Annotated in this window: 61 protein-coding genes and 1 tRNA gene (1 of these 62 cut by a window edge); 41 read left to right on the top strand and 21 right to left on the bottom strand. The window is 64.7% G+C overall.

The window, feature by feature from the left end:
* Positions 1–1,654, bottom strand: partial view of a TonB-dependent receptor plug domain-containing protein gene (locus GNT67_RS01790; protein WP_201447552.1) — the 5' portion only. It extends 770 nt beyond the left edge of the window; 1,654 of the gene's 2,424 nt are visible here — the first part of the coding sequence; the start codon lies at positions 1,652–1,654; its stop codon lies beyond the left edge, outside the window.
* Positions 1,655–2,016: 362 nt separating this feature from the next.
* On the opposite strand from GNT67_RS01790, the gene GNT67_RS01785 reads away from it, so the two are divergent.
* Together GNT67_RS01785 and GNT67_RS01780 are read left to right on the top strand one after the other, a co-directional pair.
* Entirely contained in the window at positions 2,017–2,214 is a 198-nt protein-coding gene (locus tag GNT67_RS01785; protein ID WP_147936230.1) for a hypothetical protein, read from the top strand.
* Positions 2,214–2,723, top strand: a complete 510-nt coding sequence (locus GNT67_RS01780; protein ID WP_159628002.1) for a hypothetical protein — start codon at positions 2,214–2,216, stop codon at positions 2,721–2,723. Before GNT67_RS01785 ends, GNT67_RS01780 begins: the two co-directional genes overlap by 1 nt.
* Here GNT67_RS01780 and GNT67_RS01775 read toward each other — a convergent pair.
* From GNT67_RS01775 to GNT67_RS01740, 8 genes are all read right to left on the bottom strand, one after another.
* Positions 2,686–3,456 (bottom strand): spermine/spermidine synthase domain-containing protein, encoded by a 771-nt coding sequence (locus GNT67_RS01775; RefSeq protein ID WP_159628000.1) that lies wholly within the window; start codon positions 3,454–3,456, stop codon positions 2,686–2,688. The two genes, GNT67_RS01780 and GNT67_RS01775, sit on opposite strands and share 38 nt — an antisense overlap.
* 51 nt (positions 3,457–3,507) lie before the next feature.
* The gene (locus tag GNT67_RS01770; protein WP_159627998.1) at positions 3,508–4,863 is read right to left on the bottom strand and encodes a sensor histidine kinase; all 1,356 of its coding nucleotides are present in this window, start codon (positions 4,861–4,863) and stop codon (positions 3,508–3,510) included.
* Positions 4,860–6,191: a sigma-54-dependent transcriptional regulator gene (locus GNT67_RS01765; RefSeq protein WP_159627996.1), complete on the bottom strand. Its 1,332-nt coding sequence runs from the start codon at positions 6,189–6,191 to the stop codon at positions 4,860–4,862. Before GNT67_RS01765 ends, GNT67_RS01770 begins: the two co-directional genes overlap by 4 nt.
* Before the next feature lie 30 nt (positions 6,192–6,221).
* The gene (locus GNT67_RS01760) at positions 6,222–7,454 is read right to left on the bottom strand and encodes an ABC transporter permease (protein ID WP_159627994.1); all 1,233 of its coding nucleotides are present in this window, start codon (positions 7,452–7,454) and stop codon (positions 6,222–6,224) included.
* A 16-nt stretch (positions 7,455–7,470) separates the two neighbouring features.
* Positions 7,471–8,778: an ABC transporter permease gene (locus tag GNT67_RS01755; RefSeq protein ID WP_159627992.1), complete on the bottom strand. Its 1,308-nt coding sequence runs from the start codon at positions 8,776–8,778 to the stop codon at positions 7,471–7,473.
* A gap of 9 nt (positions 8,779–8,787) precedes the next feature.
* Entirely contained in the window at positions 8,788–9,501 is a 714-nt protein-coding gene (locus GNT67_RS01750; RefSeq protein ID WP_159627990.1) for an ABC transporter ATP-binding protein, read from the bottom strand.
* Between the two features lie 27 nt (positions 9,502–9,528).
* On the bottom strand, positions 9,529–10,794 hold the full coding sequence (locus GNT67_RS01745; protein WP_159627988.1) for an efflux RND transporter periplasmic adaptor subunit: 1,266 nt from the start codon (positions 10,792–10,794) through the stop codon (positions 9,529–9,531).
* A 158-nt stretch (positions 10,795–10,952) separates the two neighbouring features.
* Positions 10,953–12,731: a YbhB/YbcL family Raf kinase inhibitor-like protein gene (locus GNT67_RS01740; protein WP_159627986.1), complete on the bottom strand. Its 1,779-nt coding sequence runs from the start codon at positions 12,729–12,731 to the stop codon at positions 10,953–10,955.
* Positions 12,732–12,953: 222 nt separating this feature from the next.
* On the opposite strand from GNT67_RS01740, the gene GNT67_RS01735 reads away from it, so the two are divergent.
* Positions 12,954–14,501 carry a MutS-related protein gene (locus GNT67_RS01735; RefSeq protein ID WP_229407876.1) on the top strand — a complete coding sequence of 516 codons (1,548 nt, stop codon included), beginning with the start codon at positions 12,954–12,956 and terminating at the stop codon, positions 14,499–14,501.
* Here the strand turns inward: GNT67_RS01735 and GNT67_RS01730 are convergent.
* Together GNT67_RS01730 and GNT67_RS01725 are read right to left on the bottom strand one after the other, a co-directional pair.
* Positions 14,498–16,318: a phytase gene (locus tag GNT67_RS01730; protein ID WP_159627984.1), complete on the bottom strand. Its 1,821-nt coding sequence runs from the start codon at positions 16,316–16,318 to the stop codon at positions 14,498–14,500. The genes GNT67_RS01735 and GNT67_RS01730 overlap by 4 nt on opposite strands.
* On the bottom strand, positions 16,315–18,840 hold the full coding sequence (locus tag GNT67_RS01725) for a TonB-dependent receptor (protein WP_159627982.1): 2,526 nt from the start codon (positions 18,838–18,840) through the stop codon (positions 16,315–16,317). Before GNT67_RS01725 ends, GNT67_RS01730 begins: the two co-directional genes overlap by 4 nt.
* A gap of 186 nt (positions 18,841–19,026) precedes the next feature.
* Here GNT67_RS01725 and GNT67_RS01720 point away from each other — a divergent pair, with 186 nt between their 5' ends.
* The 5 genes from GNT67_RS01720 to GNT67_RS01700 all read left to right on the top strand — a co-directional run bounded on the left by GNT67_RS01720 (position 19,027) and on the right by GNT67_RS01700 (position 22,709).
* On the top strand, positions 19,027–19,887 hold the full coding sequence (locus GNT67_RS01720) for a GGDEF domain-containing protein (protein WP_159627980.1): 861 nt from the start codon (positions 19,027–19,029) through the stop codon (positions 19,885–19,887).
* Positions 19,884–20,933, top strand: coding sequence for an AraC family transcriptional regulator (locus GNT67_RS01715; protein ID WP_159627978.1), 1,050 nt, complete (start codon positions 19,884–19,886; stop codon positions 20,931–20,933). The genes GNT67_RS01720 and GNT67_RS01715 overlap by 4 nt, the downstream gene beginning before the upstream one ends.
* Positions 20,934–21,012: 79 nt before the next feature.
* Complete coding sequence (locus tag GNT67_RS01710) at positions 21,013–21,504, top strand: hypothetical protein (protein WP_159627976.1); 492 nt, start codon at positions 21,013–21,015, stop codon at positions 21,502–21,504.
* Between the two features lie 21 nt (positions 21,505–21,525).
* Positions 21,526–21,756 carry a hypothetical protein gene (locus tag GNT67_RS01705; protein WP_159627975.1) on the top strand — a complete coding sequence of 77 codons (231 nt, stop codon included), beginning with the start codon at positions 21,526–21,528 and terminating at the stop codon, positions 21,754–21,756.
* Entirely contained in the window at positions 21,753–22,709 is a 957-nt protein-coding gene (locus GNT67_RS01700; RefSeq protein WP_159627973.1) for an alpha/beta hydrolase, read from the top strand. The genes GNT67_RS01705 and GNT67_RS01700 overlap by 4 nt, the downstream gene beginning before the upstream one ends.
* Here GNT67_RS01700 and metE read toward each other — a convergent pair.
* Positions 22,706–24,988, bottom strand: a complete 2,283-nt coding sequence (gene metE, locus GNT67_RS01695) for a 5-methyltetrahydropteroyltriglutamate--homocysteine S-methyltransferase (protein WP_159628440.1) — start codon at positions 24,986–24,988, stop codon at positions 22,706–22,708. The two genes, GNT67_RS01700 and metE, sit on opposite strands and share 4 nt — an antisense overlap.
* Positions 24,989–25,396: 408 nt before the next feature.
* Here metE and rpsL point away from each other — a divergent pair, with 408 nt between their 5' ends.
* The 7 genes from rpsL to GNT67_RS01660 all read left to right on the top strand — a co-directional run bounded on the left by rpsL (position 25,397) and on the right by GNT67_RS01660 (position 32,052).
* Complete coding sequence (gene rpsL, locus GNT67_RS01690; RefSeq protein WP_005663517.1) at positions 25,397–25,780, top strand: 30S ribosomal protein S12; 384 nt, start codon at positions 25,397–25,399, stop codon at positions 25,778–25,780.
* 137 nt (positions 25,781–25,917) lie between these two features.
* On the top strand, positions 25,918–26,388 hold the full coding sequence (rpsG, locus tag GNT67_RS01685) for a 30S ribosomal protein S7 (RefSeq protein ID WP_137172371.1): 471 nt from the start codon (positions 25,918–25,920) through the stop codon (positions 26,386–26,388).
* Positions 26,389–26,517: 129 nt separating this feature from the next.
* Positions 26,518–28,623 carry an elongation factor G gene (fusA, locus tag GNT67_RS01680; protein WP_159627971.1) on the top strand — a complete coding sequence of 702 codons (2,106 nt, stop codon included), beginning with the start codon at positions 26,518–26,520 and terminating at the stop codon, positions 28,621–28,623.
* A gap of 75 nt (positions 28,624–28,698) precedes the next feature.
* Positions 28,699–29,889, top strand: a complete 1,191-nt coding sequence (gene tuf, locus GNT67_RS01675) for an elongation factor Tu (RefSeq protein WP_159627969.1) — start codon at positions 28,699–28,701, stop codon at positions 29,887–29,889.
* A 191-nt stretch (positions 29,890–30,080) separates the two neighbouring features.
* On the top strand, positions 30,081–30,395 hold the full coding sequence (gene rpsJ / locus GNT67_RS01670) for a 30S ribosomal protein S10 (RefSeq protein ID WP_136219921.1): 315 nt from the start codon (positions 30,081–30,083) through the stop codon (positions 30,393–30,395).
* Between the two features lie 194 nt (positions 30,396–30,589).
* Entirely contained in the window at positions 30,590–31,492 is a 903-nt protein-coding gene (locus GNT67_RS01665) for a hypothetical protein (RefSeq protein ID WP_159627967.1), read from the top strand.
* Positions 31,489–32,052, top strand: coding sequence for a hypothetical protein (locus tag GNT67_RS01660; protein ID WP_159627965.1), 564 nt, complete (start codon positions 31,489–31,491; stop codon positions 32,050–32,052). Before GNT67_RS01665 ends, GNT67_RS01660 begins: the two co-directional genes overlap by 4 nt.
* A gap of 23 nt (positions 32,053–32,075) precedes the next feature.
* Here the strand turns inward: GNT67_RS01660 and GNT67_RS01655 are convergent, their stop codons facing one another.
* The 9 genes from GNT67_RS01655 to ggpS form a co-directional block, all read right to left on the bottom strand.
* Entirely contained in the window at positions 32,076–33,386 is a 1,311-nt protein-coding gene (locus tag GNT67_RS01655) for a TerD family protein (RefSeq protein ID WP_159627963.1), read from the bottom strand.
* Positions 33,383–34,297: an HpcH/HpaI aldolase/citrate lyase family protein gene (locus GNT67_RS01650; RefSeq protein ID WP_159627961.1), complete on the bottom strand. Its 915-nt coding sequence runs from the start codon at positions 34,295–34,297 to the stop codon at positions 33,383–33,385. The genes GNT67_RS01655 and GNT67_RS01650 overlap by 4 nt, the downstream gene beginning before the upstream one ends.
* Complete coding sequence (locus GNT67_RS01645; RefSeq protein WP_159627959.1) at positions 34,290–35,387, bottom strand: cysteine protease StiP family protein; 1,098 nt, start codon at positions 35,385–35,387, stop codon at positions 34,290–34,292. Before GNT67_RS01645 ends, GNT67_RS01650 begins: the two co-directional genes overlap by 8 nt.
* Entirely contained in the window at positions 35,384–36,148 is a 765-nt protein-coding gene (locus tag GNT67_RS01640) for an HAD family hydrolase (RefSeq protein ID WP_159627957.1), read from the bottom strand. The genes GNT67_RS01645 and GNT67_RS01640 overlap by 4 nt, the downstream gene beginning before the upstream one ends.
* Positions 36,126–37,313, bottom strand: a complete 1,188-nt coding sequence (locus tag GNT67_RS01635; RefSeq protein ID WP_159627955.1) for a phosphoribosyltransferase domain-containing protein — start codon at positions 37,311–37,313, stop codon at positions 36,126–36,128. The genes GNT67_RS01640 and GNT67_RS01635 overlap by 23 nt, the downstream gene beginning before the upstream one ends.
* Entirely contained in the window at positions 37,310–38,329 is a 1,020-nt protein-coding gene (locus GNT67_RS01630) for an ATP-grasp domain-containing protein (RefSeq protein WP_159627953.1), read from the bottom strand. Before GNT67_RS01630 ends, GNT67_RS01635 begins: the two co-directional genes overlap by 4 nt.
* 90 nt (positions 38,330–38,419) lie before the next feature.
* Complete coding sequence (locus tag GNT67_RS01625; protein ID WP_159627951.1) at positions 38,420–38,995, bottom strand: TerD family protein; 576 nt, start codon at positions 38,993–38,995, stop codon at positions 38,420–38,422.
* Between the two features lie 302 nt (positions 38,996–39,297).
* Positions 39,298–40,404, bottom strand: a complete 1,107-nt coding sequence (locus GNT67_RS01620) for a mechanosensitive ion channel family protein (RefSeq protein ID WP_159627949.1) — start codon at positions 40,402–40,404, stop codon at positions 39,298–39,300.
* Between the two features lie 36 nt (positions 40,405–40,440).
* Positions 40,441–42,759 carry a glucosylglycerol-phosphate synthase gene (gene ggpS / locus GNT67_RS01615; protein WP_159627947.1) on the bottom strand — a complete coding sequence of 773 codons (2,319 nt, stop codon included), beginning with the start codon at positions 42,757–42,759 and terminating at the stop codon, positions 40,441–40,443.
* Between the two features lie 404 nt (positions 42,760–43,163).
* Between ggpS and GNT67_RS01610 the strand changes: the two genes are divergently transcribed.
* From GNT67_RS01610 to rpsK, 26 genes are all read left to right on the top strand, one after another.
* Positions 43,164–43,240: transfer RNA gene (locus GNT67_RS01610), tRNA-Val, on the top strand.
* 274 nt (positions 43,241–43,514) lie between these two features.
* Positions 43,515–44,171, top strand: coding sequence for a 50S ribosomal protein L3 (gene rplC, locus GNT67_RS01605; protein WP_159627946.1), 657 nt, complete (start codon positions 43,515–43,517; stop codon positions 44,169–44,171).
* Between the two features lie 2 nt (positions 44,172–44,173).
* Positions 44,174–44,794 (top strand): 50S ribosomal protein L4, encoded by a 621-nt coding sequence (gene rplD / locus GNT67_RS01600; RefSeq protein WP_005663467.1) that lies wholly within the window; start codon positions 44,174–44,176, stop codon positions 44,792–44,794.
* Complete coding sequence (gene rplW / locus GNT67_RS01595; RefSeq protein ID WP_123069936.1) at positions 44,791–45,108, top strand: 50S ribosomal protein L23; 318 nt, start codon at positions 44,791–44,793, stop codon at positions 45,106–45,108. The genes rplD and rplW overlap by 4 nt, the downstream gene beginning before the upstream one ends.
* Entirely contained in the window at positions 45,108–45,935 is an 828-nt protein-coding gene (rplB, locus tag GNT67_RS01590; RefSeq protein ID WP_159627944.1) for a 50S ribosomal protein L2, read from the top strand. Before rplW ends, rplB begins: the two co-directional genes overlap by 1 nt.
* Before the next feature lie 9 nt (positions 45,936–45,944).
* Complete coding sequence (gene rpsS / locus GNT67_RS01585) at positions 45,945–46,220, top strand: 30S ribosomal protein S19 (RefSeq protein ID WP_159627942.1); 276 nt, start codon at positions 45,945–45,947, stop codon at positions 46,218–46,220.
* Positions 46,217–46,549: a 50S ribosomal protein L22 gene (gene rplV / locus GNT67_RS01580; protein WP_170976705.1), complete on the top strand. Its 333-nt coding sequence runs from the start codon at positions 46,217–46,219 to the stop codon at positions 46,547–46,549. Before rpsS ends, rplV begins: the two co-directional genes overlap by 4 nt.
* A gap of 11 nt (positions 46,550–46,560) precedes the next feature.
* Positions 46,561–47,388: a 30S ribosomal protein S3 gene (gene rpsC, locus GNT67_RS01575; protein ID WP_123069939.1), complete on the top strand. Its 828-nt coding sequence runs from the start codon at positions 46,561–46,563 to the stop codon at positions 47,386–47,388.
* A gap of 2 nt (positions 47,389–47,390) precedes the next feature.
* Positions 47,391–47,810, top strand: a complete 420-nt coding sequence (gene rplP, locus GNT67_RS01570; RefSeq protein ID WP_005663456.1) for a 50S ribosomal protein L16 — start codon at positions 47,391–47,393, stop codon at positions 47,808–47,810.
* Positions 47,811–47,822: 12 nt separating this feature from the next.
* The gene (gene rpmC / locus GNT67_RS01565) at positions 47,823–48,014 is read left to right on the top strand and encodes a 50S ribosomal protein L29 (protein ID WP_123069940.1); all 192 of its coding nucleotides are present in this window, start codon (positions 47,823–47,825) and stop codon (positions 48,012–48,014) included.
* The gene (rpsQ, locus tag GNT67_RS01560) at positions 48,011–48,286 is read left to right on the top strand and encodes a 30S ribosomal protein S17 (RefSeq protein ID WP_123069941.1); all 276 of its coding nucleotides are present in this window, start codon (positions 48,011–48,013) and stop codon (positions 48,284–48,286) included. The genes rpmC and rpsQ overlap by 4 nt, the downstream gene beginning before the upstream one ends.
* A gap of 236 nt (positions 48,287–48,522) precedes the next feature.
* Positions 48,523–48,891: a 50S ribosomal protein L14 gene (gene rplN, locus GNT67_RS01555; protein ID WP_005663451.1), complete on the top strand. Its 369-nt coding sequence runs from the start codon at positions 48,523–48,525 to the stop codon at positions 48,889–48,891.
* Between the two features lie 9 nt (positions 48,892–48,900).
* A complete protein-coding gene (gene rplX / locus GNT67_RS01550; RefSeq protein WP_091877211.1) occupies positions 48,901–49,215 on the top strand; it encodes a 50S ribosomal protein L24 in 315 nt (104 codons plus the stop codon).
* A gap of 6 nt (positions 49,216–49,221) precedes the next feature.
* Positions 49,222–49,761: a 50S ribosomal protein L5 gene (gene rplE / locus GNT67_RS01545; protein WP_159627940.1), complete on the top strand. Its 540-nt coding sequence runs from the start codon at positions 49,222–49,224 to the stop codon at positions 49,759–49,761.
* A gap of 4 nt (positions 49,762–49,765) precedes the next feature.
* On the top strand, positions 49,766–50,071 hold the full coding sequence (gene rpsN / locus GNT67_RS01540) for a 30S ribosomal protein S14 (RefSeq protein WP_123069943.1): 306 nt from the start codon (positions 49,766–49,768) through the stop codon (positions 50,069–50,071).
* Positions 50,072–50,085: 14 nt separating this feature from the next.
* Complete coding sequence (gene rpsH, locus GNT67_RS01535; RefSeq protein ID WP_123069944.1) at positions 50,086–50,481, top strand: 30S ribosomal protein S8; 396 nt, start codon at positions 50,086–50,088, stop codon at positions 50,479–50,481.
* Between the two features lie 10 nt (positions 50,482–50,491).
* On the top strand, positions 50,492–51,025 hold the full coding sequence (gene rplF, locus GNT67_RS01530; protein ID WP_159627938.1) for a 50S ribosomal protein L6: 534 nt from the start codon (positions 50,492–50,494) through the stop codon (positions 51,023–51,025).
* 11 nt (positions 51,026–51,036) lie between these two features.
* The gene (gene rplR, locus GNT67_RS01525) at positions 51,037–51,399 is read left to right on the top strand and encodes a 50S ribosomal protein L18 (protein WP_123069946.1); all 363 of its coding nucleotides are present in this window, start codon (positions 51,037–51,039) and stop codon (positions 51,397–51,399) included.
* 12 nt (positions 51,400–51,411) lie between these two features.
* Positions 51,412–51,930: a 30S ribosomal protein S5 gene (gene rpsE / locus GNT67_RS01520; protein ID WP_005663437.1), complete on the top strand. Its 519-nt coding sequence runs from the start codon at positions 51,412–51,414 to the stop codon at positions 51,928–51,930.
* Positions 51,931–51,941: 11 nt separating this feature from the next.
* Positions 51,942–52,121, top strand: coding sequence for a 50S ribosomal protein L30 (rpmD, locus tag GNT67_RS01515; RefSeq protein WP_123069947.1), 180 nt, complete (start codon positions 51,942–51,944; stop codon positions 52,119–52,121).
* A 28-nt stretch (positions 52,122–52,149) separates the two neighbouring features.
* A complete protein-coding gene (gene rplO / locus GNT67_RS01510) occupies positions 52,150–52,581 on the top strand; it encodes a 50S ribosomal protein L15 (RefSeq protein ID WP_159627936.1) in 432 nt (143 codons plus the stop codon).
* Between the two features lie 28 nt (positions 52,582–52,609).
* Complete coding sequence (gene secY, locus GNT67_RS01505) at positions 52,610–53,944, top strand: preprotein translocase subunit SecY (RefSeq protein WP_159627934.1); 1,335 nt, start codon at positions 52,610–52,612, stop codon at positions 53,942–53,944.
* Between the two features lie 20 nt (positions 53,945–53,964).
* A complete protein-coding gene (infA, locus tag GNT67_RS01500) occupies positions 53,965–54,183 on the top strand; it encodes a translation initiation factor IF-1 (RefSeq protein ID WP_005663428.1) in 219 nt (72 codons plus the stop codon).
* A gap of 37 nt (positions 54,184–54,220) precedes the next feature.
* Positions 54,221–54,334: a 50S ribosomal protein L36 gene (gene rpmJ / locus GNT67_RS01495; protein ID WP_005663407.1), complete on the top strand. Its 114-nt coding sequence runs from the start codon at positions 54,221–54,223 to the stop codon at positions 54,332–54,334.
* Positions 54,335–54,350: 16 nt separating this feature from the next.
* Complete coding sequence (gene rpsM / locus GNT67_RS01490; RefSeq protein ID WP_056337616.1) at positions 54,351–54,716, top strand: 30S ribosomal protein S13; 366 nt, start codon at positions 54,351–54,353, stop codon at positions 54,714–54,716.
* 14 nt (positions 54,717–54,730) lie between these two features.
* Positions 54,731–55,135, top strand: coding sequence for a 30S ribosomal protein S11 (rpsK, locus tag GNT67_RS01485; protein WP_005663404.1), 405 nt, complete (start codon positions 54,731–54,733; stop codon positions 55,133–55,135).
* Positions 55,136–55,249 lie beyond the last annotated feature (114 nt).

The raw sequence follows: 55,249 nt of genomic DNA, 5'->3' as shown, positions 1-55,249 counted from the left end.
CGAAGGCGCGCGTGACGGCGCTGTCCTCGCGCGCGGTGAGGGTTTCGGTCAGCACGCCGGCCGCGTTCAGGTTGGTCGAGACCGAGCTGTAGAACTTCTGCTGCACGCCGGGCGCGCGAAAGCCGGTCGAGGCGCTGGCGCGCAGGCCAATGGTGCGGCTCGGGTCCCAGCGCAGGCTCAGTTTGCCGATGGTGGTATTGCCGAAGTCCGAATAGCGCTCGTGGCGCGCCGCCGCGCCGAGCGTGACGCTGTCGCCGAACCGGCGCTCCAGGTCGAGGTAGTAGGCCGTGTTGTGGCGCCCATCGTCGACCGCGGTGGCCGGCGTGTAGCCGGGGAAGCCCTGGATGCCGGACGCGGCGATGCCGCCGTTCTGGTCGCGGATGATGATCGCCGGATTGTTGGTGCGGCCATACTGGTAGGACACCGGGTCGCCGGCCTCGATCTCGTAGTTATCGCGCCGCCATTCGAAGCCGGCGGCCACGAACAGCTCGCCGCCGAGCACGTTCACCGGGCCCTTGAAGTCGAGGTTGAAGGTGGTCTGCTCGAACTTGAGCGTGCCGGTATCGGCCGACGTCGGCGACTCGCCGTTCTCGTACCAGTAGCTGACGTTGATCGAGTTCCGTTCATGGAATTGCAGCTGGCTGCGGCCGTGATTGACGCTGGCGTCCGCGCTCCAGCCCTGGGGCAGGTCGTGGCGGTAGCCGACCGCCAGCGAGGCATCCTGCACGGTGGTCACGATATTGGGCAGGAAGCCGGTCGGATACACGGCCGGCACGTTGCGCGAGTCTTCCGCCGGGCGGTAGAAGCCGCCCGAATCGCCCTTGCGTTTCGAGGCGCCGCCGAAGGCGTACAACTCGCCGCCGGCGGTCGGGATGGCCGAGTTCATCCACAAGTAGTAGTCCTTGGCATTGCTGTCGCCCAGGCGCTGGGTCACGCGCGGCGGGTTCACGCGCAAGGTGTCGGGACCGGCGCGATTGGTTTCGTCGCGCTTGCGCGCCTCGACCGACAGGTTCAGGTAGCCGCCATCCTGGCCCAGCGCGAAGCCGCGGTTGGCGCTGGCCGAGTAGTTGTCGCCGTCGCCTTCGTCGGTGGTGCCGGCGCTGGCGCTCAGGCTGCCGTTGGTCGCGCCTTTCTTGAGAATGATATTGATCACGCCCGCGATCGCGTCGGACCCGTACTGGGCCGCGGCGCCGTCGCGCAGCACTTCGATCGACTGGATCGCCGACAGCGGGATCGCATTGATGTCGGTGCCGGCCGAGCCGCGGCCGATGGTTTGCTGCACATTGACCAGGGCTTGCTGGTGGCGGCGCTTGCCGTTGATGAGCACCAGCAGCTGGTCCGGGCCCAGGCCGCGCAGGGTGGCGGGGCGGATGATGTCGGTGCCGTCGCTGACAAACGTCGAGGTGAAGTTGAACGACGGGTCGAGGTTTTGCAGCACCTTGCCCAGTTCGAGCGTGCCGGCGGTTTGCAGGTCCTTGCTGTTGATCAGGCCGACCGGCACCGCGGTATCGAGCGCGGTCTTGGCCTGGGTGCGCGAGCCGAGCACGACGACTTGCGACATGCTGTCGTCGGCTTGCTGGGCGCTGGCAGGCGCAAGTGCCGCCATCAGGGCCGTCGCCAGCAGGGCGCGGCGCGGCAGTGTGTTCCTGGTCATCCTCATTCTCATCCCAATATCCCCTGCGTTGATGTTTGTCATGTCACCCTGTCATTAGAGTGTCATTTGATCTTAGCAATGGGTTTTGGAAACTAAATACGAAGCAATTGAAATAAGTAAATACGAAGGTGAAACTTTGGGGATTAGTCTCTTAAAAGAGACAGCGCTTCACACCTCACGACAATTTCATGAGTGTCGGGTAATGCGCTGAGAATAAAGAAGTTTTTAGTGAGAAACGTTGCATTGAAATGTTTGTTGAGTTGTTACGTTCTCTAACAAGATTTCCAATGGTGCGCTCGTGCGTGGCCTTAGCATGGGGTTTGAAGGCGGCGCTTTCGCCGCACATCGTAGGCAGCCACATCATGATTCAACGACGAATCGACGAGCGTTCCGCGCTCGCTACCGAATATGCGTTGTTCCTGGCCGAGACGCGGGGCGTCTCGGCCGGGCTGGTGTACCTCGAGAGCTGCAATGTCTCACAAGAGATCCTGCTGCGGGCCATGCAGGATCCCGCCGCCCGCCGCAATCGCGAGCGGCGCCAACGGCAACGGAACGACTAATGAATATTACCCAGCTCTGCAAGCGCTACGGCCTGGAGCAGCATGGCAGTCTCGAAAGCGCCTGGGACGCCCACGGGCCGACCGGCATCGTGCTCATGCAGCTGTGGCACGCCCCCAACCAGAAACTCCACGATCATCCACTACCCGGCGCGCAACTGCGGGTGCGCTGTTCGCATGCCGATAACGGCGCGAGCGAAGATGCGTACGATGCCCGCATGCGCAGCATCACGGAGGTGGAAAGAGGCGCGCGCGGCTATGCCGCGATGTCGATCCCGCCGAGGACATCGCGCGGCGCCGGCGCTTGGGCCAAGTACGCGAACCTGGAGCGGGTGTTTCCAGTGCTGGCGCTGGAGCGCGAACCGTGCGGCGCGGTGTTCGCGCTGCTCGGCGCGCCGGTGCCGGCCTCCGAGCTGGGCGTGACCGGCCAGCATCCGGGACGCCAGCCGCCCAAGCCGCGCCACATGCTTGGTGTCACGCGTGGTCGCGCATCCACTCTTTCAGGCCGTTGACCCAGTCTCTGGCGGGCAGGTTCAGGCGCCGCTTGATCTGGCCGGCGCGCTCGTACAGCACCGAAAAATCGATGTCCGGCGCATCCCTGAAGGCCAGTACCACGATGTTCGCATCGTGCACCTCGGGCAGCCAGACGACGGCGTCGAACGCCTGCTCCATGTGCAGGAAGTTCTTGTCGTAGTTGCCGAAGTCGCCGAACACATTGGCGGTCATGATGCCGCCCGGCGCCAGGCAGTCGCGGCAACCCTGGTAGAACTCGACCGAATCGAGCACCGGGCCGCGCGCGTCCTGGTCGTACAGGTCGACCTGCAACACGTCGAGCGTGCCGTGGTTGGCCGGGTCGAGCACGAAGTCGAGCGCGTTCATCTCGCGCACCGCCAGGCGCTCGTCGTCTTCGGGCAAGCCGAACAGGGCGCGGCAGATCGCGATCACGTTCGGATTGAGCTCGACCGCCGTGACCCGGGCGTCGGGAAAGCGCCCGTAGCAGAAGCGGGTCAGCGCCGCGCTGCCCAGCCCGAGCTGGGCGATATGACGCGGCGCGCGCTGGAACAGCGTCCACATCATCATCATCTGCACGTATTCGAGTTCGATCGTGTCCGGCCTGGCGATGCGCATCGCGCCCTGCACCCACGAGGTGCCCAGGTGCAGGAAGCGCACGCCCTCGAATTCGTCGATGGTGGCGGGCGGATGGCCGGGCTGGGCGAAACGGGGATCGATGGTGGACGGCGGCATGGCGGAATCTGGCGAAAGGCGAGCCCGATCTTACCAGAGCCGGCGCCGCATTCAGCCCGCAGGGGCCGGCAGCGCCGGCAGGAACAGCGTCACCGCCAGGCCGCCGCCTTCGCGGTTGGCCAGCAGGATGCGTCCGCCATGGGCTTCGGCGATCTCGCGCGCCAGCGCCAGGCCCAGGCCGGTGCCGCTGCGCTTGGTCGAGTAGAACGGCACCAGGGCCTGGGTCAGCACCGTCTCGCTCATGCCGCTGCCGCGATCGAGCACGTCGATGCGCAACTGGTCTTGCACGCGGCGCGCCTGCAGCACCACGTCGTCCGGCCTGGAGCCCGATTCATGGGCGTTCTTGAGCAGGTTCAGCAGCGCCTGCTCGAGCTGGGCGGCGTCGGCCCAGACCGGGTCGGGCGGCAGCTCGCCCTCGACCGAGAACGCGACCTGGCCCGACAGGCGCGCGACCAGGCCCGGCCACGGGCAGGCTTCCAGGCGCGGCGACGGCAGCTTGGCGAAGCGCGCATAGCCGAGGATGAAGGTTTCCAGGTGACGGGTGCGTTCGCCGATGGTTTGCAGGATCTGCGGCAGGCGCTCGACCTGGCCGCGCCGCACCAGCTCGGCGCCCGAATGCGCGAGCGAGGCGAGCGGCGCCAGCGAGTTGTTCAGTTCATGGCTGATCACGCGGATCACCTTCTTCCAGGTCTGCACCTCCTGGCGCCGCAATTCCACCGTCAGCTGGCGCAGCAGCAGCAGCTCATGACGGCGGCCATTGAGCGTAAACGTGCTGCGCGCCAGGTGATAGACCTCTTCGTTCTCGCCGTCGCCGGTATTGAACAGGCCGTCGCCGCCGCGCGCCAGCGCCTCGCGCAGCGCCGGCGCCGCCTCGTCGACCAGCGCGCGCAGCGCATGGCCTTCGAGCTTGCGGCCGTGCGCCAGCAACTGGCGCGCGGCGACGTTGGCGTAAACGATGACGCCGGCATTGGCGCTCGAGTCGGCCACCAGCAGCATCGCCACCGGCGTGTTCTGCACCATCGAATCGAGCAGCAGTTCGCGCTGCGCCAGGCCCAGGCGCTGCTCGCGCAGCACGGCGCCGAGCCGGTTGTGGGCCGCGATCAGGTCGCTCAATTCATCGTTGTGGGGGTAGTAGAGGCTGAACGAGAAGTCGCCGTCGCGGTAGCTGTCTACCGTTCCCTCCAATGCGCGAAACAGCGACAGGATGGGCTGGACCTGCGTGCGCAGGGTAATGATCGCCACCGGCAGCAGCCCGAGCAGGCACAGGGCCGCCACCAGCACCGGCCGGCCGGGGAACAGCGAATCGAGGCCGAGCGCAGCCAGCATGCCCAGCGCGAGCAGGGTGCCGACCAGCGCCGACAGGCGCGTGACCAGTGAAAACCTGGTCCTGGCCGGCGCCTGGCTCATGGGCGGGCGATTCCCAGTCGTTCCATACGGCGGTACAGCGCCTGGCGCGACAGGCCAAGCTCGTTCGCCGCCTGCGCCACCACGCCGCCGGCGCGCGCCAGCGCCCCGGCGATGGCGTCGCGGTCGGGCTCGGACTCCTGGACCGACAGGCTGGCGGCCGGTAGGCCGAGGTCGGCTACCCGGATCGTGTCGCCGCTCGAGAGCAGCCTGGCGCGCGCCATCACGTTCTTGAGCTCGCGCACATTGCCGGGCCAGGGATGGGCCAGCAGGGCCGCCTCGGCCGACGCATGCAGGGTCTTGCCGCGCCCCAGGAAGGCATGCGCCAGCGGCAGGATGTCGCCTGGACGGGCCGCCAGCGGCGGCAGGCGCAGCTCGATCACGTTCAGGCGGTAGAACAGGTCTTCGCGGAAGGTCCCGGCGCGGATCATGGCCGACAGGTCGGCATTGGTGGCGCTGATCACGCGCACCTTGACCTGCCGCTCGCGGTTCGAGCCGAGCCGCTCGAAGCGGCCGGTTTCCAGCACCCGCAGCAGTTTCATCTGGCCGGCCAGCGGCAGGTTGCCGATCTCGTCGAGGAACAGGGTGCCGCCGTCGGCCGCCTCGAACTTGCCTTCGCGCGCCTTCGAGGCGCCGGTGTAGGCGCCGGCGTCGGCGCCGAACAGTTCGGCCTCGATCAGTTCGGACGGCAGGGCGCCGCAATTGAGCACCACGAAGGGGCCGTCGGCCACCGTCGAATTGGCCTTGATGATCTCGGCGATGCGTTCCTTGCCGGTGCCGTTGGGGCCGGTGATCAGCACCGGCACGTCGGCACGCGCCACCTGGCAGGCCAGGTGCAGCACGCGTTCGGTGGCCGGGTCTTGCCAGACCAGGCCGCGCAGGTCGAAGTGCAGTTCGAGTTCGCGCCTGGCCTTGCGTTCGCGCTGCAGGCGGCTGGACAACAGCCGGTTGGCCTGGCCCAGCTCGATCAGGTTGCCGACCGTGGCCAGCAGGCGCTCGTCGTTCCAGGGCTTGGACAGGTAGTCGGCGGCGCCCGCCTTGACCAGGTCGACCGCCGCGTCGAGGTGGGTCCAGGCGGTCAGCAGGATCACCGGCAGGTCGGGGTGGCGCAGGCGGATCTCGCGGAACAGGGCCACGCCTTCCTCGCCCGAGGTGGTGTCGGCCGTGAAGTTCATGTCCTGGATCACCAGGTCGACCGGCTCGCTGGCGAGGATGGCCAGGCCTTCCTCGGGCGAAGCGGCGCGCAGGGCGGCGATGTCGTGCAGCGAGAACAGCACGTCGAGCGCCATGGCGACGGCGGCGTTGTCGTCGATGATGAGAACGGTGGGCATGGCCGCCAGCATAGCATTCTCCCGCATGCCCTAGGTGCTGCGGGTTGCCAGCGCCGGCGAGGTGCTCGCCGCGCGCCACGCCGGACCATACGCGGCCAGGATGCCGATTGCCCAGAACAGGACGGCGCCGCCGACCAGGTACATCAGCGGCAGGCGCGTCATTTCCAGCTTGCTCACCAATAGCCCGTTCAGGGCGACGCCCAGCAGCACCCCGCCGAACACGCCGCCGCTGGTGATCATGACATTCTCGAGGATGAAGTAGCGCAGGATGTCGGTCTTGCGCGCGCCGAGCGCGCGCCGCACGCCGATCTGCTTGCGGCGCTGGGTCACCCACAGGCTGGCCATGCCGACGATGCCGCTGCAGGTCACCAGCAGCAGCAGCACGCTGACCGTCACCAGCATCCACGACAGCGCCATGTCGGCGCGGTAGCGTTCCTGGCGGTCGCCTTCGACCGTCTTGATACGCAGGATCATCGGGGTGGCCGACGACTTGCGCAGCGCCTGTTCGGCCTCCTGCATCACGCGGTCGCGCTGGCCCGCCTCGGCGCGCATGGCGTAGGTCGTGCCAGGCAGGCCATACGCCAATTCGGGCATCAGGATCGAATATTCGCTATCCATGCCGATCTCGGCATGGACGGTCTGCAGGCGCTCGACCACGCCCACCACCCGGGTCCCGCGCGCATCGTTGCCGGTGCCGAAGTACATCGTCTTGCCGACCGCCGGCACGCCCGGCCACAGCTTCTCGGCCAGCGCCTTCGTCATCAGGATATTTTCGGGCGGGAGGTTGCTGGCGGCCTGGTTGACCTCCGGGACCTCGTGCGGCAGGAAGTCGCGGCCCTCGACCAGCTTCAGGCCAAAGGTCTTGACCATCGAACCATCCGACGCATAGACCGAGGTGTAGGCGCTCTCGCGCTCCTGGCGTGGGTCGGCCGACACGCTGCTGGTGGTGCCGCTTTGCGACATCGGCATCTGCGACACCTGGCCGGCCGATACCATGCCGGGCACCGCGCGCAATACCTCGAGCTCGCGCTTGATGGTGGCCAGCATCTGCTCCGGCGTGTCCTGGTTCAGGTTACGCACCGAGAAGTAGAAGGTCGAGGCTTCGTCGAGCAGGCCCGAAGGCCGCGCCGCGACTTCGCGCCGCTCGTTGACGATGTGCAGGGCATTGGCCAGGATCGCCAGGCTCAGGGCGACCTGCAGCGCCACCAGGATCGGGCCGGTCTTGTTGCGCAGCAGCGCGGACAGGATGGGGCGGATTTCCATGGTCATTCTCCGGTGGTCATTGCGATTTGAGTTGGATGGCCGGCGTCACCTGGCAGGCGCGCCAGGTCGGCAGCAGGCCGGCGATCAGCGAGGCGCAGATCGACAGCACGATGGTCAGCGCCAGCATCTGCCAGTCCATGCGCGCCACGGCGGCCATGCTCTTGCTTTCCATGCCGATCAGCGCCAGCGCGCCGAAGGCCAGCACCAGTCCCAGCACGCCGCCGGCCAGGCCGACCACGCCGGTCTCGATCAGGAACTGGCGGAAGATGTCGCTCTTGGATGCGCCGAGGGCGCGCCGGATACCCACCTCGGAGGCGCGCACCGAGAACTTGGCCAGCAGCAGGCCGACGGTGTTCACCAGGCACAGGAGCAGGAAGCCGAAGGCGAGCCAGGCCGACAGCCGGGTATCGTTGCCCACCACCTTCTGCTTTTCCATCCATTCCATCACGTTGTACAGTTCGACCGGGGCCTGGCGCTTCAGGCGTCCCAGCTTGCGTTGTTCGCTCGCATAGTTCTCGAGGAAGGCGTGCAGGTCGACGCGGTCCATGCCCGAGCGGGTCTCGAGCCACAGCTGGATCCAGGTGCATTCCGAGGCCAGCAGGCTGGCGTAGCCAGGGTCGCGCTGTTCGCTGCAGTTCATGCTGCCGTAGGGCGGCATCTCGCGCCGCACCGCGGTCGTAAACGGGATCATGAAGTCCTGGCCGGTGGCCGGGCCGCTGCCGATCAGCTTGTAGTAGCGCGGCATCGGATTCCACTCGTCGAGCACGCCCACCACGGTGAACGGCTCGCCGCCCATGCGCAGGCGCTGGCCGACCGGGTTGGCGTCGCCGAACATCTTTTCGGCGACCGTGCGGCCCAGCACGACGACGTTGGCGCCGCTGGCTTCTTCCTCGGCGCTCCAGGCCTGGCCGTGCAGGAAGGGGACCTCGAACATGGCGAAGAAATCGCGCGTCGGCGCCAGCCCATAGCCGCTGAAGGCGGGAATGTCGGCGCGCGGCGGCTCGATCGGCATGCCGGTGCCGAACATGGCCGTGCCGCGATCGCTCGGATTGGCGCGCAGCAGGTTGGTCGCGTCCTTGTAGCTCATCTGCATGTCGGCGTGGTCGGCGCCGGGGATGAAACCCTCGGCCTGGGCGTTGTCGATGAAGGGCACGAACAGGCGCTCGCTCTTGGAGGGAATAGGGTCGCCCGACATCGCGTGCAGGATGGCGAGCGTGGCCACGCTGGCGGCCACGCCGACCGCCAGGGTCAGCACCATCAGCGTGGTCAGGTAGCGGTTGCGGCGCAGGCTGCGCACGCCGAGCTTGAAGTAATAGCCGAACATGGCCGCTCCTTATGCCGTCGCCGGGACGTGATCATCGACCAGGGACGGCGCGCGCCGCACCAGGTCGGACACCTGGCCGTCGATGATGTGCACGTTGCGGTGGGTGCGCACCGCCAGCTCGGGGTCGTGGGTCACCATCAGGATGGTGGTGCCGGCGGCGTTGATCTCCTCCAGCAGCTCCATCACGCCGCGCGCCATCTGCGTATCGAGGTTACCGGTCGGTTCGTCGGCCAGCAGCAGTTTCGGCGAGCCGGCCAGTGCGCGCGCGATCGCCACGCGCTGCTGCTGGCCGCCCGAGAGCTCGGCCGGGTAGTGCTTCATGCGCGAGGCCAGGCCGACCTTCGACAACGCATCCTCGATCCGCTCCTTGCGCTCGCGCGCATTGAAGCCGCGGTAGCGCAGCGGCACGTCGACGTTGTCGAACAGGTTCAGGTCGGGGATCAGGTTGAAGCCCTGGAAGATGAAGCCCAGCTTTTCATTGCGCAGGCGCGAGCGCGCCGCGTCGTCCAGGCCCTGCACATTGACGCCGTCGAGCACGTATTCGCCCGAGCTGAATTCCTCGAGCAGGCCGGCGATGTTCAAGAAGCTGGTCTTGCCCGAACCGGACGGGCCGGTGACGGTGACGAACTCGCCCTGGCTGACGTGGATCTCGAAGCCGCGCAGCGCGTGGGTCTCGATCATGTGGGTGCGGTACACCTTGCTCAGGTTGGTCATGCGCAGCATGCTTGGCTCCTTGTTGGACATTAAGTATCAGTTGATCGAAACGCGTGCGGCATTGTCGAAGGCATCGGTGCCGGCCACCACCACCTTGTCGCCCGGCTTCAGGCCGGAGACGATCTCGACCGCCGAGATGCTGGTGGCGCCGACCTGGATCGGGGTGCGTACCGCGATCCCGTCGCGCACCACATAGGCATGGCGTCCGCCTTCGTTTTCCAGGAACGGGCCGCGCTGCACCATCAGGACGTTCGGCTTTTCCTCGATCAGGAGGCGCGCGCTCACGCGCTGGCTCTGGCGCAGGCCCTTGGGCTGCTCGCCGTCGAAGCGCACCCGCGCCAGCACCTGGTTCTTGACCACTTCGGGCGACAGCGCCGACAGCTTGCCGGTGGCGCGGCCGGTGGGCAGGGTGATCTCGGCGCTCATGCCCAGCCCAAGGTCGCCGGCATACGTCTCGGGCACCTCGACCTCGACCTCGAGCTTGGACAGGTCGACCAGCGTCATCAGGGGCGCATTGGCGATGACGACCATGCGGTTCTGCACATTCAGGGTACCGATGAAGCCATCGACCGGCGCGCGCACGGTCAGCTCGTCGACCCGGCGCTGGGCGTTGGCCATCGACAGGCGCGCACGCTCCATCTCGTTGGTCTTGGTGCGGATCGCCAGCTGGACGTCGTCGCCTTCCAGGTTGGCCGCCTGCGCCGCGTGCCTGGCGCGGATGCCGGCCGAATTCAGGGCGTCCTGGGCCTTCTGGTAGTCGATCTTGGCGATGATGCCGACCACGCCCACGCTGTCGTAGCGCTCCACGGTGCGCTGGGCCGATAGGCGCTCGATCTCGGCGGTGTCGGCTTCGCGCTTGGCCAGCAGTTGCTGCTTGCGCGCCAGGATCTGCTGGCGCGCCACCTCGGCCTTGAGCTGTTCGTAGGTCGAGACTTCGCGCTTGAGGGCATCGGTCAGGTCGGGCGACTCGAGCACCGCCAGCACGTCGCCCTTCTTGACGGTGTCGCCTGCGGCGACCTTCAGGTTGACGGTGGCGGGCGCGGTGGAATACAGGGTCGGACTGACGGCGGCCACCACGCGGCCGTTGACGGCGGCGTCGCGCACCAGGGTGCCGCGCCCGACTTCGGCGATGCGCACCCGGCTGGCGGAAACGGAATGCTCGCTGCCGCTCCAGGCGGCGTACAGGCTGGCGCTGACGGCGACCAGGGCGGCGGCCCCAGCGACCAGCAGCGCGCGGCGCTTGATCTTGTGGCCGGCGGGCGGGGCGACGACGGCGTCTTGTTGGGATGTATCGCGAATCATGGGGTGTCCAGTAACGACGGGTTTCCTGTCGTTACAGCATGATCCGTGCCAGCGATTAAGTCATTGATTTATAAGAGATGGCCGGACGCCGCCGCTGTCCGCGGTGTCCGTCCGGCATGCTGGCGGTCGTTCGCGGACAAAACTGTCCGCGTCGTCCCTTACTTCTGCGGCTGCTGCTTCTGCCCGTACTTGCCGACGATCTCGCCCTTGGCCAGCACATGGCCCTTCATCGCTTGCAGCACCTGGTCGCGATCGGCGCCGAAGGGCACGTCGAGCATCTTGTCCAGTGCATAGACCTGGAAGTGGTAGCGGTGGGCGGGTTCGCCGACCGGCGGCTTGGGTCCGTAGTAGCCGGGCGCGCCGCGGGTGGTGCGGCCCTGCAGCACGCCGTCCGGGTCGGACAGGCGCGGCTGCTCCTGCACGCCTTCGGGCACGCTGGTGATATTGGCCGGGATGTTCCACATCACCCAGTGGACAAACGGCGTGACCGGCTTGGCGTCCGGGTCTTCCATGATGACCGCATACGACTTCGCGCCGGCCACGGCTTTCCACGCCAGTGCCGGCGAGACGCCGTCGGCATACTCGGTGTAGCGCTCGTGCAGCATGCCGTTGGCGCCGAAGCTGGACGACGACACGCTCAGCTGCCCCTTGGCGTCGGTTTCGGCGCGCTTGTTGGCCAGCGGGACCTTGTTGCCTTTGTTGGCCTGTTCCTCCATCGGACCGGCCGGCGCCTTCGGCGGCGTCGCGGCGGCGGTCTTGGCGCCGGTGTGGGCGATGCGGTAGATCACGCCATTGGCGTCGTCCGCCATCAGCAGTGACCCATCCTTGGCCAGCGCCAGGCCGACCGGGCGCGCGATATGGGTCTTGCCGGCGTCAAGCAGAAAGCCGGTGACGAACGGCTCGACCGACTTCGGCTGGCCATTCTCGTAGCGCACGCGCACGATCTCGTAGCCCGACGCCGGCACCCGGTTCCACGAGCCGCGCATGGTCACGAAGGCGTCGCCCTGGTACTCGGCCGGGAAGGCGCTCCCGGCGCCCCACACCCACTGCATCGGCGCCGCGTGAGCGGTATAGCCCAGCACCATCGGCGTGCTGCGTGCCTTCCACTGTTCCTTGGTGATCTCGCCCTGGGGCGTACTTTGCGGGTAGATCTCGCCGGCCCCGTATACATGCGGCCAGCCGTATTGTTTGCCGAGTTCGATCTTGTTGATCTCTTCGGGCTGGACGTCGTCGCCCAGGAAGTCGATGCCGTGGTCGAAGCCCCACAGCTCGCCCGTGGTCGGATGCCAGCCGAAGCCGATCAGGTTGCGCAGGCCGCTGGCGAAGATGGTGCGGCTCTTGCCGTCCGGTGCGACGCGCAGCAGGGTCGCGTTTTCCACATTGCTCTCGTTGCAGGTATTGCAGGTGCTGCCCACGCTCAGGTACAGCATGCCGTCCGGACCGAAGGCCATGGTGCGGTTCGGGTGCTGGCCCGAATCGGGCAGGTCGCCGACCAACATCTTGAGTTCGCCCAGGCGGCCGTCGCTCTTGATATCGGCCACGAACAGTTCCTTGACCGTGACCAGGTACAGCTTGTTGTCGCGGATCGCCAGGCCGTGGGCGCCGGCGCGGTTGGCCACCGTGACCGGAGCGCCGTCGGCGCGGCCGTCGCCGTTGGTGTCACGCAGCAGCAGCACGTCGCCCTGGTCGCGCCGGCTCAGGTAGACGTCGCCGTTGGGCGCCACCGCGAGGATGCGCGCGTTCTTGAGGCCGGTCGCGAAGGCGCTGACCGTGAAGCCCGGCGGCGCCTTCAGGGCAGCGATGCGCTCCGGCGTGGCCTCTACCTTGTTGGGTTTCCAGACGTTGATCTTGGTGGAGAACATGGTGCCGTCGCCTTGCTGGGCGGTGGCGGAGCCGAACGCCAGGCATAGCGCGGCTGCGAGCGAAGCGCGTTTCATCGGGGCCTGCCTTTCTTGGTTGTCGTTAGTGGGAGCCTTGCGCAAGAGATCGTGCCAGTGATTTGGAACGCGGTATGTGTGGAAACGAACGTTGTCCGATTCAAGAATGCATATGCGCTCAGGGTAATTTCGCAAGACCAATGTTTTCGATCTTGCAAGTTAGCAATCCATTCACATATTGGACTGGCACCCGGCGTCGCCGGTTCTCCAGAAAGACCATCCGTGTCGTTGTTCGACCGCCTGCAAGACCTGTGGCGCAGCCTCGCGCTCACCCCCGCCTCTCCGCCACCCCGTCATTTCTTCATCCCGGACGAGGTCGAGCGCCTGTACCGCCTCGATGACGCCGCCGGCATCGACGACCAGACCTGGAACGACCTGCTGCTTGAATCGTTCGAAGAAAAACTGGCGCCCCAGGCCAGCATCTTCGGGCGCCAGGTGCTGCACCGGCGCCTGCGCGCCGGCATCGACGATGCGGCCTGCCATGCGCAGCGCGCGCGCCTGCAGGCGCTGATGGACGATCCGGCCCGGCTCGCTGCGATCGAGGCCAGCCTGTCGACCTTGCGCCATGCCGATGCCGAAGTGGCCGGCCTGCTGTTCCAGGACACGGCGCCGGCGGTCCCTGCCTGGTCGCGCTGGCTCTGGGTACTGCCGCTCGCGCTGCTGCTGTCGCTGGCCGCCCTGGTCACCCAGCCGCTGGGCTGGATGCTGACCCTGGCCGCGCTAACGCCCCTGATGGCGCTGCAGATGCGGCTTCACCGGCCGCTCGAGGCATGGCGCGCCACCATCCGCACCCTGCACGCGCTGCTGCGCAGCACCAGCCTGCTGGGCGGGCAGGGCGGGCCGCTGCTGGAACCGTTCGTGGCGGCGCGCGCCAGGGCGGAACGCCTGCATGTGCGCCTAACGCGCTCGCTGAGCCTGCGCATGATCCCGGGCGCGATCCAGTACGCGGACTGGTTCGCGGCGGGTAATGTGGCCTTCTATTTCAAGACGCTGCGCATCGTGCACGCCGAGCGGGCCTTGCTGCGCGAGTGCTACCTGGCCTGCGCCAACCTGGAAGCCGACGTGGCCCTGGTGCGCCATCTGGCGTCGATGCAGCGCTGGTGCTGGGCCGAACGCGTCGACGCGCGCACGCTGGTGCTCGACGGCGGCGTCCACCCGCTGATGGACCGGCCGGTGGCGCTGTCGATGGCACTGGAAGGGCGGGGCGCCTTCGTCTCGGGCCAGAACGCCTCGGGCAAGAGCACCTTCCTGCGCATGGTCGGCCTGAACGCGATCGCGGCGCGCGCCTTCGGTTTCTGCTACGCCACGCGGGCCTGCCTGCCGGCGCTGCCGGTGCGGGCCAGCATGCAGAACGAGGATTCGCTGCTCGGCGGCGAGAGCCTGTATATGGCCGAATTGCGGCGCGCGCGCGAATTGCTGGACGCCGCCGGCCAGCCGCCGGGCATCTGCCTGATCGACGAGGTGTTCCGCGGCACCAATCACCTGGAGTCGGTGTCGGCCGCCTGCGCGGTGCTGGAACAGTTATCCGAGCGCGACCTGGTGCTGGTGTCGTCGCACAACCTGGTGCTGGCGCCGCTGTTGCGCGAACGGCTGGACCCGTTCTTCATCGACACCGCCAGCGGTAGCCCGGTCTTGGCGCCGGGCGTATTGCGCAATCCGAACGGGATCGCGCTGCTGGCGACCCAGGGCTTTGGCGCGCGCATCGAAGGGCGGGCGGCCGAGGTGGCGCGCTGGTTGAGCCGCCACCTCGGCGAGCCTGAACCGGCCTAGTCTTCCAGCTTCAGGGCCTTGGCGACATCATCCCACGCCACCGCCTTGTAGTTCTGGGCGCCTTCCGGCATGCGCTTGAAGCCGTCGTGCACCACCAGCATGCCGCGTGCGTAGGGACCGCCGAAGTTGGCCGAGCTCACATCCAGGCCGTCGGTCTCGGAGGCGCCGTCGATGCCGGCCACCGGATCCATGCCGACCCGGAACGCGCCGCGCACCTTGAACGGCGGCGCCGCATCGAACACGACGTAGCTGCTATTGCCCTGGCTCGACACCACCAGGTAGCTGTGCCTGGCGCCGTGGTAGATGCCCATGCCCTCGATATCGTCGTGCAGCCATTCACCGACCGGCATCACCATCCTGAGCGTGGCCGGCTGGTCGGCCCTGGCCGAGGTCACCCACAGCGCCTTGTCTTCCTCGCCCACGAACAGCAGGCCGCTGCGGTCGTCGGCCACGCAGCCTTCGGGTTGCGTGGCGACCTTGAACTGGCGCGCCAGCCGGGCGCCGAACTTGCCGCCGGCACGGGTGATCTGCCAGTGTTCGTAGCGGCCGTCCTTGTCGTTGACGAAGGCATCCAGGCCGCCTTCGGGCGTGCGGTAGAGGCAGGTGCCGTAGATGTCGCCCAGGCCGGTCGCCAGGCGCGCGGCCTCGGCCAGCTCGCCCCGGGCGTCGATCGTGTACAGCACCATCGCGTGCTCGTCGCGCTGGGTGGCCAGGGCCAGGTCGAAGCGCTCGCCGCCGAAGCGCAAGTCCTGGCGCACGTCGACGTTGTTCAGGCGGCCCGATGGCAGGAACTGGGTCTGGCGGCCTTCCAGGTCGTACACCAGCAGGCCCTGCTTCTTGTTGGAGCCGAGGATGCGCGATCGGCTGGCGTCCTGCGGATTGACCCAGATCGCCGGATCGTCGGCGGCGTCGCCCATCTGCGCCACCGGCGCGGTCTGCATGCGCGGCATCACGATCGGCAGCGAACGTGGCGGCGCGCCGCCGGCTTTCCAGGCCAGGGCCGGGGCTTGCCAGCCCTTCTTGGTCTGCACCATCAGCGAACCGCCGCCCAGTGTCACCAGTTGCTCGGCGCCCAGCGCGCGCGCCGGCTGCTCTTGCCATGTGCCGCCAGCGCGGCGCCAGGTCAGCAGCTCGCCTTGCTCGCCGAGGGCGGCCACGCCGCCCGGCAGCACGGCCAGCGCCTGGACTTCGCCTTTCAGTTTTCCGTAGGGTGCGCGCAGCGCCACCGGCGTGCGCACCGCCGGGCCTTCGGCATTGGCGCCATAGGCCCACACGCCCATGCCTTCCTCGGCCACGAACAGCGTGGCGTGGGCGTCGTCGACACGGCAGTGTTCGACGCCGGTCGGCAGCGCCAGGCGGCGCACCATGCGGGCCTGCTCGCCCAGCAGCCATTGCTGCGCCTGGCCATCCGCGCCGACCAGGAACACGTGGTCGAGCTGTTGGGCGTCGCGGTACATGCAGGCCGCCTCGATGCCGAAACCGGCGCTCGGGATCGCCGGCAGGCGGGTCAGGGTGCCAGCCGCGAGGTCGACCCGCACCGGCTGGGCCTGTTCGAGATTGGAGTCGACCAGCACCGCCAGCGCGCCGCCTGGGACCGGGCGCAGGTCGAGCCGCTCGCCGCGCAGGGCCAGGGTGGCGCGGTCGATGCCGTCGGCGCCGACCAGGCGCAGGCCGCGCTTGTCCAGTGCCAGCCAGGCGCCGCCCGGCAGGGCCGCCAGTTCATCGGCATCGCGTGGGGCCTTGGCCGGGTTATGGGTTGCGGCCGATGCGGCGCCGTGCAGCGCCGCCAGAACGATCAGGGAAACGATTTTTTTCATTGGAAGATGCTCGCTTTCAGGCCGATCTTGAAGGTGCGGCCGTATTGTTCGTGTTGCGCATTGCGGGACTTGTCGCCCATGTAGACGTAGTATTTTTCGTTGTTCAGGTTACTGGCATCGAAAGTAAGCTGCCAGCGCTTGTCGATCTTGTACGACATCGAGAAGTCCAGCTGCTTCTGGGCGTCGACGTAGCGGTCCTGGCTGGCGTCGAGCACGTCCTCGCCCAGTTCCAGCAGGTAGGGCGACTTGTAGTTCATCGCCAGGCGCGCGCTGAAGCCACCGGCCTCGTAGCCGACCATCAGGTTGCCGATGCGGTTCGACTGGCCCGGCATGCGGATCTCGCGGGCGCCACGTCCACCGTCGCCGTCGGCGCTGTCGATCCCGGCGCGCGAATGGGTGATGGCGCCGTTGATGCCGATCAGCAGGCCATTGAACGGCGCCGGCAACATGCGCAGCGGCTGCTGCCAGGCCAGTTCGATGCCGCGCACGCGCGCCTGCTCGCCATTCTTGTACGAGATCGCGCTCGCGAAGTCGGCCCATTCGCCGGTCCCCGCCAGGTCGGTCGCGTAAGTAAAGTCCTTGATGTCCTTGGTGAACACGTAGGCCGACAGCACGCCGTCGCCGCCGATGGTGCGCTCGATACCGAGGTCCAGGTTGTGCGAGCGCAGCGGATTCAGGTCCGGGTTGCCGATGGTGGCTTCGTCGTCGCCGTCCAGGCTCACGCCCGGCGCGAGCTGGGCGAAGTTGGCGCGCACCACCGAATTGCTCCAGGCGGCGCGCAGGCTGGTGTGCCGGTCCAGGTCGTAGCGCAGGTGCATGCCGGGCAGCCAGTTGGTGTACGAGCGAGAAGCGCCGCGCGGCGTGATCTCTTCTTCGTCGGTCACCTGCGAGCCATTGGCCCGGAAGCGCGTGCGCTCGGCGCGCACGCCGGCCAGCAGCGACCAGGCGCCGCGGCGCAGGCTGGCCTGCAGGTAGGCGGCGTCGATGTCTTCCTGCAGCTTGAAGTCGTCCAGCGCCGAATCGACGATCGCACGTGCGCCATCGCGGTTCAGGCCCGCCAGGCGGGCGCGCACCAGGCCCGGATCGATCGCGTAGCCGAGGTTGCCGAACGGGAAGTCGAGCCGGGTGCCATTGACGAAGGCGCTCATCGAGGTCGGGCCGGCGCCCCAGTAGTCGCCGTCTTCCGGATCGTCGCTGCCGAATTCCCAGGCGTCGGTATCGGTGCGCTTGTCGCGGCGGGTGGCCTTGGCGCCGAACTTGACCGCGCCGCTCCAGTCGCCGGCGTCGACGTCGCGTTGCAGGTCCAGGCGCAGCTGGTGGCTCGAATCCTTGGCATAGGCGCGCTCGATCGCGAACGAGTCGAGTTCGTAGTTGGCGGCATCGGCCACGCCGGCTGGCGCGATCAGGTGCGGCGCGCGGGTGTTGGTGAATCCGACATCGGAAAAGCTCTCGATATTGGTGAAGCGCGCGTCGCTGATCGCGTTCGGGGTCTTGTCGGTGGCGCGGCTGGTGGCCGCTTCCAGGTGCATCTTCCAACTGTCGCCAAAGCGGCGGTCCATCGAACCGGTGAGCGAGCGGATCTCTTGCGTGTACTTGCGCTGGCGCAGGCGGCGCTCGACGGTGGCGGGGGCCAGTTCGCCTTCGACCACGCTCTCGTCGTCGTTCTCGAAGTCGCCCACCGTCATGCGGTCGCGCGATTCTTCGTCCGAAAAGCGGCTCATGAAGCCGCGCAGGGCATAGCTGGTGGCGGCGTCCGGGCGGTAGTCGAGGTTGAAGGCGCCGGCGCGGCGTTCGCGCGTGGGCAGGTAGTCGCGCATTTCAAAACCTTCGAGGCGCTTGCCGTCCCAGGCGCCGCCGGTTTCCACGTTGTCCGAGCCGAACTTGCGCTTTTCGCCCGACAAGCCGGCGGCGATGCCGAGTTTGCCGTCCATGAAGCGCTGGGCCCACAGCAGGTTGGCGCTCGGGCTGTTCTGGTCGGTGTTGGTGTCGTGGCTGGCCCCCACGCCGACGCTGAGCAGCTTGCCCGGCAGGTCGAACGCCGACAGGGTTTTCACTTCGACCGTGCCGCCCAGCGAGTTGGCGTCCTGGTCGGGCGTGGCCGACTTGGTCACTTCCAGCGAGCGCACCAGGCCGGCCGGCAGCACGTCGAGCGCCACCGCGCGGCGCGTCGCTTCGGGCGAAGGCACCAGGGCGCCGTTGATGGTCACGCTGTTGTAGTCGGCGTCCAGGCCGCGCACCACCACGTAGCGGCCTTCGCCCTGGTCGCGCTGGACCGACAGGCCGGGCACGCGCGCCAGCGCTTCGGCGGCGTTCTTGTCGGGCAGGTGGCCGATGTCGTCGCTGCTGATGACGCTGACGATATTGTCGGCCTGTTCCTGGGCCGCGATGGCGCGCGCCAGGCTGGCGCGCTGGCCGGTGACGATCACGCTCGATTCGACGGCCGGAACTGGCGCCGGAGCAGCGTGGACACCGGCGGCGGCCAGCAGGCTGGCGGTGATGGCGGGGAGGGCGAGATAGCGCATGGGGGCGAGAAGATAGTTGGAGTGGGGCGGATTCTGGTGCCCGAATGTGACCAGTTGGTGACGCCGGAAGGCGTCCCCGTGAGCCGTTCGGACCCCCTGCCGGGATGCGACGGCTTTGTCGGCCTGTCATCTTGCCGTCATCTGGCTGCGCTATGTTCCGGCGATCCATCTCCGCATCTTGCTCCCATGTCCAATGTGATCCGCCATGCCCTGTCGATCGGCGCGCTGCTCGGCGCCTTTGCCTTCCTGTTCGTCGGCGCCGGGACGGCCATCCCGATGGCCGAATGGGACTGGGTCGACATCGCCAGCGAGGGCGGCACCGCGCTGCTGGCGGCGCTGTGGTGCCTGACCGTGCTGTCGAGCCGCCCGGACGGCCTGGTCACCCGCCTGCTGGCCGGCGGCCTGGCCTGCATCATGCTCGGCTCCTGGGCCGACTGCCTGGACGAGGTGATCGACGTCGACAAGGCCGCGCTGTGGGACAACGCGCTCGAGTCGCTCTTGCCGCTGGGGATGCTGATCCTCACCGTCGGCATGTATTACTGGCGCCTGGAGCAGGCCACCCTGTCCGACCATATGCGCAAGCGCGAGCGGCTGTTTCGCAACCATCGCCCATTCGACCGCATCACCCAGCTGGCCGATGCCGCCTACCTGCGCGCGCAGCTGCGCCTGGAAAGCCGGCGCGCCGGTGGCCAGGGCTGCGCGCTGGTGCTGTTCGATATCGACGAATTCCATCGCATCAACCGCGAACACGGCCAGCCCGAGGGCGACCGCGTGCTGCAGGCGGTGGCGCACATGCTGCTCCTGAATCTGCGCAACGAGGACCTGCTGTGCCGCTATGCGGGCGACCGTTTCGCGGTGCTGATGCCGGGCCTGGACGAGCCGGAAGCGCGCGACGCCGCCCGGCACCTGTGCCGGATGGTGTCGTCGATGCGCCACCATGCCCCGAAGGGTAGAGTGCGGATCTCGCTGCGCCACGGCTGCGCGCCGGCCCACGGGGCGCCGGATGCGCTGCTGGTCGATTTGTGCCGCCAGATGGATGCCGTGTGATCGCCTGGCAGAGCGCCGCAGAACCGTCGATCCCGGCGCGCCAGCAGCCGGCGCTGGCGCTGGAATACGGCCGCTCGCGCGACGCCGTCGATGCCGACCTGCTGCGTGACACGGGGTTGGTGGCTGGCCTCGATCCCGACGGTCTGGTCGCGCCGGCGCAATACCTGCAGCAACTGGCGAACACCTTGCGCACCCTGGACAGCCCGGACACCAGCTTCATGCTGGGCCAGTTGCTGTTGCCGGGCCACGACGGCGCCGCCAGCCACGCGCTGGTGCAGGCGCCCACGCTGCGCGCGCTGCTGCAGACCCTGTGCCGCTTCCACGCGCGCCTGACGCCGCTGTTGCGGCCGCGCTTCGAGAGCTGGGGCGAGGTAGCGCTGCTGTACTGGATCGACGCCCATGGCGCCCCCGCGATCCGCCCGGCCCTGGTCGAGATGCACATGACGGCGGTGGTGGCGCTGTGCCGCTGGCTGGGTGGCGAGCGCCTGCCGTGGCGCTTCTGCTTCAACCGCGGCGCACCGCGCCATGTCGAGCAACATCACGTCCACCTGGGCGCCGAGCTGCGCTTCGGCTGCCAGCTCGACGCCATGCTGTTGCCGTCAGCCTGGCTCGACCGGCCCTGGCCGCGCGCCAGCGAGGTGGCGGCGCGCCTGGCCTGGCAGGCCGCCGAACAAGAGCCAGCGCGTGCGCCGGGCATCCTGGCCGCGCTGTACGACTACCTGCTGGCCAATGTGCGCATGGCGCCGACCCTGGAGCGCACGGCGGCCGACTTCGGCGTCAGCCCGGCCACCTTCAAGCGCCAGCTGCTGCGCCACCACACCCATTTCCAGGGAGAGCTGGACCAGGTCCGCACCCACGTGGCGCTCTGGCTGTTCCAGGTCGAGCGGGCCGACAACGAGCAGGTCGCGCGCTACCTGGGCTTTCATGACGCGGCCAATTTCCGGCGCTCGTTCAAGCGCTGGACTGGCCTGACGCCGGGGCCGATCCGGGCCGCGCTGGACGGTGAACTGGGCTGGTTCAGCGCCGCGCTCGGGCCCGGGGTGTAGCGCACGAGAGAATTCGCGCACATTTTCCCCTTCGAGAAGTGGTATCTTTCACAACCAAGAGCGTTTTCGAAGAGAAGGAATGAGCGCCAGCCTGGTCCTGCACATCGTCTGCCCAACCCAGAAGCGCGGCTTTGCCGCATGCATGTCCTTTTGCTTCGTCTGTCTGCTGGCCTATGGCCTGGCGAGCGGCGCGCGCAACAACCTGTCTCCCGGCGTCATCGTCTTCACCGCCTGCGCGCTGGCCATCGTCAGCGTGGCCGCCTGGGCGCTGTACCGCAACTTCGTGTTCCGCGACGAGCTGTACATCGCCCGCGAAGGCGAGCTGCCGCCGATCGAGCTGGCCTTCCTGCTCGACGAGATTCGCGCGGTGCGGCTGCTGCCGGCGCCGGAAGCCTGGACCCCGGAAGCGAAGTGGGAGGCGCTGGGCTTCGGCCATGGCCGGATCGAGATCGAGACCGCCACCCATCGCTACCATTTCGGGGCCGGGCTCGACGAGCGGGCGGCGAACGACGCGCTGCAACGCATCAACGGCTTTTGCCTGGCGCAGCGCAGCGTGGCCGTGGCGGCCTGAGAATAATGAAAGAGGGATCGTATGTCCGAACTTGAAAAGAAATGGTGGTTCTCCGCCATCGTGGGCGCGCTGGCCGCGTTCACCACGGTGTTCCTGATGTCGGCGGCGGGAATGCCGTCGTTCGAGTACAGCGCCGCGCAGTGGGCGGTCTGGTTCCTGTGCTTCGTCGGCTTGCGGCGCTGTTTTTCCTTCCTCGGCTGGCTGACGGTGCTGGTCGTCTCACCCACGACGATCACGATGGAGCGCACATGAAATTGCTTGCCTTGTTGTTGTGCTTTGCCGGCGGCATCGCCTCGGCGCAAACGGGGGACGAGCCGATCGCCCTCGATACACCGACCGGCCAGGTCGCCGGCACCCTGCAATTGCCGACCGCCGCGCAGGGCAAGCCGCGCGTCGCCCTGATCATCGCCGGGTCCGGCCCCACTGACCGCGACGGCAATAGCCGCCTGATCCCCGGCCGCAACGACAGCCTCAAGATGCTGGCCGTGGCGCTGGCCGAGGAGGGCATCGCCACGGTCCGCTATGACAAGCGCGGCGTGGGCGCCAGCCTGGCGGCCGGCCCGGCCGAATCCGAGCTGCGTTTCGAGACCTTTGTCGACGATGCCTCCGCCTGGGTCGGCAAGCTGAAGGCCGATCCGCGTTTTGGCGCGGTGGCGGTGATCGGCCACAGCGAGGGCTCGCTGATCGGCATGCTGGCGGCGCAGCAGGCCGGCGCCGCGGCCTTCGTCTCGATCGCCGGCGTGGCCGACGGCGCGTCGACCATCCTGCGCAAGCAGCTGGCCGGCAAGCTGCCGCCGGAGCTGGCGCCGGAGAACGAACGCATCCTCACGGCCCTCGAGGGTGGCGCCACCGTCGATCCGATACCGCCCGCGCTGATGACCCTCTATCGGCCAAGCGTCCAGCCCTACCTGATCTCGTGGTTCAAGTATGTGCCGGCGCAACGCATCGCCGCCTTGAACATGCCGGTGTTGATCGTGCAGGGCAATACCGATATCCAGGTCGAGGTGGCCCAGGCCAACGGCCTGCACCGCGCCAAGCCGGATGCGACCCTGTCCATCATTCCCGGCATGAACCACGTGTTCAAGCACGTGCGGGCCGACCCGGCGCTGCAAGCCGCGGCCTACGGCGATCCGGCCTTGCCGGTCTCGCCCCTGCTGGTCAAAGCGGTGGCCGGCTTCCTGCACAAGCCGGCGCCGGCCAACTAGGCGGCGGCGCGCAGCGTATGCGCCGCCGCCACCATATTGCGCAGCGCCGGCAGCACCTCGTCCCAGCTGCGGGTCTTGAGGCCGCAATCCGGATTGATCCACAGGCGCGCGGGCGGGATGCGGGTGGCGGCCTTTTGCATCAGGTCCACGATGTGGTCCTGGCTCGGGATGTTGGGCGAGTGGATGTCGTACACGCCCGGCCCGATCTCGTTCGGGTACTGGAAATCATCGAAAGCGTCCAGCAGCTCCATGTCCGAGCGTGACGTCTCGATGGTGATCACGTCGGCGTCCATGGCGGCGATCGCGGCGATGATGTCGTTGAACTCCGAATAGCACATATGGGTGTGGATCTGGGTCTCGTCGCGCACGCCGTTGGCGGTGATACGGAACGATTCCACCGCCCAGTCCAGGTACTCTTTCCACTCGGCGCGCCGCAGCGGCAAGCCTTCGCGCAGGGCTGCTTCGTCGATCTGGATCACGCGCACGCCGGCCCGTTCCAGGTCCAGCACTTCCTCGCGGATCGCCAGCGCCAGTTGGCGGCAGCTGGCGGCGCGCGGCTGGTCGTCGCGCACGAAGGACCAGTTCAGGATCGTCACCGGGCCGGTCAGCATGCCCTTCATCGGCTTGTCGGTCAGCGACTGCGCATAGGTGGTCCACTTGACCGTCATCGCCCGCGGGCGGCGCACGTCGCCGAACAGGATCGGCGGCTTCACGCAGCGCGAACCGTAGGATTGCACCCAGCCGCCCTGAGTAAAGGCATAGCCGTCGAGCTGCTCGCCGAAGTATTCGACCATGTCGTTGCGCTCGGCCTCGCCGTGCACGAACACGTCCAGCCCCAGCGCTTCCTGCTCGCGCACGCAGCGCGCGATCTCGGCGCGCATCGCGTCCTCGTAGGCCGCCGCATCCAGTTCGCCCTTTTTATGGGCGTTTCGGGCCTGGCGGATCGCCGCCGTCTGCGGGAACGAGCCGATGGTGGTGGTCGGGTAGCTGGGCAGCCGGAGCAGGGCGGCCTGTCTGGCGCTGCGCTCTGCGTGGCCGCTGGCGCGCTGGCCCAGCGCCGGGGTGAGCGCGGCCAGGGCCTGCGCGACGTCAGGGTTCGAGACCCGTTTCGAGGCGCGGCGGCGGTCGACCGCGGCGGCGTTCTCGACCAGTTCCAGCTGCACCTGCGAGCGGCCATGGTCGAGCGCATGGGCCAGGATGCGCAACTCTTCCAGCTTTTGCACGGCAAACGCCAGCCAGGAGCGGATCTCGGGATCGAGCGCTGTCTCGTGCTGCAGGTCGACCGGCACATGCAGCAGCGAGCACGATGGCGCGATCCACAGGCGCTGGCCCAGCTGGCGCTGGACCGGTTCCAGCCATTCGAGGGTCGCGTGCAGGTCGGTCTTCCAGATATTGCGGCCGTCGATCACGCCCAGCGACAGGATCTGGTCCCGGCCCAGCGCCGCGATGACAGGGGCGATCTCTTCCCGGGCGCGGGTCGCATCCAGGTGCAGGCCGTCGACCGGCAGCGCGCAGGCCAGCGCCAGGTTGTCTTCCAGGCGGCCGAAATAGGTCGCCAGCAGCAGCCTGGCGCCGCTGTGCTGGAGCGACTCGTAGGCGCTGGTGAACGCCGCCTGCCAGCGCGCATCGAGTTCGGTGACCAGGGCCGGCTCGTCGACCTGCACCCATTCGATGCCCTGGGTGACGAACCAGGCCAGCAGCTCGGCATATACCGGCAACAGGCGCGGCAGCAGGTCGAGACGGTCGCTGCCATCCTTGGCCTTGCCCAGCCACAGGTAGGTGAGCGGGCCGACGATCACTGGCTTGGCCTTCACGCCCAGCGTGCGCGCCTGGGCCAGCTGTTCATCTAGGCGCGTGGTGTCGAGCCTGAATTGGGTGTCAAGGCTGAACTCGGGGACGATGTAGTGGTAGTTGGTATCGAACCACTTGGTCATTTCGCCGGCGTGGACGCTGCCGCAGGCGTGGGTCTGGTCACCGGCGCTTCGGCCGCGCGCCACCCGGAAGTAGGCGTCGAGGGCAGCGCCGCCATGGCCGTGGGCACGTTCCGGGACGTTCCCCAGCGTGAAGCTCATGTCCAGCACCTGGTCGTACAGCGAGAAGTCGCCGACCGGTGCGAAGTCGAGCCGTGCCTGCTGCTGCCAGTGGCGCTGGCGCAGCGCCGACGCCTGTGCGCCGAGTTCGTGGGCCGGCGCTTCGCCTTTCCAGAAACGTTCGAGGGCAAATTTGAGTTCACGGCGCGCGCCGATGCGCGGAAAGCCGAGGTTGTGGGTGGTGGTCATGGTGGAGTGCGCCTGTTCGGGAATGGATGAGTCCATGATAGGCGGCTTGTCCCATGAATAAAATTGGTATTAATTCATTAATCCATCAATTTCATTCATGCATTGTAGGGGTAGGGGCGGGGTGAGGCCTGTAGCAGTGATGCCACATCCGCCATGGTTTGCTCGCCAATAGGCCTTGCCGGCCTTGACGGGACAGCAAACCGGTTGACCCACCATCACATTCAGCGTATATTCGCGAGTTCTCGTTTTTATTCTGCACATCGTATACGCATTCGCAGCCGCTCCTTCGCTGAGTGGCTATCGTCGCCTCCGCTGTCAGTTCTTACGGGACTAGGTTTTAGTCCCCGGGCCTGCATGTTCGCCGTCTCGGGTCGTCAATTCAGTAGCAATTTTGTTGGATTAGGAACGATGCCAACCATCAATCAACTGATTCGCAAGCCGCGTGAAGCCGCGGTTGTGAAGAGCAAGTCGCCGGCACTGGAAAACTGCCCGCAAAAACGTGGCGTGTGCACCCGTGTGTACACCACCACCCCGAAGAAGCCTAACTCGGCGCTGCGTAAAGTCGCTAAAGTGCGTCTGACCAACGGTTTCGAAGTCATTTCGTACATCGGCGGTGAAGGCCACAACCTGCAAGAACACAGTGTCGTGCTGCTGCGCGGCGGCCGTGTGAAAGACTTGCCAGGTGTGCGTTACCACATGGTTCGCGGTGCACTGGATACCCAGGGCGTCAAAGACCGTAAGCAAGCGCGCTCGAAGTACGGCGCCAAGCGTGCCAAGGCTGCGAAGAAGTAATCTTCGAGGTGCGTGTCATTGACACGTCACATTAATTAGATAAGTTGAGCCGGCCGCAAGGCCGAGTAAGTGAAGGGTCATGAGGGCCTTTCGCGAGTGCGGTCACCGCACTCAACTGAAGACAGGAAGGAATTGAAATGCCACGTCGTCGTGAAGTACCCAAGCGCGAGATCCTGCCGGATCCAAAATTCGGCAACACCGATGTCGCCAAATTCGTCAACGTTCTGATGCTGTCCGGCAAGAAGTCGGTTGCAGAAAACATCATCTACGGTGCATTCGAACACATTCAATCCAAGTCGGGCAAAGACCCGCTGGAAGTGTTCACGACCGCGATCAACAACGCCAAGCCGCTGGTGGAAGTCAAGTCCCGCCGTGTCGGTGGCGCCAACTACCAGGTGCCAGTGGAAGTTCGTCCGGTTCGTCGTATGGCGCTGTCCATGCGTTGGTTGCGCGAAGCCGCAAACAAGCGCAGCGAAAAATCCATGCCGCAACGTCTGGGTGGTGAACTGCTGGAAGCGGCTGAAGGTCGTGGCGGCGCAATGAAGCGTCGTGACGAAGTTCACCGCATGGCAGAAGCGAACAAGGCGTTCTCGCACTTCCGCTTCTAAGCATCAGGACTTGGCTTGGGGCTTTTTGCCCCAAACTAGGGTCCCTGCAGTATCTGTTGTTCAGGCCGAGCTCATTTTGATCGTCAAGATGTTGCTCGGTTTTGTCCATTCAAAGATTTAGGAAAAATTATGGCACGCAAGACCCCCATCGAGCGCTACCGCAACATCGGTATTTCGGCTCACATCGATGCTGGTAAAACTACCACCACCGAACGCGTCCTGTTCTACACGGGCGTCAACCACAAGCTCGGCGAAGTGCACGACGGTGCTGCGACGATGGACTGGATGGAACAAGAGCAAGAGCGCGGCATTACCATTACCTCGGCAGCGACGACCTGCTTCTGGAGCGGTATGGCCAAGAACTTCCAGCCTCACCACATCAACATCATCGACACCCCGGGCCACGTTGACTTCACCATTGAAGTCGAGCGTTCGATGCGCGTGCTCGACGGCGCTTGCATGGTTTACTGTGCAGTCGGTGGCGTGCAGCCACAGTCGGAAACCGTGTGGCGTCAAGCTAACAAGTACAAAGTCCCACGTCTGGCATTCGTCAACAAGATGGACCGTACCGGTGCAAACTTCTTCAAAGTGTACGAGCAGATGCGCGCACGCCTGAAGGCGAACCCAATCCCGGTCGTGATCCCAATCGGCGCGGAAGACAGCTTCCAAGGCGTGGTCGATCTGGTCAAGATGAAAGCAATCATCTGGGACGAGGCTTCGCAAGGCATGAAATTCGAATACGCTGACATCCCAGAGCACCTGGTTGAGCAAGCGAACGAATGGCGTGAAAAACTGGTCGAGACCGCTGCTGAAGCGAACGAAGACCTGATGAACAAGTACCTGGAAGAAGGCGATCTGTCGGAAGAAGAGATCAAGACCGCCCTGCGCCAGCGCACCATCGCATCGGAAATCGTGCCGATGTTGTGCGGTACCGCGTTCAAGAACAAGGGCGTGCAAGCCATGCTCGACGCCGTGATCGAATACCTGCCATCGCCAGTCGACATTCCGCCAGTGGCCGGTACCGATGAAGACGACCAGCCGGTCACCCGTAAGGCTGACGACAACGAGAAGTTCGCGGCACTGGCGTTCAAGATCATGACCGACCCGTTCGTCGGCCAGCTGATCTTCTTCCGCGTCTACTCGGGCATGATCAATTCGGGCGATACCGTCTACAACCCGATCAAGGGCAAGAAGGAACGCCTGGGTCGTATCCTGCAGATGCACGCCAACCAGCGCGAAGAAATCAAGGAAGTCCGCGCCGGCGACATCGCCGCAGCGGTCGGCCTGAAAGAAGCGACCACGGGCGAAACCCTGTGCGATCCTTCGGCTGTCATCACCCTGGAAAAGATGGTCTTCCCTGAGCCGGTCATCCAGCAGGCTGTCGAGCCAAAGACCAAGGCTGACCAGGAAAAAATGGGCCTGGCGCTGAACCGCCTGGCACAAGAAGATCCGTCGTTCCGCGTGCGTACCGACGAAGAATCGGGCCAGACCATCATCGGTGGTATGGGCGAGCTGCACCTGGAAATTATCGTTGACCGCATGAAGCGTGAATTCGGCGTGGAAGCAACCGTCGGCAAGCCACAGGTTGCCTACCGCGAAACCATCCGCAAGGCAGTCACCGACGTCGAAGGCAAGTTCGTCAAGCAGTCGGGCGGTCGTGGTCAGTATGGTCACGCAGTCCTGTCGATCGAGCCGCAAGAGCCAGGCAAGGGCTTCGAGTTCATCGACGCGATCAAGGGCGGTGTGGTTCCACGCGAATACATCCCTGCAGTCGAAAAAGGTGTGCGCGAAACCCTGACCACCGGCGTGCTGGCTGGTTACCCAGTCGTTGACGTCAAAGTCACCCTGACTTTCGGTTCGTACCACGACGTTGACTCGAACGAAAACGCGTTCCGCATGGCGGGCTCGATGGCGTTCAAGGATGGCTGCCGTAAAGCGAGTCCGGTCATCCTCGAGCCGATGATGTCGGTCGAAGTGGAAACTCCGGAAGACTACGCCGGTAACGTGATGGGCGATCTGTCGTCGCGTCGCGGCATGGTCCAGGGCATGGACGAAATCCCAGGCGGCGGCGGCAAGATCATCAAAGCCGAAGTGCCACTGTCGGAAATGTTCGGTTACTCGACCTCGCTGCGTTCGGCGACCCAGGGCCGCGCGACCTACACGATGGAATTCAAGCACTATTCGGAAGCTCCGAAGCACGTGATTGACGCTATCGTCACCGCGAAGTCCAAGTAATAGATAATGGAGGGATGGGACGTCCCGTCCCTCCAGTTCAACAAAATATATCGTTTCTCTTAAAGGAATTTGGAAATGGCAAAAGGTAAATTCGAACGGACCAAGCCGCACGTCAACGTCGGCACCATCGGTCACGTTGACCACGGCAAAACCACCCTGACGGCTGCAATCGCTACCGTCCTGTCGAAGAAATTCGGCGGCGAAGCCAAGGCCTACGACCAGATCGATGCGGCTCCAGAAGAAAAAGCACGCGGCATCACCATCAACACCGCGCACGTCGAGTACGAGACCGAAAACCGTCACTACGCTCACGTTGACTGCCCAGGCCACGCCGACTACATCAAGAACATGATTACCGGTGCTGCGCAGATGGACGGCGCGATCCTGGTGTGCTCGGCCGCTGACGGCCCAATGCCACAGACCCGCGAGCACATCCTGCTGGCGCGTCAGGTTGGCGTTCCATACATCATCGTGTTCCTGAACAAGTGCGACCTGGTCGACGACGCAGAACTGCTGGAACTGGTCGAAATGGAAGTCCGCGAACTCCTGTCGAAATACGAGTTCCCAGGCGACGACCTGCCAATCATCAAGGGTTCGGCACGTATGGCCCTGGAAGGCCAGCCAGGCGAAATGGGCGAAGAGTGCATCGCCCGTCTGGCAGAAGCCCTGGACACCTACATCCCAACGCCAGAGCGCGCTGTTGACGGCGCCTTCCTGATGCCAGTGGAAGACGTGTTCTCGATCTCGGGTCGCGGCACCGTGGTGACCGGTCGTGTCGAGCGCGGCATCATCAAGGTCGGCGAAGAGATCGAAATCGTCGGTATCGTCGATACCGTCAAGACCACCTGCACCGGCGTGGAAATGTTCCGCAAGCTGCTGGACCAGGGTCAAGCTGGCGACAACGTCGGCCTGCTGCTGCGCGGTACCAAGCGTGAAGACGTGCAACGTGGTCAAGTCCTGGCAAAACCAGGTTCGATCAAGCCGCACAGCAACTTCACCGGTGAGATCTACGTCCTGTCGAAAGACGAAGGCGGCCGTCACACCCCGTTCTTCAACAACTATCGTCCTCAGTTCTACTTCCGTACGACTGACGTGACCGGTTCGATCGAACTGCCAGCAGACAAAGAAATGGTCATGCCAGGCGATAACGTCTCGATCACCGTCAAGCTGATCGCTCCGATCGCGATGGAAGAAGGTCTGCGTTTCGCAATCCGCGAAGGCGGCCGTACCGTCGGCGCCGGCGTGGTTGCCAAGATCCTGGCCTAATCTAGCAGGGCAAGATCGCTGATGGGGCGCCCCTCGGGGCGTCCCATCAGCACAACGATGGGGACAGACTTTTTGGTCTGTCCCCATCTGTTTGAGCGGGAACGATGCTATACTCCCGCCTCTTGAGCAGTACCGAAGTGTCTTGACCACATTGCCGGCAAACAGCCGGAACGTTCTTTAAAGGAAATAGCATGTCCGCTAACCAGAAAATCCGTATTCGCCTCAAAGCATTCGACTACAAGCTGATCGACCAATCGGCTCTGGAAATCGTCGACACCGCCAAGCGTACCGGCGCCGTCGTCAAGGGCCCAGTCCCACTGCCAACCCGCATCCAGCGTTTCGACGTGCTGCGTTCGCCACACGTGAACAAGACCTCGCGCGACCAGTTCGAAATCCGTACGCACCAGCGTCTGATGGACATCGTGGACCCAACCGACAAGACCGTTGACGCGCTGATGAAGCTGGACCTGCCAGCTGGCGTTGACGTCGAAATCAAGCTGCAGTAATACCGTGCAAGTGCCGGCGGATCGTTCCGCCAGCGCTGCAAAGGCCGGGTCGACCCTTCGCGGGCGATCCGGCCTTTGTCATTCTGGGCCTGCGCATGCGGCATGCATGAACCAGGCGCCAACGCGCATCAATCGTTGTCGACCAGGGGCAGGCGTGATGTAATCGACATGTTTCGTTGTCCGATTGCCGCCGCATGCTCCGACTTTCCTTTCTCCACACCCTGCGCACCACATCCTGGCGCGATCTCGCCGGCTGGGGCCTCGCCTCCTTGTTCGCGGTGTCCATCATCAAGAACCTGGCCCCCGATGCCGCCAAGCCGTTCCTGCGCAGCGCCGGCCTGGCGCTGCCCTTGCTGCTGCTGATGGCGAAAGACCTGGCGCACGCGCCGGATGCCTGGCGGCGCCTGCGCGGCGCCCATGCGGCGCGGGCGCCATGGCATGCGCATGTGGCGGCGCTGCTGCCGCCCGAACTGGTGGGCATGCTCCGGCTCGACCGCCTGCTGTGGATCGGCTGCTGGCGCCGCCTGCGGCGCCAATCCGCGCCGCACCCGCTGCCCGATGGCGTCGGCCTGGGCTATCTCGAACGCGGCGCCTACGGCACCGCGACCGCCGTGGTGTTCGTGAGCCTGCTGCTGGAGTTGCCGGTCCATGTCCTGTTGCTGAATCTGTTCATCGAGGATGCTGACGAACTTCTCATGCTGCATGCCCTGGGCGCGGCGGCGGTGCTGTACACGCTGTTGTGGGTGCTGGGCGACCGCTGGCATATCGGGGCAGGGCGCCATATCATGACCGACGACGCGCTCCACCTGCGGGTGGGCGCGCGGGTCGATGGCGTGCTGCCGCTGGCGGCGATTGCGCGCCTTGAAACGGTCGATGCGCCGTTGCCGGCCTGGCGCCGGCGCCACGGCGTGGCGCGCCGCGACACCTTGCTGGTCACGCCATTCGACCAGCCGAACTGCGTGCTGGTGCTCGACGACGATGCACGCGTCGACATCCTGCACTGGCAGGTGCACAAGCGCCTGCCGCGTTACGTGTTGCTCTACCTCGACCGTCCCGAACTGCTGGCGGCGAGGCTGCGCCGGCAGGCGGCGCAGTGAGGCGCCTGCCCTTGCCGCGGCCCGGGCCCGGCGCCCTGATCGTGCTGGGCCATGTGCTGCTCGCGTTCGCGTTGCTCGAGCATCGCGGCGCCGCGCGGCGCGGCGCCGAGCCAGCGCCGGCCCGGTATATCGAGCTGGCCTTGATCGCGGCGCCCAGGATGGCGGCGCCCGATGCTGCCGTCGCAGCGCCGCCAGTCGTCGCGCCACGCTTGCCGGTACGGCGCACAGCGCCGACGTCGAGCGCCGAAGCGGCGCCGGTCGCCATGCCGGTGGCGGCCGCTGTGGAATCTCCGGCAGCCGAGGCGCCGGCAGCGGTGGCGCAGCCTGGACGGCTCGACATGGAGTCGTTGCGCGCGGTGGCGCGCCAGGTGGACAGCGAATCCGAGCCGGTCGGGATCGAGCCGCTGCGCGCCAGCGATGACAGTCAGCTGGCGCGTGCGGTGCGCAAGGCGAAGCGCCCCGATTGCCAGACCAAGTATTCCGGCGGCACGAGTTTCGATGTGCTGCTGTTGATTCCACTCGCCATCGAGACGATTACCGACAAGGGCTGCAAGTGGTAGCAGCCGTGTCGTAACGGGACGCGTTATTTGCTGCCGGTCTTCCAGCGCATGCCGAAGCCGTAATGGCGATCCATCAGCTCGTGCGCGCTGGTCGTGCCCTGCTGCTGGAAGTACTCGGCCAGCTTGGTGATCACCAGGTTGCCGCCGCGGTTTTCGATCAGCGCGATGGCGCACATGATCTGGCGGTCGCCGCCGTCGAGTTTCACTTCGACCGGAGCCTGGCCCGGCGCCGACACCGTCACCACGCCATTGGTCACGCCCCAGTTGGCCGCGCCTTCGTAGATGAAGGAGAAGATCACCGCGCGCTTGATCTGGTCGAAGCGTTCGCCGTTGATGAACAGGTTCTCGCCATTGGCGGCCGCGCCCGTGCGGTCGTCGGCGTCGAGCTGGATGAACGGCTCGCGCTCATAGTCGCCAAAGGTGTTGCCGAGCGCCTGCACCAGGCCGCGGCGGCCGTCGGCCAGCTCGTACATGCAGCCCAGGTCGAGGTCGATGCCGCTGCGGCCCTTGCGCGCCGCGCCGGCCTTGTTGGCCATCTCACCGGCCTTGTTGGCCAGGTCGCCCGCCATGCTGGTGATGCGGTCGAAGAATCCACCACCACGCGCGGCCGACGATGGCGGCGGCGGCGAGGCAGGCGGCGGCGCGATGGCGGCCTGGTTCCAGTTCAGGTTGACGTGGATGCGGCCATAACCGCCGCCGGCGCGCTTGTCGAGCGAGATCTTGTCGCCGCGCTTGTCGAGCGTGACCTTGGACAGCGACACCGTCGGCTTGGGCGCCGGAGCCGCCGTCGGCGCCGGCGTCGGCGCGGCAGCAGGCTTCGACGATCCGGCTTCGGTGCCGCCGAAATGCGTCAGCAGCGCCGACAGGCCGCCATTGAAGCCCTGGCCGACCGCGCCGAAGCGCCACTGGCCGTCGCGCCGATAGAGTTCGGCCACGATCAGCGCCTTCTCGTCGCCGAAGTCGGCGCCCGACCACGGGAAGCGCACCGCGCTGCCCAGGCTGAGCGAACTGGCGCCCAGGGTGCGCATGGTGGCCGCGCCATCGATCGCCGCCACGAACACCAGTTTGCCGATCGAGGCGGGCAGCAGGTCGAGATTGACCGCGAAGCGCGCGCGGCCGCTGCCCAGGTCCAGGCGCACCGCGCCTTCGGGGCTGGCCAGCTGGTTGTAGAACACCATGTAGCGGTCGTCCGACAGCTTGTCGCTGGCGTCCAGGCCGAAGCAGGAGACGTCGACCGAGGCGCCATTGTTGGCGATTTCGACGTCGACATGGAACACGTGGCCGCTGCCGAGATCGGCCAGCTTGCCCTTCTGTCCGCGCGAATAGGTAGTCATGAGGGTTCTCCTTCCAGGAATGGTTTGTGGCCCAGTTCGGCGCGTGAGCCGAACAGGCGCGATTGTTCGAGGGTGCGCTCGGCCCAGGCGCGGTGGGTGGCGACTTCCTGCATCGCATCGTTCATGCGAAATACGGCCGGACTCGAGGCGTCGAGGATGGCGCGCGCCACCGCCAGGTCTTGCGGCGTGACCTGGAAGTGCTGCTCGATCGGGGCGATCTGGGTCGGGTGGATGGCGGTCTTGCCGACCATGCCGTGGGCCAGGTCTTCGATCACTTCCTGGTCCAGCAGTTCGGGCAGGTCGAGGTATTCGAATACCGGCGCGGTCAGCATGAAGCCATATGGACGGAAGGTCGTCACCAGGCGCGCGATGACCGGGCCGAGCGGCGTGCGATACAGGGTCATGCCGCGCGGGCGGCGCAGGCCGAGCAGCGCCAGCAAATCATTGCCGCCAATGCGCAGCGCCAGGATACGGTGGCGCACGCCGGGCGCTTCCAGCGCGCTGCGCAGGCCCTGCATCTCGCCGTCGTCGAAGGCCTCGACCGTCTCCAGGGTCGGCATCAGCACGTGCTCGGTGTGGCGCACCAGCCTGAAATAGCTGTCGAAGTTGTGGCGTGTGATCTTGGGCAGCACGAAGCCGGTCAGCTTCTCGGCGCCGGGCATGGCCAGCACCCGCGCCAGCACGTCGGGATTGCGCACCCGCACGAAGCGGTCGGCCGCCACGTCCAGGCGCATGTTGGCCAGCACCACCGACAGGTTGAACAGCGACCAGGAGAGCTCGCGGTCCGAGATCGAATCCTCGGTACAGAAGATCAGCGAGCGCGCGTGCGGCAAGCGGTCGCCATTGGCGATCTCGGTCAGGTTCTTGTGATTGGCCGGCACGTACAGCGACGCGCCCAGTGATTTAGCCATCCGATGCACTCCTGATCAGGGATACTGCGTGATAGGGCAGGTCCGGGTCGATCTCGACCGGCACCTGTTTTTCTTCGGCTAGCACGGCCAGGTGCGCCACCTCTGGCGCTGCCGGGTCGCGCAGCACCACCAGGCGCGGCGCGCGGCGCAGCAGCACGCGGGTGGCTTCGCCGATGCCGGGCTTGACCAGGTTGACGTCGGCCACGCCGTAGCGCCGCATGGCGCCGGCGATATAGGTTTGCGAACGGGCGCGCGCCGCCGGCGCGTCGATCGGGGCCGCGCGCGGCTGTTCCGGTGACTGCGCCAGCGCCAGTCGCAGCAGCTCGTCGGCGAACGCCTGCGAGCGGTCCGCCTCCGCGAACTGGTCGTAGAACACGCAGCCATGGAAGTCGTCGGCGCGCATGTCCTGGTTCATGACCGTGCGGCTCACCAGGCCCGACACCGTGGCGTTGAGGATGCTCGACGGGATCAGGTAGTCGTCGCACGAAGCCGCGCAGGCGGCGGCCCCGGCCAGGTCGGACAGCACGTGCAGGCCGGCGTCGATATGGGTGCCATGGCGCACGTTGAATACTTCGACCGAGCCGGCCAGCTCGCGCGCGATCACGCCCTTGCCGGTCCAGCCGTCGACGAACACGATGGCGTCGGGCCGATGTCCCAGCGCCAGGATGTGGCGCAGGGCGGCGGCGTCGATGCCGCGGTCGCGCACGATCGACACCGAGAAGTGGGTGGCGTCGCGTCCGAACAGCTCGTGCAGCAGGCGCGTGACGACCACCCCGACCGGGGTGCCGGCGCGCGCCAGCGACACGATTGCCAGCCGGTGCTGGCTGCGCGCCGCGATCAGGTGCGCCAGGCGCAGGCAGTCGCGCGCCATGCGCGCATTGTTGGCACGGCAGGCTTCATCGAACAGCGCCATGTAGCGCTCGGATGGCCGCGACTCGGGCGACAGCATCTGGCTGTAGTGGCGCCGCCCGCTCTGGATCAGCGCCTCCTTCTCGGCGACGTCGACGAAGTCGGCCTGTGGCAGGCGACGCAGCAGGAAGTCGACCTCGCCCGCGCGATAGCTGCCCGAGAACGCCGCGCGCGCGCTCACAGCGCCCCCACCGTGATGCCGGCCAGCTGGGTGCCGCGCGGGATGATGGCGTAGTCGCAGGCGGCCATGAAGCGCGCATCGGAGCGGCTGTCGCCCATGCCGAAGGTGACGATCTCGCCATGCTCGGCCTTCAGGCGCGCGGTGATGTGGGCCACCGCATTGGCCTTGTTGAGCGCCTTGGGCAGGATCGCCAGGTTGTTGCCGTTGCGGTGGATGAAGTAATCGCGATCGCCATCCTCGATCCAGGGCCGCACCACGGTTTCCTCGAGCGGCGCCAGGCGTTCGGCCTGCTTGTCCGGATCCTTGACCACCAGGAAGAACGGCGTGCCGAAATCCTCGATCATGCGCGCGCGGCCGCCGTAGCCGGTGCGCGCGCCATGCGCGTCGATGTGGGCCGCCAGCTCTTGCAGGCCGGGCAGGGCGGCATGCATGGCCGTGCGCATGCCGTCCAGCCAGGGCTGGTCGACCGCGCCGCCGGGTTCGAGCACCACGCCGCCGTAGTTGATGACGGCGTAGCTGTCGAACGGCAGCGACACCCGGCGCAGGCCGTCGAGGTCGCGCGCGGTGGTCGGGATCACCGTCATCCCGTCCTGCAGCAGCGCCAGCAGGGAGCGCTGCGAGGGCGTGGTGTACGAACAGATGCTGCCGTCCTTGTAGTAGGCGGCTGGCGCCAACGCGCCGGGGGTATCCCGGTGCGCGCCGCATTTGCCGATGGTCTGGAACAGCGTATCGTCCAGGTCAGCGAACAGGAACTTCTTCAACGTGGTCCTCGGACTGGAAATGGAATAGCTGCGCCTCGAGCAGGGCGGCGAGCCCGAACAGCGCCGGGCCGGGCGCGGTCTCGTGGCACACCAGCACCTGGTCGTACTGGCCGGGCGCGACGTTGTACAGGTAATTGGCGATGCCTTCGCCGTAGTTGTCGGGGAAGGTCAAGGCATGGCTCACGGCGCCCCAGGTCAGGATCGGGGAGCGCGTGGTCGATTGCACCACGGCGTCCACGCCATGGCGCCGCAGGGCCGCCCCGAGCAGGGTCGAGACGTGCATGAATTCGCCGGTGCCCAGCACCAGCACCCGGCTGCCTGCGGCGAATTCACGCGCCAGCCGCGCGGCGAGCGCCTCGGGCGCCTTCACCGCGCGCGCGGCGCCGAGGCGTCCGAAGACGGTGCTGGCGCCGCGGTCGGCATCGAGTTCGAAGCGCTGGGCCGCGCCCTGGTCGGGCGGCAGCGCGCCTTGCGCGAAGCTGAACTCGCCCTCGACCAGGGCGCCGCAGGTAGCCGGCATGCCGAAGCGCGTGTCGAGCAGCCCGGTGGCGGCGCGGCCCATGAAATTGGTGATGGTGGCCAGGTGCACGCGTTCCAGGCCGGGGTTCAGGCGGCGGCAGGCGGCGGCCAGGTTGACGAAGGTGTTGCCGGTGCTGGCCTCGTCGTCGACCAGCACCAGGGTGCGCGCGGCCAGCAGCAGACTGCGCAGCTCGGCCGCCACCGGCTCGTGCAGGAACTGGCGCGGCGCGTGGCTGTGGGCTTCTTCGAATTCGATCAGCGGGCCGCTGCCGACCCGGTAGCGGGTGGTGTGCAGGAACAGCGCCTGTTGGCCCGGATGGGCGCGCAGCCAGGCTTCGAACACGCCCTGGCCCAGGCCGACCGCGGTTTCGGCCATGGCGATGAACAGCACCGGGCCGTGCACCGCGGCGCCCAGCGGCGGCACGGTCGCGGCCAGGCGCTCATGCACCATCAGCATGTCGGTCGGATTGGCCGGCCAGTGCTTGCCCAGCACCTTGCTCAGGAACAGGAAGCCGCGCTTGGCGTTGGCGCGCGCGGCAAAGCCGAGCAGGGCGTCGAGTTCGGCAGCGCCGCTGTCGATGCGCAGGTCGAGCGTTCCGGTCGGGAGTTCGATGCGCTGCAAAGGAATCGGGTGTGGGGCGTTCATGCCAGCTCCGTCGCGACACTGACTTCGGCCACCCGCATGCCGTGGCGCGGCGTCGGAATCTCGAGGCCTTCGTAGCCTTCGGCGAAACCGCGCAGCGCGATATACGGCAGGTTGGGGCCGGCCAGGCAGGCCATGCCGATCCCGCCCGACATGCGTGGATTGATCTCCAGCAGGCGCGGACGCCCGCCGCCCTCGCGGAACTGGGCGTTGAACACGCCATTGAGCTGGTAGTCGGCGCATAGCCGCGCGGTGGCGTCCAGGATGTCCTGGCGCATGTCGATCAGCTGGCCGCTGCCGGCTTGCGGCAGCTTGCGGCGCACCACGGCCGACACCAGGCGGCCATGGTCGCCCACGCAGTCGACGCTGTATTCGGGGCCATCGAGAAATTCCATCAACAGCATGGTGTCGAAGGATTCCAGCTCGCCCAGGCCGCGGCGCAGGTCCTGGTAGCCGATGTGGTATTCGACGCCTTTCATCAGCAGCGCCGCGCTGCTGCGCTCTTCGTCGACGATGGCAAAGCCCAGGCCATAGATGCCGTGCGCCGGCTTGACGCACAGCTTCGCATGCCGCGGGCGCAGTTCGGCGTAGGCGGCGTCGAACTGCGCCAGGGTCTCGAAGCGGCGAAAGGCCGCCACCGGCGCTTCGGGCAGCACGGTCTCGGCATAGAAATCGGCCTTGTCGTGGATGCGCTTCAGTTGTGCCGGCGGGGCGGCGCTCAGCACCCGGGTCTTGATGTCGGCGAAGCGCGCGTGTTCGGCAGCCAGGGTGGTCGCTTCGCGGCCCGGCACGAAGATATCGATCCTGTGCTCGCGGCAGAAGGCGAGGCACCAGTCGACGTAGGCATCGCCCTTGAGGCCAGTGGGCTCGACCTGGAATTCATGGGCCAGGCGCGCAGCCGGCGCATGACGGTTGGCATTGCTGTGGATGATGGTGAAACGGCCTTCGGAATCGGCCTCGCGGATCAGCTTGATCGCCGCATTCACGGACGAAAACGTCCTGTTGTACCAGACGCGCATGTGGGCTCTCTTGATAGTGATCGGCCACTGGCGTGGCGTTGCAGGTCCGCGCCGGGAGGCGCGGACCGTCAGGGAAGCTCCCTGGGAAACTTAGACGTTGACGCCGAACGAACGTGCCAGCGGACCGAGGCCGCCCTTGAAGCCCTGGCCGACGGCGCGGAACTTCCACTCGCTGCCGGCGCGGTACAGCTCACCGAAGATCATTGCGGTTTCGGTCGAGCTGTCTTCGGACAGGTCGTAACGCGCGATCTCGGCTTCGCCGGCGGCGTTCAGGCAGCGGATATACGCCTTGCCCACCTGGCCGAAGCTCTGGCGGCGCGCTTCGGCGTCGTGGATGGTGACGCAGAACGAGACCTTGTCGATGTCGGCCGGCACGCGCGCCAGGTCGACCGTCAGCTTCTCGTCGTCGCCATCGCCCTGGCCGTCGGTGTTGTCGCCGGCATGGGTCACCGAACCGTCGGTCGATTTCAGGTTGTTGTAGAAGATGAAGTCGGTATCGCCGCGCACCTTGGCGTCGGCTTTCAGCATGAAGGCGCTGCCATCGAGGTCGAAGGCCGAACCGTCGGTCGAGCGCGGATCCCAGCCCAGGCCGATGATGACCTTGGTCAGGCCCGGTGCTTCCTTGCTCAGATTGACGTTGCCGCCTTTTTGCAGACTGATTGCCATGCGAACTCCTTTTCCGTTAAGGGATGAAATGGACGGCGATGTTGATGCCGCCATCGGGGATGCATCCGCCAATATAGGCGGTAATTGATCAATTGTACATGGGGCAGGGGCGCGCGGATTTCAACATTACCCATAGGGGCGTGTACGTACTTACGCCCTGCGCCGGTCATGAATGGCGCGTCCGGCGGGCTCGAAGGATTGGGCAAGCGGCGCCAGCTTGCGGCAAGGCGGGCGGGGGCACGCTGGCGATACCGGAGCGCTTTCGAGGCAGCCCAAGGGACACACCATCCAGGCCGCCGGCGCTACGCTGCCCTGGCGTCGTCGGCGCCGGTCTTGGCCAGCGATGTCGCCGGTTCCGGCTGTGCCGGCATCGCCTCGCGTGCCAGCTTCACCGTCTGTACCGGCAGCGCCAGCGCCACGCCGCGCTCCTGCAGCCCGGCGAGGATGCCCAGGTAGATCTCCTGCTGCACGTTCATGTAGACGGCATAGTCGGTGTTGTCGACATAGTAGACCGTCTCGTAATTGAAGCTGGGAGCGGCGATGCCGTTCAGGTGGGCGCGGTCGAAGCGCACCTGCGGCTGGGCGCTGACGATCCCCTTGACCATCTCGGACAGTTCGCGCAGCACCGGCGCCGGGGTCAGGTGCGACACCGCGAACTGGAACACGACCCGCCGCGATTCCATGCGGCGCAGGTTCTGCACGCGGCTGGTGAGCAGGTCGTTGTTCGAGAACACGATCTGCTCGCCGGAGAGGCTGCGCACCCGGGTGGTCTTCAGGCCGATTTTTTCCACCGTGCCCAGCATGGTGCCGACGATGATGAAGTCGCCCACCACGAAGGGTTTGTCGAGCACGATCGAGAGCGAGGCGAACAGGTCGCCCAGGATGCTCTGCACCGCCAGCGCGATGGCGATACCGCCGATGCCCAGGCTGGCCACCAGGGTGGTGATGTTCACGCCCAGGTTGTCGAGTACCATCAGCACCACCACCGCCCACAGCAGCACCCGGATCAGGAAGGTGATCGCGGCCGAGGAGGTGATGCGGTCCGGGTCTTCGCTGCGCTCGGCGCGCTTGGCCTTGAGCCAGGTACGCAGCGCATGGTCGCCCCAGATCGCCACCTGCAACAGCACCGCCGTGATGGCGACGCGGCCAAGGAACAGCTGCGCCTTGTCGGACAGCACCAGGAAGCTGGCGCCGGCATAGACCCCGACGATGACCAGCACCAAAAGCTTGGTCGAGCGCAGCGCGGCCACCGCGATATCGTCCCATTTGGCCTCGGTGCGCGCCGCCAGCACGGCCAGGCGTCGCGCGAGGATCGATTTGACGGCGTCCAGGCCGGCCGCGACGGCGGCCACCACGACCAGCGCGACCAGCCAGTCGGCCACCGGATTTTTCAGGATGAGGTATTCCATCACTGTCGTCTTTCCCTTTCAATCAATGTTCAAGATTCAGGCGGCCGAGCGTTCGTCCGGCGCCTCGTCCTGGCCGGATGCCGGCAGCGCCGCCAGCGCGGCCAGGAAGTCGTCGCCCCAGCGCGCCACGTCGCGGTCGTTGACGATCGCCGCCATGCGCCCCGAGCGGTAGGCCACTTCATCGGCGCCCATGGTCAGCGCGTGGTACAGGGTCGCGCTCATGGCGTTGCGGTCGTAGGGGTTGACCAGTAGCGCGCCATGCAGCTCGACCGCGGCGCCGGCGAACTCGGACAGCACCAGGGTGCCCGGGCGGCCCGCCGCGTGGCGGGTGGCGACGTATTCCTTGGCCACCAGGTTCAGGCCATCGCGCAGCGGCGTGATCCAGGCGATGCCGCAGGCGGCGTAGTGCGCCACGACTTCCTCGAACGGCAGCGAGCGGTAGAAGTAGCGCACCGGCACCCAGCCCAGGGTCGAGAAGCGGCCGTTGATGCGGCCCACGACCCGGTCCAGTTCCTCGCGCAGGCTGTCATAGATCTCCATGCCCGACGCCGCCGGCGTGATGATGTTGATCAGGGTGACCTTGCCCAGCAACTCGGGATGCTGTTCCAGCATGCGCTCGTAGGCTTGCAGCTTTTCCAGCGACCCTTTCACGTAGTCGAGGCGCTCGATCGAGATGATGCCGGTGCGGCCATCGAGGTAGTCGTCCCACTCGGCGATCTGGCGCTGGACGTCAGCGGTCTGCACCAGCTCTTCGATCAGCTGCGCATTGGTGCCGACCGGATGCGCGCCGAGGGTCACGCGGCGGCCGCCCACGTCGAGCGTGGTGTGCATGCGGTCGACGCCGAGCGCGCAACCGAAGGTAAGGAAGCGCGGCGCGCACGGCACCGCACCGCCCACCTCGACCGGCGCGCAGGAACGGGCCGCATCGACGAAGTTCTCGACATAGCGCGGGATATGGAAGCCCACGTAGTCGCATTGCAGCAGGCTGCCGATGATGTCGTTGCGCCATGGCAGGATATTGAAGACGTCGGACGACGGAAACGCGGTGTGGTGGAAGAAGGCGATCGTCAGGTCGGGCCGCAGCGGGCGCAGGAAGGCCGGCACCATCCACAGGTTGTAGTCGTGGATCCAGGCGGTGGCGCCGGGCGCGGCTTCACGCGCGGTCTGCTCGGCGAACAGGCGGTTCACTTCCAGGTAGCGCTCCCAGTGATCCTGGCGAAATTCGGCTTTATCGGGGAAGGAGAAGATGATCGGCCAGAACGCCTCCTTCGAGAATTTCTTATAAAACTGGTCGATGTCGTCGGCCGTCAGGGCAATCCGCGCCGCCTTGAGCTGCGGATAGCGCTGCGCGTCGACGGCCGCGTGCGGGATGAAGCCGTTCGGCTGGCGGCTCGCTTGCTGCGACCAGGCGACCCACGAGCCCTTGCGCCCGCCCGCGAAAAAGCTCAGCAGGGTCGGCATGATGCCGTTCGGGCTTTTCGGACGGCGCTGGTAGGTGACGCCGCCTTCCACCACTTCGTCATAGGGCAGGCGGTGATACACCATCACCAGCTCGGCCTCGCCATACGAGGTCGCCTCGATGGCCGCAGTGTCGCCGTCGAAGCGCAGGCCGTGGCGGTCGAAGGCCTGCAGGATGCCGCCGCAGCCGGCGGCGTCGGCCACCACCACGCGCGGCATCTTGCGCACCGCCTGCACCAGCGCCGGTTCGGCCGCGCCCACCACCACGCCGCGAAAACCGGCCTCGAACATCGACAGGTCGTTCAGGGTGTCGCCGGCCACCACGATATGGGCCGGATCGAAGCCGGCCACCTCGGCCAGGCGGCGCACCGCCACGCCCTTGCCGACGCCGCGCGGCAGCACGTCCAGGTAGCGCCCGGCCGAGAACAGCAGGTCGCAGCCGAGGGCGTCGACCGCCTGTCGGAGCGCGGGCGTGATCGCTTCCTCGGTGGCGTAGAAGGAGACGCGCCGCTCCTGCGGCACCGACTGGCGCACCAGCTCGGGAAAATCGGCCAGCGCTCTCAATACCGCCTGGCTGCCCGGCCAGCGCGCGGCGATCTGGTGCGACAGCGGTTCGACCGACCGCAGGTCGGCATCGACGATGGTGGCGCCGACGTCGGCGATGATGTAGTGGGGCCGCGGGACGGTCGGGTCGGACAGCAGGGGAATCACGGTTTCCAGGCCGCGGCCGGTGACGAACACCAGCGTCGCCTGCGGCAGGGCTCCGGTAAACAGTTCGCGGATGCGGCGCCGCGCCTCGTGGGTGCCGGCCAGCAGGGTCCCATCGAGGTCGGTCGCCAGGACCAGGCGTGCGGGATCGAGCTGGCGTGGCCAGTGGCGGGATTCAATAACGGTCATGCTTCATCCTTTGCAGCGATGCGTCCGCCCATACAGCCGTGGGTTGGGAGGCGGACCGGGTCTGGGCCTGCGATGCTCGCCGGGGAGGCGCGCGGGCCGGAGAAAGGCGCACCCGGCGGATCGGCGCCGTGTTGTCCATGAATGCGCGATCGACACCGGGGAGCGCCAGGCGGAAGAGGGGAGGAGGCGCCGGCATGGATGCCGGAATCACGTGCGCCAGGTGCGCGCGACGCCATCCTTCCCTCGAAATGCATTTGTACAATAGCATTTCATGGCGGCATCGACAACCCGCGATTGCGCAGCGCGGTATACCGGCGGTCGCTGTCGGTACGGGCAGGAAACAGGGCGCACGCGAAAATAGCTATTGCAAAACTTTAAGCGGGGCACTTATAATTCGGCTCCCCGGGCGGTTAGTTCAGTTGGTTAGAATACTTGGTCGACATCCAAGGGGTCGCAGGTTCGAATCCTGCACCGCCCACCAGACTTCCAGATCGCAGGCTCCCAGTAATGGTTGTAGCCTGTAGAGAAAAGACACAGCGGTGTGTCTTTTCTGTGCCACTCAGCTAGAGTGGATTCTTCTTTCTCCAGATACTGCGAAAAGCGCAACAGGCCGGATTTGACTCCGATTTTTCCTGTTGCGCCGAAGCCTTTTGCGCGTTATACTAGCCGGCTTCGGTATGGGTGCCTCTTTTATTGCCCATATTATTTAGTAGTTCAACTACCCCCGCCCAATCGTAGGTGGGAATGGAGAAAAAATGAGCTTGGGCCTTCTCGGTCGCAAGGTTGGCATGATGCGTATCTTCACGGATGACGGCGATTCGATCCCTGTCACTGTGCTGGATGTGTCGAACAACCGTGTCGCACAAATCAAAACCCCTGAAACTGATGGCTACACCGCAGTTCAGGTCGTCTACGGCCAGCGTCGCGCTTCGCGCGTGACCAAAGCCGCTGCCGGTCACTACGCCAAAGCTGGCGTCGAAGCCGGTACGATGCTGAAAGAATTCCGCATCGATTCCACCAAAGCCGCCGAACTCAAAGCCGGTGACACCATCGATGCTTCGCTGTTCGAAGTGGGCCAGAAAATCGACGTGCAAGGCACCTCGATCGGTAAGGGCTACGCCGGCACCATCAAGCGTCACAACTTCGCCTCGGGTCGTCAGACCCACGGTAACTCGCGTTCGCACAACGTTCCTGGCTCGATCGGTATGGCCCAGGATCCAGGTCGCGTGTTCCCAGGCAAGCGCATGACCGGTCACATGGGCGACGTCACCGTCACCACCCAGAACCTGGAAGTGGCGCGCATCGACACCGAACGTCAGCTGCTGCTGATCAAGGGTGCCGTTCCTGGCGCGAAGAACGGCCAAGTGGTCGTCAAGCCAGCTGTCAAAACCAAAGCCAAGAAAGGAGCGTAAGCATGGAACTGAAGCTCCTGAATGAGCAAGGTCAAGCTGGCGCCAACGTTGCAGCAACCGACGAAGTGTTCGGTCGTGAATACAACGAAGCCCTGATTCACCAGATCGTCGTCGCCTACGCTGCCAACGCACGTAGCGGCAACCGCAAGCAGAAGGACCGTGAAGAAGTCCACCACACGACCAAGAAGCCATGGCGCCAAAAAGGTACCGGCCGCGCTCGTGCTGGTATGTCGTCGTCGCCTCTGTGGCGCGGCGGTGGTCGTATCTTCCCGAACACCCCGGACGAGAACTTCTCGCACAAAGTTAACAAGAAGATGTTCCGTGCAGGTATCTGCTCGATCTTCTCGCAACTGGCTCGCGAAGGCCGCCTGAACGTGGTCGAAAACCTGTCGATCGAAGCTCCGAAGACCAAGCTGCTGTCGCAAAAACTGCAGACCATGGGCCTGGAATCGGTTCTGGTGATCACCGACACCATCGATGAGAACCTCGAACTGGCCTCGCGCAACCTGCCGCACGTGCTGGTCGTCGAGCCTAAGCACGCTGATCCGATGTCGCTGGTGTTCTACAAAAAAGTCCTGGTCACGAAAGCTGCTCTGGCCAAGATCGAGGAGATGTACGCATGAGCGCCGCAATCAAATTCAGCGAAGAGCGCCTGATGAAGGTGCTGCTGGCTCCGATCATTTCCGAGAAGGCGACCTTCGTCGCGGAAAAGAACGAGCAGATCGTGTTCAAGGTCCTGCCTGACGCGACCAAGCCAGAAATCAAGGCTGCCGTCGAGATGCTGTTCAAGGTCGAAGTGGAATCGGTGCAAACCGTGAACCGCGAAGGCAAGCAAAAGCGTTCGGGCCGTTTCACCGGCCGTCGCAACCACACCAAGCGTGCTTTCGTGTGCCTGAAGCCAGGCCAGGAAATCAATTTTGTCGAGGAGGCTAAATAATGGCACTCGTTAAGATGAAGCCAACCTCCCCAGGCCGTCGCGGCATGGTGAAAGTTGTGACCGAAGGCCTGTTCAAAGGTCGTCCGTTCGCAGCCCTGGTTGAAAAGAAATCGAAAACTGCCGGCCGTAACAACAACGGTCACATCACCACCCGTCACAAGGGCGGTGGTCACAAGCAGCACTACCGTCTGGTCGACTTCAAGCGCCAGAAGGACGGCATTCCTGCCAAGGTCGAGCGTATCGAATACGACCCGAACCGTACCGCGCACATCGCACTGCTGTGCTACGCGGACGGCGAGCGTCAGTACATCATCGCCACCAAGGGCATGGCTGTCGGCGACAGCGTCATGAACGGCTCGGAAGCGCCGATCAAGGCCGGTAACTGCCTGCCAATCCGCAACATCCCGGTCGGTACCGTGATGAACTGCGTCGAAATGCTGCCAGGTAAGGGTGCCCAGATGGCCCGTACCGCCGGCGCCGGCGTGGTGCTGATGGCACGTGAAGGTACCTACGCCCAGGTTCGCCTGCGTTCGGGTGAAGTGCGTCGCGTGCACATCGAGTGCCGCGCTACCGTTGGCGAAGTCGGCAATGCCGAACACAGCCTGCGCAAGATCGGTAAGGCTGGCGCGATGCGCTGGCGCGGTGTTCGTCCTACCGTCCGCGGTGTGGTCATGAACCCGGTCGATCACCCGCACGGTGGTGGTGAAGGTAAAACTGCAGCCGGTCGTCACCCAGTGTCGCCATGGGGCCAGCAGACCAAGGGCAAGCGTACGCGTTCGAACAAGCGCACGTCGTCGATGATCGTTTCGCGCCGCGGCAAGAAATAAGGATAAAAAATGACTCGTTCATTGAAAAAAGGGCCGTTCATTGACGCCCACCTGGTGAAAAAAGTCGAAGCCGCGCAAGCGAACAAAGACAAGAAGCCAGTCAAAACCTGGTCGCGCCGCTCGACGATCTCGCCAGACTTCATCGGTCTGACGATCGCTGTCCACAACGGCAAAGTGCACGTGCCTGTGTACGTGTCGGAGAACATGGTCGGCCACAAGCTCGGCGAATTCGCGCTGACCCGTACGTTCAAGGGCCACGCCGCTGACAAGAAGGCGAAACGATAATGGAAACTAAAGCAATCCTCAAAGGCGTACGCCTGTCGGAACAAAAAGGCCGTCTGGTCGCCGACCTGATTCGTGGCAAGAAAGTTGACGCAGCACTCAACATTCTGCAATTCAGCCCGAAAAAAGGCGCGACCATCATCAAGAAGGTTCTCGAGTCGGCGATCGCCAACGCGGAACACAACGATGGCGCCGACATCGACGAACTGAAAGTGGTTCAGATCTATGTCGAAAAGGGCCCGATCCTCAAGCGCTTTACTGCACGTGCAAAAGGCCGCGGCGATCGCATTTCCAAACAATCCTGTCACGTTTACGTGACTGTCGGTAACTAAGGAGTCATACGATGGGTCAGAAAATCCACCCAACCGGCTTCCGCCTGGCGGTCACCCGTAACTGGGCGTCGCGCTGGTATGCTGGTAACGGCAACTTCGCATCGATGCTGCAGGAAGACCTGGAAGCCCGTGCTTTCCTGAAAAAGAAGCTGAAGAACGCTTCGGTCGGCCGCATCGTCATCGAGCGTCCTGCCAAGAACGCACGCTTCACCATTTACTCGTCGCGTCCTGGTGTCGTGATCGGTAAAAAAGGCGAAGACATCGAAGTGCTCAAGACCTCGCTGGCGAAGATCATGGGCGTGCCCGTGCACGTCAACATCGAAGAGATCCGCAAGCCAGAGATCGATTCGCAGCTGATCGCCGATTCGATCTCGCAGCAGCTCGAAAAGCGCATCATGTTCCGCCGCGCCATGAAGCGCGCAATGCAAAATGCAATGCGCCTGGGCGCCGTCGGCATCAAGATCATGTCGTCGGGCCGTCTGAACGGCATCGAAATCGCACGTACCGAATGGTACCGCGAAGGCCGTGTGCCACTGCACACCCTGCGCGCCGATATCGACTACGGCACCAGCGAAGCATCGACCACCTACGGCATCATCGGCGTCAAGGTCTGGGTCTACAAGGGCGACCGTTCGGTCACCGGCGAAGCACCAGTCATCGACACCCCGCCAGATGAGAAGAAGCCACGCGGCCCACGTCGTGACGACGGCAAGCCATCGCGCGGTCCACGTCCAGCCGGCGGTGCACGTCCAGCTGCCGCGCCAACCGTGCGCGCTCGTCCAGCTGTCAAGCTGGCGACCCCGGCTGCCGCTGCACCCGCTGAGAAAGCAGGAGAATAAGCATGCTGCAACCATCGCGCAGGAAGTATCGTAAAGAGCAGAAGGGCCGTAACACCGGCATTTCGCACACCCGCGGCACCGCGGTCTCGTTCGGTGAATTCGGTCTGAAGGCAGTTGCCCGCGGCCGTATCACCGCACGCCAGATCGAAGCGGCACGTCGTGCCATGACCCGTCACATCAAGCGTGGCGGTCGTATCTGGATCCGTATCTTCCCGGACAAGCCGATTTCGAACAAGCCGGCCGAAGTCCGTATGGGTAACGGTAAGGGTAACCCGGAGTACTACGTCGCTGAAATCCAGCCAGGCAAAGTCCTGTACGAGATGGATGGCGTCGCAGAAGAACTGGCGCGCGAAGCGTTCCGCCTGGCCGCTGCCAAACTGCCACTGGCTACCACTTTCGTGGTTCGCCAAGTCGGCCAATAACAGGAGTTGAATATGAAAGCATCGGAACTCCGCGGCAAAGACCAGGAAGCGCTGCAGAAGGAGCTGAACGAGCTGCTCAAGGCCCAATTCGGTCTGCGCATGCAAGTCGCCACCCAGCAGCTCGGTAACACTTCGCAGCTGAAAAAAGTACGTCGCGATATCGCGCGTGTGAAGACTGTGATGAACACGAAGGAAGCCAAATGACCGACACCACCATCAAAACGGCGCTGAAGCGTACGCTGGTCGGCAAAGTCGTGTCCGATAAAATGGACAAGACGGTCACCGTCCTGATCGAACGTCACGTCAAGCACCCGCTGTACGGCAAGATCATCGTGCGCTCGAACAAGTATCACGCGCACGACGAAGCGAACGAAGCGAAAATCGGTGACACCGTCGAGATCGCAGAAGGTCGTCCGATCTCGAAGACGAAGGCGTGGACTGTGACCAAAGTGTTGCAAGTCGCACAGGTACTGTAAGTACCCATAAAATTTGTCTTGCGTGGCCCGCTGGTATCTGAGATACTAGCGGGCTTCGTTCATGTGTTGCCGCAGTTATCCCCCGCGGTACAGCGGCCTGTAACGAAAGTGTATTTGGAAAGTCCATCACCCAAACATGGGGCTCCAGCAGGGGCGTCATGGCGGGACCAAGACTGACCGCAGGCCCACGGTTTTCCGTGGGGTTTTCTACGGCTTAAGTTGGGAAAGAAACTACTATGATTCAAACCGAAAGCCGGCTCGAAGTAGCCGACAACACCGGTGCCAAGGAAGTTCTGTGCATCAAGGTGTTGGGTGGCTCGAAGCGCCGTTACGCGAGCATTGGCGACATCATCAAGGTCACCGTCAAAGTCGCAGCCCCACGTGGCCGCGTCAAAAAGGGTGAAATTTACAATGCCGTGGTTGTGCGTACCGCCAAAGGTGTGCGCCGCCAGGATGGTTCCCTGGTCAAGTTCGACGGCAATGCCGCTGTCCTGCTGAACGCCAAGCTGGAGCCAATCGGTACCCGTATCTTCGGACCAGTCACGCGCGAACTGCGCACTGAAAAGTTCATGAAGATCGTGTCGCTGGCACCTGAAGTTCTGTAAGGATTCGACATGGATAAGATTCGTAAAAACGACGAAGTCATCGTTCTGGCCGGTAAGGACAAGGGCAAGCGTGGCGTCGTTCAGAAGCGTGTAGACGCTGAACACGTCATCGTCGAAGGCGTCAACGTCGCTAAAAAAGCGACCAAGCCTAACCCGATGACCGGTGTTACTGGTGGTATCGTCGACAAGACTATGCCGATTCACGTGTCGAACGTCGCGCTGTTCAACGCAGCGACCGGCAAGGCAGATCGCGTTGGCTTCAAAGACCAGGACGGCAAAAAAGTCCGCGTCTTCAAGTCGAGCGGCGAAGTAGTGAAAGGGTAAGAAGAAATGGCCCGTCTCCAAGAGATTTACAAAGACAAAGTCGTTGCCGAACTGACCGAAAAATTCGGTTACAAGTCGGTGATGGAAGTGCCGCGCCTGACCAAGATCACCCTGAACATGGGTCTGTCGGAAGCAGTCGCTGACAAGAAGATCATCGAGCACGCAACCGGCGACCTGACCAAGATCGCTGGCCAGAAGCCAGTCGTGACCAAGGCTCGCAAGGCAATCGCAGGTTTCAAGATCCGCGAAGGCTACCCGATCGGCACGATGGTGACCCTGCGCGGCGCCCGCATGTACGAATTCCTGGACCGTTTCATCACCGTGGCCCTGCCACGCGTGCGTGACTTCCGTGGCGTGAGCGGCAAATCGTTCGATGGTCGTGGCAACTACAACATCGGTGTCAAAGAGCAGATCATCTTCCCAGAGATCGACTACGACAAGATCGATGCACTGCGCGGCATGAACATCTCGATCACCACGACTGCTAAGACCGACGAAGAAGCCAAAGCGCTGCTCGCCGCCTTCAAATTCCCGTTCAGGAACTAAGAGCATGGCAAAACTTGCACTGATTAACCGCGAACAGAAGCGTGCAGACCTGGTGGAGAAATTCGCCCCGAAGCGTGCCGCTCTGAAAGCAATCATCGACGACCAGTCGAAGTCGGAAGAAGAACGTTACGAAGCGCGCCTGAAGCTGCAGGCGCTGCCGCGTAACTCGGCACCGACCCGTCAGCGTAACCGCTGCGCCATCACTGGCCGTCCACGTGGCACTTTCCGTAAATTCGGTCTGGCACGTACCAAACTCCGCGAATTCGCCATGAAGGGCGAAATTCCGGGTATGACCAAAGCAAGCTGGTAATAGGAGAATATGCAATGAGTATGAGCGATCCTATCGCCGATATGCTGACCCGCATTCGCAACGCACAAGTTGTTCAGAAAACCACGGTCGCAATGCCGTCGTCGAAAGTCAAGGTTGCCATTGCCAACGTCCTCAAGGACGAGGGTTACATTGAAGATTTCGCTGTGTCGTCGGCTGACGGCAAGTCGGAACTGAAAATCGGTTTGAAGTATTACACTGGCCGTCCGGTCATCGAGCGCCTCGAGCGCGTGTCCCGTCCAGGCCTGCGTATCTACAAGGGCAAAGACGAGATCCCAACCGTCATGAACGGCCTGGGCGTGGCAATCGTGTCGACTCCGCAAGGCGTCATGACTGATCGCAAAGCACGCGCTACCGGTGTCGGTGGCGAAGTGATTTGCTACGTGGCTTAAGGAGTAGACGATGTCTCGAGTAGCTAAGATGCCAATCGCCGTCCCAGCCGGTGCCGAAGTCGCGATCAACGCGTCGTCGATCACCGTCAAGGGCCCGCTCGGCACCCTGACCCAAGCCCTGAACGGCCTGGTCAAAGTGGAAAACAACAATGGCACGCTGACCTTCGACGTGATCGACGATTCGCGTGAATCGAACGCCATGTCGGGCACCCTGCGCGCCCTGGTCAACAATATGGTTACCGGCGTCACCAAGGGTTTCGAGCGCAAGCTGAACCTGGTGGGCGTGGGCTACAAGGCAGCAGTGCAGGGCAACGCCCTGAACCTGTCCCTGGGCTTCTCGCACCCGGTGCTGCACGCGATGCCTGAAGGCATTACGGCCGTGACCCCGACCCCGACCGAAATCCTGATCAAGGGTATCGATCGTCAAAAGGTCGGCCAGGTTGCCGCTGAAGTGCGCGCTTACCGCTCCCCTGAGCCTTACAAGGGCAAGGGCGTCCGTTATTCGGACGAAGTGGTCAAGCTTAAAGAAACCAAGAAGAAATAATCGGAGCAGACATGGACAAGAAACAATCCCGTCTGCGTCGTGGCCGTCAGACCCGCATCAAGATTGCCCAGCTGGGCGTGAACCGTCTGTCGGTTCACCGCACCAACCTGCACATCTACGCAAACCTGATCAGCCCGGACGCAAAAGTACTGGTGTCGGCTTCGACCCTGGAAGCGGAAGTGCGCGCCGAACTGGCTGGCCAGACCGGCGCCGGCGGCAACGCTGCTGCAGCTGCCCTGGTTGGCAAGCGCGTCGCAGAAAAAGCACTGAAAGCAGGAATCACCGAAGTTGCGTTCGATCGCTCGGGTTTCCGTTACCACGGCCGTGTGAAGGCGCTGGCGGAAGCCGCGCGTGAAGCCGGTCTGAAGTTCTAAGGAAGAATCGTCATGGCAAAAATGCAAGCGAAAATGGCAAGCGACAAGCCGGATGATGGCATGCGCGAAAAAATGATCGCGATCAACCGCGTGACCAAAGTGGTCAAGGGTGGTCGTATCATGGGTTTTGCAGCGCTGACCGTTGTCGGTGACGGCGATGGCCGCATCGGCATGGGCAAAGGCAAGTCGAAGGAAGTTCCAGTCGGCGTGCAAAAAGCGATGGAAGAAGCCCGCCGCAACCTGATCAAGGTGCCACTCAAGAACGGTACCCTGCATCACACCGTGTCCGGTCGTCACGGCGCCTCGCGCGTCATGATGATGCCAGCGAAACCTGGTACCGGCGTGATCGCTGGTGGCGCAATGCGCGCTATCTTCGAAGTGATGGGCGTGACCGACGTGGTCGCCAAGTCGACCGGTTCGTCGAATCCTTACAACCTGGTGCGCGCAACTCTCGACGGTCTGTCGAAGATGAGCACCGCGGCTGACATCGCTGCCAAGCGCGGCAAGTCGGTCGAAGACATCGTCGGTTAAGGGGAAATAACATGGCAAACACCGTTAAAGTTCAGCTCGTCAAGGGCCTGATCGGTACCCGTCAAGACCACCGTGCCACCGTGCGCGGCCTGGGCCTGCGTCGCGTCAACTCGGTCTCCGAGCTGCAAGACACCCCATCCGTGCGTGGCATGATCAACAAAGTCTCGTACCTCGTGAAAGTTGTTTCGTAAGCCCTCGGGCTTGTGAACGGAGAAATCAATGGAACTCAATACCATTCAACCAGCTGACGGCGCCAAGCACTACAAGCGTCGCGTTGGTCGCGGCATTGGCTCCGGCCTGGGCAAGACTGCCGGCCGTGGTCACAAGGGTCAGAAATCGCGTTCGGGCGGCTTCCACAAAGTCGGCTTCGAAGGCGGTCAGATGCCTCTGCAGCGCCGTCTGCCAAAGCGCGGTTTCAAATCGCTGAACGCGACCTTCAAGGCTGAAGTGCGTCTGTCCGACCTGAACAACCTGGCTGTCGGCGACGTCGACATCCTGGTGCTCAAGCAGGCAGGCATCCTGCCGGTCGTGGCACGCGACGTGCGCGTCATCCTGTCCGGCGAGATCACCAAAGCGGTGAACCTCAAGGGCCTGAAAGCGACCGCTGGCGCGAAAGCAGCGATCGAAGCAGCTGGCGGCTCGGTCGCGTAAAGCGACCGCTGCCTGATCGGAGCAAAAATTGGCGACTAATTCACAACTTGGTAAAAGCGCCGCTTCCGGATTCCCCTGGTCCCGGCTGTGGTTTTTGCTTGGCGCATTGGTCGTGTACCGCATCGGTGCTCACATCCCGGTTCCCGGGATTGACCCGGTGCAGCTCGCTGCGCTGTTCAAGCAGAACGAGGGCGGCATCCTGGGCATGTTCAACATGTTCTCGGGTGGCGCCTTGTCCCGCTTTACCGTGTTCGCGCTCGGCATCATGCCTTACATTTCGGCTTCGATCATCATGCAGCTCGCATCGATCGTCTCGCCGCAACTCGAGGCGTTGAAGAAAGAGGGCGAAGCCGGCCGCCGCAAGATCACCCAGTACACCCGTTACTTCACGGTGGCGCTGGCTCTGTTCCAGGCGTTCGGCATCGCAGTCGCGCTCGAAGCGCAACCTGGCCTGGTCATCGACCCTGGTCTCGGTTTCCGTTTCGTGACCGTCGTTACCCTCTTGACCGGCACCATGTTCCTGATGTGGCTGGGCGAGCAGATCACCGAGCGTGGTCTTGGCAACGGCATTTCGATCATCATCTTCGCCGGTATCGCAGCAGGTCTGCCGTCGGCCCTGGGCGGCTTGTTCACCCTGGTCTCGAACGGTTCGATCGGCAGCTTCTCGGCCATCCTGATCGTGGTGCTGGTCGCTGCGGTGACGTATGCGGTGGTGTTCGTGGAACGCGGACAGCGCAAGATCCTGGTCAATTACGCGAAACGTCAGGTCGGCAACAAGATCTATGGTGGCCAAACCAGCCACCTGCCCTTGAAGCTGAACATGGCAGGCGTGATCCCACCGATCTTCGCTTCGTCGATCATTCTGTTCCCGGCGACGATTGTCGACTGGTTCACGCGCGGCAAGGATACGTCCGGCCCCGTGATCGGGTTCCTGAAGGATCTGGCGGCGTCGATGGCGCCAGGCGAGCCGATCCACGCTTTGCTGTATGCGGTGGCGATCGTGTTCTTCTGCTTCTTCTATACCGCGCTGGTCTTTAACAGCAAGGAAACGGCGGATAACTTGAAGAAGAGCGGCGCGTTTGTTCCGGGCATCCGTCCGGGCGAGCAAACCGCACGCTATATCGACAAGATCCTGATGCGTCTGACCCTTGCCGGCGCGGTCTATATCACCCTGGTGTGCTTGGTGCCGGAGTTCATGACCGCTCAGTGGAAGGTTCCCTTCTACTTCGGTGGCACATCGCTCCTGATCATCGTTGTGGTGACGATGGACTTCATGGCACAAGTGCAGAACTACGTCATGTCGCAACAATATGATTCACTGTTGCGGAAGGCCAACTTCAAGGGTGGAGTTCCAACGCGATAAGTGTTGGAAGCATAGAGCGAATGGCAAAAGACGATGTCATCCAAATGCAAGGGGAGATTCTGGAGAATCTCCCAAACGCGACGTTCCGCGTAAAGCTGGAAAACGGCCATGTGGTCCTGGGGCATATCTCGGGTAAAATGCGGATGAACTATATTCGCATCCTCCCGGGTGACAAGGTAACGGTGGAGTTGACCCCGTATGACCTGTCCCGGGCCCGCATCGTGTTCCGCACCAAGTAAAAACATCATCAAGTAAACGAACCGAAGAGAGTGCAAAATGAAAGTTAACGCTTCAGTCAAGCGGATCTGCCGCAACTGCAAGATCATCAAGCGCAAGGGCGTGGTCCGTGTGATCTGCGTCGAGCCGCGTCACAAGCAGCGTCAAGGTTAATTTCGAGGAATAACGAATGGCACGTATTGCAGGGGTTAACATCCCAAATCATCAGCACACTGTTATCGGCCTGACGGCGATCTACGGTGTTGGCCGTCCGCGTTCGCAGAAAATCTGCGACGCAACCGGTATCGCGACCAACAAAAAAGTCAAGGACCTGGACGATAACGAACTCGAGAAGCTGCGTGACGAAGTCGCGAAGTTTGTCGTGGAAGGCGACCTGCGCCGCGAACTGTCCATGAACATCAAGCGTCTGATGGACCTGGGTTGCTACCGCGGCATGCGTCACCGTAAGGGCCTGCCGGTCCGCGGTCAGCGTACCCGCACCAATGCTCGTACCCGTAAAGGTCCGCGCAAGGCAGCTCAATCGCTCAAGAAATAATCTAGGAACCGACTATGGCCAAGCAACAAAGCAGCGCAGCAGCAGCACGCGTGCGCAAGAAAGTGAAGAAGAACGTTGCCGAGGGCATCGCCCACGTGCACGCTTCGTTCAACAACACGATCATCACCATCACCGACCGCCAGGGCAACGCTCTGTCGTGGGCAACCTCCGGTGGCGCCGGCTTCAAGGGTTCGCGCAAATCGACCCCGTTCGCGGCTCAGGTCGCTGCCGAAGCTGCAGGCAAGGTCGCTCAGGAATCGGGCGTGAAGAACCTGGAAGTGCGTATCAAGGGCCCAGGCCCAGGCCGTGAATCGGCTGTGCGCGCACTGAACAATCTCGGCATCAAGATCACCGAGATCCAGGACGTCACCCCAGTTCCACACAACGGCTGCCGTCCACCGAAGCGTCGCCGCATCTAAGGCATGGGGCAGGGCGGTTCGCCGCCTCGCCCGTGTCTGGATGTCGACGCACGGGGTGAACATTCCGTTGTGTTTCAAGACAAAGCCGGTGCAGTTGCCCAGAAATGGGTTATA

The organism is Massilia puerhi (genome assembly GCF_009861485.1).
This window is presented reverse-complemented; position numbering and strand designations above follow the sequence as displayed.

Coding starts and splice junctions, on each gene's coding strand:
- GNT67_RS01785 (WP_147936230.1), top strand. CDS start 2,017: ATGATTCAACGACGAATCGACGAGCGTTCCGCGCTCGCTACCGAATAT.
- GNT67_RS01780 (WP_159628002.1), top strand. CDS start 2,214: ATGAATATTACCCAGCTCTGCAAGCGCTACGGCCTGGAGCAGCATGGC.
- GNT67_RS01775 (WP_159628000.1), bottom strand. CDS start 3,456: ATGCCGCCGTCCACCATCGATCCCCGTTTCGCCCAGCCCGGCCATCCG.
- GNT67_RS01770 (WP_159627998.1), bottom strand. CDS start 4,863: ATGAGCCAGGCGCCGGCCAGGACCAGGTTTTCACTGGTCACGCGCCTG.
- GNT67_RS01765 (WP_159627996.1), bottom strand. CDS start 6,191: ATGCCCACCGTTCTCATCATCGACGACAACGCCGCCGTCGCCATGGCG.
- GNT67_RS01760 (WP_159627994.1), bottom strand. CDS start 7,454: ATGGAAATCCGCCCCATCCTGTCCGCGCTGCTGCGCAACAAGACCGGC.
- GNT67_RS01755 (WP_159627992.1), bottom strand. CDS start 8,778: ATGTTCGGCTATTACTTCAAGCTCGGCGTGCGCAGCCTGCGCCGCAAC.
- GNT67_RS01750 (WP_159627990.1), bottom strand. CDS start 9,501: ATGCTGCGCATGACCAACCTGAGCAAGGTGTACCGCACCCACATGATC.
- GNT67_RS01745 (WP_159627988.1), bottom strand. CDS start 10,794: ATGATTCGCGATACATCCCAACAAGACGCCGTCGTCGCCCCGCCCGCC.
- GNT67_RS01740 (WP_159627986.1), bottom strand. CDS start 12,731: ATGAAACGCGCTTCGCTCGCAGCCGCGCTATGCCTGGCGTTCGGCTCC.
- GNT67_RS01730 (WP_159627984.1), bottom strand. CDS start 16,318: ATGAAAAAAATCGTTTCCCTGATCGTTCTGGCGGCGCTGCACGGCGCC.
- GNT67_RS01725 (WP_159627982.1), bottom strand. CDS start 18,840: ATGCGCTATCTCGCCCTCCCCGCCATCACCGCCAGCCTGCTGGCCGCC.
- GNT67_RS01720 (WP_159627980.1), top strand. CDS start 19,027: ATGTCCAATGTGATCCGCCATGCCCTGTCGATCGGCGCGCTGCTCGGC.
- GNT67_RS01710 (WP_159627976.1), top strand. CDS start 21,013: ATGAGCGCCAGCCTGGTCCTGCACATCGTCTGCCCAACCCAGAAGCGC.
- GNT67_RS01705 (WP_159627975.1), top strand. CDS start 21,526: ATGTCCGAACTTGAAAAGAAATGGTGGTTCTCCGCCATCGTGGGCGCG.
- GNT67_RS01700 (WP_159627973.1), top strand. CDS start 21,753: ATGAAATTGCTTGCCTTGTTGTTGTGCTTTGCCGGCGGCATCGCCTCG.
- metE (WP_159628440.1), bottom strand. CDS start 24,988: ATGACCACCACCCACAACCTCGGCTTTCCGCGCATCGGCGCGCGCCGT.
- rpsL (WP_005663517.1), top strand. CDS start 25,397: ATGCCAACCATCAATCAACTGATTCGCAAGCCGCGTGAAGCCGCGGTT.
- rpsG (WP_137172371.1), top strand. CDS start 25,918: ATGCCACGTCGTCGTGAAGTACCCAAGCGCGAGATCCTGCCGGATCCA.
- fusA (WP_159627971.1), top strand. CDS start 26,518: ATGGCACGCAAGACCCCCATCGAGCGCTACCGCAACATCGGTATTTCG.
- tuf (WP_159627969.1), top strand. CDS start 28,699: ATGGCAAAAGGTAAATTCGAACGGACCAAGCCGCACGTCAACGTCGGC.
- rpsJ (WP_136219921.1), top strand. CDS start 30,081: ATGTCCGCTAACCAGAAAATCCGTATTCGCCTCAAAGCATTCGACTAC.
- GNT67_RS01665 (WP_159627967.1), top strand. CDS start 30,590: ATGCTCCGACTTTCCTTTCTCCACACCCTGCGCACCACATCCTGGCGC.
- GNT67_RS01655 (WP_159627963.1), bottom strand. CDS start 33,386: ATGACTACCTATTCGCGCGGACAGAAGGGCAAGCTGGCCGATCTCGGC.
- GNT67_RS01650 (WP_159627961.1), bottom strand. CDS start 34,297: ATGGCTAAATCACTGGGCGCGTCGCTGTACGTGCCGGCCAATCACAAG.
- GNT67_RS01635 (WP_159627955.1), bottom strand. CDS start 37,313: ATGAACGCCCCACACCCGATTCCTTTGCAGCGCATCGAACTCCCGACC.
- GNT67_RS01630 (WP_159627953.1), bottom strand. CDS start 38,329: ATGCGCGTCTGGTACAACAGGACGTTTTCGTCCGTGAATGCGGCGATC.
- GNT67_RS01625 (WP_159627951.1), bottom strand. CDS start 38,995: ATGGCAATCAGTCTGCAAAAAGGCGGCAACGTCAATCTGAGCAAGGAA.
- GNT67_RS01620 (WP_159627949.1), bottom strand. CDS start 40,404: ATGGAATACCTCATCCTGAAAAATCCGGTGGCCGACTGGCTGGTCGCG.
- ggpS (WP_159627947.1), bottom strand. CDS start 42,759: ATGACCGTTATTGAATCCCGCCACTGGCCACGCCAGCTCGATCCCGCA.
- rplC (WP_159627946.1), top strand. CDS start 43,515: ATGAGCTTGGGCCTTCTCGGTCGCAAGGTTGGCATGATGCGTATCTTC.
- rplD (WP_005663467.1), top strand. CDS start 44,174: ATGGAACTGAAGCTCCTGAATGAGCAAGGTCAAGCTGGCGCCAACGTT.
- rplW (WP_123069936.1), top strand. CDS start 44,791: ATGAGCGCCGCAATCAAATTCAGCGAAGAGCGCCTGATGAAGGTGCTG.
- rplB (WP_159627944.1), top strand. CDS start 45,108: ATGGCACTCGTTAAGATGAAGCCAACCTCCCCAGGCCGTCGCGGCATG.
- rpsS (WP_159627942.1), top strand. CDS start 45,945: ATGACTCGTTCATTGAAAAAAGGGCCGTTCATTGACGCCCACCTGGTG.
- rpsC (WP_123069939.1), top strand. CDS start 46,561: ATGGGTCAGAAAATCCACCCAACCGGCTTCCGCCTGGCGGTCACCCGT.
- rplP (WP_005663456.1), top strand. CDS start 47,391: ATGCTGCAACCATCGCGCAGGAAGTATCGTAAAGAGCAGAAGGGCCGT.
- rpmC (WP_123069940.1), top strand. CDS start 47,823: ATGAAAGCATCGGAACTCCGCGGCAAAGACCAGGAAGCGCTGCAGAAG.
- rpsQ (WP_123069941.1), top strand. CDS start 48,011: ATGACCGACACCACCATCAAAACGGCGCTGAAGCGTACGCTGGTCGGC.
- rplN (WP_005663451.1), top strand. CDS start 48,523: ATGATTCAAACCGAAAGCCGGCTCGAAGTAGCCGACAACACCGGTGCC.
- rplX (WP_091877211.1), top strand. CDS start 48,901: ATGGATAAGATTCGTAAAAACGACGAAGTCATCGTTCTGGCCGGTAAG.
- rplE (WP_159627940.1), top strand. CDS start 49,222: ATGGCCCGTCTCCAAGAGATTTACAAAGACAAAGTCGTTGCCGAACTG.
- rpsN (WP_123069943.1), top strand. CDS start 49,766: ATGGCAAAACTTGCACTGATTAACCGCGAACAGAAGCGTGCAGACCTG.
- rpsH (WP_123069944.1), top strand. CDS start 50,086: ATGAGTATGAGCGATCCTATCGCCGATATGCTGACCCGCATTCGCAAC.
- rplF (WP_159627938.1), top strand. CDS start 50,492: ATGTCTCGAGTAGCTAAGATGCCAATCGCCGTCCCAGCCGGTGCCGAA.
- rplR (WP_123069946.1), top strand. CDS start 51,037: ATGGACAAGAAACAATCCCGTCTGCGTCGTGGCCGTCAGACCCGCATC.
- rpsE (WP_005663437.1), top strand. CDS start 51,412: ATGGCAAAAATGCAAGCGAAAATGGCAAGCGACAAGCCGGATGATGGC.
- rpmD (WP_123069947.1), top strand. CDS start 51,942: ATGGCAAACACCGTTAAAGTTCAGCTCGTCAAGGGCCTGATCGGTACC.
- rplO (WP_159627936.1), top strand. CDS start 52,150: ATGGAACTCAATACCATTCAACCAGCTGACGGCGCCAAGCACTACAAG.
- infA (WP_005663428.1), top strand. CDS start 53,965: ATGGCAAAAGACGATGTCATCCAAATGCAAGGGGAGATTCTGGAGAAT.
- rpmJ (WP_005663407.1), top strand. CDS start 54,221: ATGAAAGTTAACGCTTCAGTCAAGCGGATCTGCCGCAACTGCAAGATC.
- rpsM (WP_056337616.1), top strand. CDS start 54,351: ATGGCACGTATTGCAGGGGTTAACATCCCAAATCATCAGCACACTGTT.
- rpsK (WP_005663404.1), top strand. CDS start 54,731: ATGGCCAAGCAACAAAGCAGCGCAGCAGCAGCACGCGTGCGCAAGAAA.